The organism is Pseudomonas sp. BNK-15 (assembly GCF_047456105.1).
In the GTDB taxonomy this organism is placed as follows: Bacteria; Pseudomonadota; Gammaproteobacteria; order Pseudomonadales; family Pseudomonadaceae; genus Aquipseudomonas; species Aquipseudomonas putida_E.
On sequence record NZ_CP179898.1, the window covers coordinates 798,151 to 855,821 of the forward strand.

Below are 57,671 nucleotides of genomic sequence, written 5' to 3' on the forward strand. Positions count from 1 at the left end.
CGGCCATCGAGAGCAGAGGCTGGGGGCGTTCAAGGGTGGTCATGACAGTGGATCCTTTGCTCATGGGCACCAGTAGATGTCCAGGGGGTCGTGAAGAAAGGCGCGAATCGGCATTTCATTGAAGTCGTTGCCCGCCAGCGCGGCGCGCAGGGTAGCGAGTTTGCCCGTGCCCTGCACGGACAGCGCGATGAAAGCGGCGCTGGCCAGCAGCGAACGGGTCAGCGAGAGGCGCTGGTGCGGCACGCTCGGGGCCAGCAACGGCAGGCAACGGCGCTTGCTGTTCAGGTCCAGGCCCTCGGCGAGATTCGGGCTGTTGGGGAACAGCGAAGCCGTATGGCCATCGTCGCCCATGCCCAGTACCAGCACGTCGATAGCCGGCAGATCGGCCAGTGCCTGGTCGGCCTTGGCAGCCGCTGCGTCGAGGTTTTCGGCCTGCTGATACAGGCCGACGAAACGAGCCTTGGCAGCGCCCCCCTGGAACAGATGGCGAGCCAGCAAACCGGCGTTGCTGTCGGCGTGCTCCACCGGCACCCAACGCTCGTCGGCCAGGCTGACGGTGACCTTGGACCAGTCCAGGGCCTCGGTCGCCAGCTTCTCCAGGAACGGCACCGGGCTGCGGCCACCGGACAACACCAGGCAAGCCCGCCCTTTCGCGGCGATGGCTGCGCGCAAGCGCTCGGCCACATCAGCCGCCAATGTTGCCGAAAGTACGCGGGCATCATTCAGCTGATGCGCCTTGACCGATGTCGGCAAATTCAATTCAGATATCCCCATACCACGCCCTCCCATCCCGTGTAATCAGTGCGATCGAGCTCATCGGCCCCCAGGACCCAGCCGCATACGGCTTGGGCGCATCGCCGGCGCTTTGCCAGCCCGCGATCAACTGGTCGCACCACTTCCAGGCATATTCGATTTCATCCTTGCGCACGAACAGGTTCTGGTTGCCGCGCATCACCTCGAGCAGCAGGCGTTCGTAGGCATCCGGAATCCGCGCGGTGCGCCAGGTGTCGGAAAAATTCAATTGCAAGGGGCCGCTGCGCAGTTGCATGCCTTTGTCCAGGCCCTGCTCCTTGGTCATCACACGTAGAGAGATGCCTTCACTCGGCTGCAGGCGGATGATCAGTTTGTTGCCGACCTGCAAGCGCTGCTCCGGGGCGAAGATGTAGTGCGGCGTCTCCTTGAAGTGGATGACGATCTGCGACAGCTTCTGCGGCATGCGCTTACCGGTACGCAGGTAAAACGGTACGCCCGACCAACGCCAGTTACGAATATCGGCACGCAGGGCGACGAAGGTTTCCGTGTCGCTCTGGGCGTTGGCGTTGTCTTCCTCCAGGTAACCCGGCACCGGCTTGCCGTCGCTGTAGCCGGCGATGTACTGGCCGCGCACCACGCGGGTACTCAAGCCCTCGCCAGTGATCGGGGCAAGGGCCTTGAGCACCTTGACCTTCTCGTCGCGGATGCTGTCGGCTGAAAGCTCGCTGGGCGGGTCCATGGCGATCAGGCACAACAGCTGCAGCAGGTGGTTCTGAATCATGTCGCGCAGCTGGCCGGCCTTGTCGAAATAGCCCCAACGGCCTTCGATGCCGACCTTCTCGGCCACGGTGATTTCCACGTGGGAGATGGAGTTCTGGTTCCACTGGGTTTCGAACAGGCTGTTGGCGAAGCGCAGGGCGATCAGGTTCTGCACCGTCTCCTTGCCCAGGTAATGGTCGATGCGGTAAACACGGCTTTCCGGGAAGAACCGCGCCACGGCGTCGTTCACCCGGCGCGATGACTCAAGATCGTGCCCGATGGGCTTTTCCAGCACCACCCGGGTGCGCGCGGCAAGGCCCGCCTTGTCGAGGTTTTCGCAGATCGCGCCGTACACGGCCGCCGCAGTGGCGAAATAGGCAATCAACGGCAGCTCGGCAGGTGCCTGCTCAGCCAGGGCCTGGTAGCCCTCCGGCTGCAGGAAGTCCAGGTGCTGGTAACTCAGACGCCCCAGAAAACGCGCCAGCGCCGCAGGCTCCAGATCAGCCTCCGCCACGTGCTTGCGCAGATGGGCCTCGATGGTATTCAGGTGCTCCTGTACGCTGCCAGGCTCGCGTGCCAGCGCCAGCAGGCGAGTATCGGCGTGCAGCAAATTGGCGCGGTCGAGCTGGTAGAGCGCAGGAAACAGCTTGCGCAATGCCAGGTCGCCCAAGGCGCCAAACAGGGCAAAGGTGCAAGGTTCAACACTGATCGCAGCCATGATGTTGGTTCTTTCCTAAAGTTGGCCTAGGAATACCGCTTTCACATACGGTTTTCAAGAGAAAATGTAGTAAAAACCACAACATTACACACAAGTGTTACAGATAAGTGGTGCGCCACCCGCACCGACAGTACGATAGACGACTGTGCAAAAAGCCTGCTGCTCCGCCAGCCGGCTGTCTTCTCGACCCAAGGACACACCCATGGACCGCGTGCGAAACCTCCTGGAGCAGATCCAGGGACGCCTCGACGAGCTGAACAAGGCCGAACGCAAAGTCGCCGAAGTCATCCTGCTCAACCCGCAACAAGCCACCCGTTTCAGCATTGCCGCACTGGCCCAGGCGGCCAAGGTCAGCGAACCGACCGTCAACCGTTTCTGCCGTTCGTTCGGCGTCAGCGGTTACCCCGAGCTCAAGCTGCAGCTGGCGCAAAGCCTGGCCAGTGGCGCGGCCTATGTCAGCCGCGCCGTCGAGGCCGATGACGATCCTGCAGCCTACACCCAGAAGATCTTTGCCAGTGCCATCGCCTCGCTCGACAGTGCCTGCCAGCAGCTTGACCCGCAGCAGGTCAGCCGCGCCGTGGACATGATGATCCAGGCCCGGCAGATCCACTTCTTCGGCCTGGGCGCTTCTGCCCCGGTAGCCCTGGACGCCCAGCACAAGTTCTTCCGTTTCAACCTCGCCGTCTCGGCCCACGCCGACGTGCTGATGCAGCGCATGCTGGCTTCTGTGGCCCACACGGGCGACTTGTTCGTGATCATCTCCTACACCGGGCGCACCCGCGAATTGGTGGAGGTGGCGCGCCTGGCCCGGGAAAACGGCGCCTCGGTGCTCGGCCTGACCGCCGCTGGCTCACCCCTGGCCCAAGCGTGCAGCCTGAGCCTGCACATCCCGCTGCCGGAAGACACCGACATCTACATGCCGATGACGTCGCGGATCATCCAACTGACCGTGCTCGACGTACTCGCCACCGGGATGACCCTGCGCCGCGGCGTGGACTTCCAGCCGCACCTGCGCAAGATCAAGGAAAGCCTCAACGCCAGCCGCTACCCGATCGAGGACGACGAACTCAGCTGAGCCGGTGCGCCTGCAGCCGCAAATGAGCGCGCTGCCCCGGCGCCAGGCTCAAGCCTTCGCCACTGCCGCTGGCCGCCTCGACACAGACGAAACCCTGGCTCTCGCGCCCGCTCACACCCATCAACGGGCGGTTGCCTGGGTGCCACACCACAGTATCGTCGCTGTCACCCGTATCGATACACAGTTCACGCTGCCAGGCGGGGTCCTGCAACTGCACGCGTGGCGTGCCGGGGTAGACCTTCTGGCAGCCGCCCTTGAGCTTCAATGCGCCCTCCTCGCGGCAGGCTTGCCGGCTCAGACGGTCATAGCCTTCGATATCTTCAAGCCCGGACAGCGCTATCTCGGAAACGTCGCTGATACGCCAGTAGGCCAGCAGTGCATGGCTCAACTGGCAGGGTTCGCTGTCCTGATGCTCGGTACTCAAGCTCAGTTCCATGCGGCTGCCCAGGCGAGCATGCAGGTCGACCTGCCAGTCGCACAAGTCCAGCCGCCACTTCAGGCTCACGCCCTCCTCGTCCTCCCGGCTGTCCACCAGCTTCCAGTCCAGCAGGCGCGCCCAGCCATGGGCCGGCCACAGGTCCTCGCTGGGGTGGCGGCCATACCACGGCCAGCACACCGGCACGCCGCCACGGATTGCCCCCACCTGCGGCCACTGTTCGGCGCACCATAGCCATGGCCGCTCGCCGGCCGGCTGGAAGTGCAGCAACTGTGCGCCCTGGCGGCTGAAAACCGCCTGGCAGCAGGGGTGATCGATGATCAGCACATCGCGCTGCTGGTAACGCTCCCACTCGAATGTCGGCCTCGGCCTCTGTACGGAAAAGAAGCGATGTAGCGGATGTTCAGGCATGGTTCCAAGCTCTTGTTGTTTGAGATAGCGCTGTCTCGGCCTATCCCCGACAACCACTGCAAGCCAGTGGATGCCGGGAGCCGTTTTTGGATTGGCGTAAATTTACAACAAATGTGCTCAGAATGACGACTGAATCTTCAACCCTGCGACCAGCGCGTTGTCCACCTCATCCACGCCACCCGGGCTCTTGATGTACTGAAGGTTCGGGCGCACGGTCAGCCAGTTGGTCACATGGAAGCCGTAATAGAGCTCGGCGTTGTACTCGGTACGCTGCAGCGGCACGAAGCCCGGGTTGTCGTAGTCATTGATGCCGCTCTGGGCGTTAAGCTGTTCGGCGCGCTTCTTCACATCATCGTTGACGTGGATGCGGGCGACACCAAAGCCGATATCATCCTTGGGCCGGGCATCGAAGGCACCTTTGTACACCAACCCCACCTGCTGGTAGTTGTCGACCACGTTGGTGGCCTTGTCGTGCACGGTGAAGTTGGCGAACAGGCTGAGACCGCGGCTGACGTCGCCGCCGTGGGCGGTGACCTGCTGCTGCGCAACCACCCACCAGCCGTGCTTGCTGGAGTGTGATTTGAAGCCGGCGCCGCTGATCCCTTGCGGGTTGCCATTGACGTCTTCGTAGACGTCTTCGGCGTCAGCCGTGCTGTAGTAATAGCCCAGGCGGTACTCGCCCGGCAGGCCGTTGACCTTGGGCGACCAGACGGCCTCCACCGGCAGGATCGCACCCTTGGTGCCGCTGCCGCTGAGCTTGAAGCCGTTGCCGGTTTCCAGGTTGGAGGGGTTCTGCTCGAACGCGCCGACCTGCACGAAGAACTCCGGCGTGATGTTGTACTTGACCCGCAGCGCCCACTGGCTGACCGGCCAGTTGTACCAGATGCCGCCGACCCAGTTGCCCACCTGCGATCCACAGAAGGCCAGGTTCTGGAAGTCGCAGGGGAAGCTGTTGAAGTCCTCGCCCTCGCCGAAACGGCCGAATTTCACATCCAGGGCACCGTCGAAGTACTTCTGCTTGATCCACATCTGGGTCAGGCGCCAGGTCTGGCCGCGGCCCCACACCTCCTGCACCGAACTGAACTGGCCAGCACGCGGGTCGCTGATGCGATCATTGGAGAGGTTGCGGCCACTGCGCTCGGTGATCGCCAGCTTGAACTCGGCATCGTGCCAGCCAAGGATCTTCTGCAGGTCCAGGTGCGCGCCGAGGGCGAACTGGTCACTGTAGCGTGCGGTCTTGTCGTCGTTGTAGCCGCCATTGAGGTTGCCGGCGACCTCGCCCACATAGTCGAGGGTGAAGTCATAGCCTTTTTCCAGCAGTTCGGTGCGGGTACCGCCCCAGTCGCCGGTCATCCATTTCGATTCGCTGGAGAAGGCCTCGGCGGCCTGCACCCCGCTACTCCCAACCATGGCCAGAAGGGCCAGCGAGCCCAAGGTCCTTATGCGATTGCGCTGTTCCATCCCTTTGCGTCCTCTTTTTCTTATTGATGGTATCGACGATTCAACGGCTCTTGAGGTGAGTCACGTTGCCCTTCAGTGAAGCGTTGGCAGTATTCAAGTCCAGGCGTTCGCCGCTGGCGGCGTCGAACAGCAGCACCCGTGCCGGGTCGAACTGCAGGTTCAGGCTGTCACCGACCCGGCACGCCACATCCGGCGCCAGGCGGCAGCACACTTTGGTCTGGTTGAGGGTAACGAAGACCAACAGGTCAGGGCCGGTAGGTTCGGTTACCTGCACCTCGGCGCGAATGCCCGGCAGGCCGTTGCCCTCCCCCGTACCCAGGCTGATTTGCTCCGGGCGGATGCCGAGGATGATCTCGCGCCCGTCCAGCTCGTCGCCGGCCACGCCCAACGGCAGCTCACAACGTGCCTGGCCGCTGTCGAGCAGGGCCAGCAGGCGCCCGTCCTGCCTGGTCAGGCGTACCGGTATGAAGTTCATCGGCGGCGAGCCGATGAAGCTGGCAACGAACTGATTGGCCGGGTCGTTGTAGATCTGCTGCGGGGTACCGAACTGCTGGATGATACCGTCCTTCATCACCGCAACCTTGTCGCCCAGGGTCATGGCCTCGATCTGGTCGTGGGTGACATACACCGTGGTGGTCTTGAGCCGCTGGTGCATCAGTTTCATTTCCGTGCGCATCTCGACGCGCAGCTTGGCGTCGAGGTTGGACAACGGCTCGTCGAACAGGTAGATCTTCGGCCGCCGCGCCAAGGCGCGGCCCATCGCCACCCGCTGCTGCTGGCCACCGGACAACTGCGCCGGCTTGCGTGAAAGCAGGTGTTCGATCTGCAACAGCTTGGCCACACGCGCCACTTCCTCGTCGATGGCAGCCTGCGGCATCTTGCGGATCTTCAGGCCGAACTCGATGTTCTCGCGCACGCTCATGGTCGGGTACAGCGCGTAGGACTGGAACACCATGGCGATATCACGGTCCTTGGGGCTCATGCCGCTGACATCCTGGTCATCGATGAGAATCGCGCCACCGGTGATGTTCTCAAGGCCTGCGATGCAGTTCATCAAGGTCGACTTACCGCACCCCGAAGGGCCGACCAATATCAGGAACTCGCCGTCTTTGATCGACAGCTGGATGTCCTTGAGCGTATCCGGCAGGCCGCTGCCGTAGGTCTTGTTCACATTGCGAAGTTCAAGCGTTGCCATGACTTACCCCTTGACGGCGCCGGCTGTGAGCCCGCGAACGAAATACTTGCCTGCCACCACATAGACCAGCAGGGTTGGCAGGCCGGCGATCATCGCCGCCGCCATGTCGACGTTGTATTCCTTGGCCCCGGTACTGGTATTGACCAGGTTGTTCAGGGCTACGGTGATCGGTTGCGAGTCGCCGCTGGAGAACACCACGCCGAACAGGAAGTCGTTCCAGATCTGGGTGAACTGCCAGATCAGGCAGACCATGATGATCGGTGTCGACATCGGCAGGATGATGCGGCGAAAAATGGTGAAGAACCCGGCACCGTCCAGGCGTGCGGCCTTGACCAGCGCATCGGGAATGCTCACGTAGAAGTTGCGGAAGAACAGCGTGGTGAAGGCCAGGCCATAGACCACATGCACCAGCACCAGGCCACTGGTGGTGCTGGCCAGGCCCAACTTGCCGAGGGTGAACGAGGCTGGCAGCAGCACGGTCTGGAACGGCAGGAAGCAACCGAACAGCAGCAAGCCGAAAAACAGCTGCGACCCGCGGAAGCGCCACATCGACAGCACATAACCGTTGAGCGCACCGATGGTGGTCGAAATCAGCACCGCCGGTACGGTGATCATGATCGAGTTCCAGAAGTACCCGCTGACCGTGCTCCAGGCCTTGACCCAGCCGATGCCGCTGACCACGGTCGGCCAGCTCAGCAGGTTGCCGGTACTGATGTCCTCCGGGGTCTTGAAGCTGGTCAGCAGCATCACCACCAACGGCACCAGGTAAAGCAGCACGGCCATCAGCAATACAGTGTAAATCGCGATGCGGCTGATGCTCGGCACCGCTTTGTCGACAGGGCTATGCATGGCGTTTGCTCCGCAGCTCCGAGTACAGGTAAGGCACGAGGATCGCCAGGATCGCCCCGAGCATGAGGATGGCGCTGGCCGAGCCCATGCCCATCTGGCCGCGGCTGAAGGTGAACGAATACATGAACATCGCCGGCAGGTCGGATGAGTAGCCCGGGCCACCGGCGGTCATTGCGGCCACCAGGTCGAAGCTCTTGATCGCAATGTGCGAGAGGATCATCAGCGAACTGAAGAACACCGGGCGCAGGCTCGGCAGCACGACGGTCCAGTAGATGCGTGGCAGGCTTGCGCCATCCATCTGCGCAGCACGGATGATCGACTGGTCGACCCCGCGCAGGCCGGCCAGGAACATCGCCATGATGAAACCCGAGGCTTGCCACACGGCAGCGATCACCAGGCAGTACACCACCCGGTCGGGGTCGATCAGCCAGTCCAGGCGAAACCCTTCCCAGCCCCAGTCACGCAACAGCTTGTCCAGGCCCATGCCAGGGTTGAGCAGCCACTTCCAGGCGGTACCGGTGACGATCATCGACAAGGCCATTGGGTACAGGTAGACCGTGCGGATGAAACCTTCGCGGCGGATGCGCTGGTCGAGCAGCACCGCCAGCAGTACGCCGATGGCCAGGCTGATACCGATGAACAGCCCGCCGAACACCAGCAGGTTCTTGCTGGCCACCCACCAGCGATCGTTGTCGAACAGCCTGGCGTATTGCGCAAGGCCCGCCCACTTGTAAGTCGGCAGGAAGGTCGAGGTGGTGAAAGACAGGACGAACGTCCACAGGATGTAGCCGTAAAAGCCCACCAGGACGATGAACATGCTGGGTGCCAGCACCAGCTTGGGTAGCCAGCGCTGCAGAGCGTCCAGGGGAGAGGCCCGCAGTCGGGCGGTTGCTGTAGTCATGATTCACCTTGAAGGCACTGCCCATCTGCTGTAGGAGCGGCCTTGCGTCGCGAAAGGGCTGCGCAGCAGCCCCAGGGGCTCGAGAACAAAGACAGACCGTCGAACCTGGCTTGCAGGCCTGGGGACCGCTTCGCGGTCCTTTCGCGACACAAGGCCGCTCCTACAAGAGCGATCGTGCCTGCCTTGAGCTTGGTTACTTGGCCGATCTGATCGCCGCCGCCAGCTTTTTCGCTGCATCGGCAGGGTCGGCCTTGGGGTCGTTGATGTAGTTGGTCACCACATCGAAGAAGGCGCCCTGCACGGCCAACGTGGTGGCCATGTTGTGCGCCATGCTCGGCTGCAGGCCGCCGGTTTTGGCGTCGGCCATGAAGTCCTTGGCAGAAGTCTGGGCGCAAGCGTCGAAGCCGTAGGTGCCCATGTCGGCGAGCATGTCGTTACGCACGGGAATGGAGCCTTTGTTGATGCTGAAGACCTTCTGGAAGTCCTGGCCAAGCACCTTCTTGGCGATGTCCTGCTGGCCAGCGGCCGTGCCCTCGTCGTTCTGCTTGAACACCACCAGTGAGTCGATGTTGTACAGGAAAGCCTTGTCGGTACCAGGGAACGCGACGCACTGATAGTCCTTGCCGGCGGTCTTCTTGGCCAGGGTCCACTCGCTCTTGGCCCAGTCACCCATGATCTGCATGCCGGCCTTGCCATTGATGACTTTGGCTGCTTCCAGGTTCCAGTCCTGGCCTTTGCCGTCGGGGTCCATGTAGGTGGCGACCTTTTTCAGCTCGGTCAGCGACTTGACCATCTGCGGCCCGGTCAGCGTGGCTTCATCGAGGTCGACCAGCGCTTTCTTGTAACCGTCCGCCCCCATCACCGACAGCACCACACTCTCGAACACCGTGCTGTCCTGCCATGGCTGGCCGCCGTGGGCGAGCGGGATGAAGCCGGCGGCCTTGAGCTTGTCGGCGGCTGCGTAGAATTCGTCGAGGGTGGTCGGCGCCTTGTCGATGCCGGCCTTCTTGAACACTTCGGGGTTGATCCACAGCCAGTTGATGCGATGGATGTTCACCGGCACGGCCACGTAGTCACCTTCGTACTTGACGGTGTCGGCGACCTTCTTGTCGAGCAGCGAGTCCCACTTTTCTTGCTTGGCCACATCCTTGAGCACATCCGGGTCCAGCAGGCCGGTGGCAGCCCAGTCCTGGATGTCCGGCCCCTTGATCTGGGCAACGCCGGGCGGGTTACCGGCCACGGCGCGGCTCTTGAGCACGGTCATGGCCGTGGCGCCACCACCGCCGGCAACCGCACCATCCTTCCAGGTGAAGCCATCCTTCTCGACCTGGGCCTTGAGCACATCGACTGCCGCTTTTTCACCACCGGATGTCCACCAGTGAACCACTTCGACACTGCCTTTGGTGTCGGCGGCGAGAGCACTGAGCGGGAACAGGGAGGCGAAGGAAATCGCGGCAGCGAGGCGGAGAGTCGAATTCATCGGAGTACCTTTCTTGTTGTTATGCCGGGCAAGTCGAGCGCTTGCATTGCATGGAGTCTAATCAGAGTGCCCGCTGCGCCAGGTAACGAAGCGATGCGTGAATGTCATCGTTTGGTTACATTGCGCGCCAGTGCGCTCGCCAGGCTGGGTGCCAGGGGCAGCGTTGGCAGCAGTACAGCCTGGTAGGCGTGATAAAGGTCTGGCTTGCCTGCCCAGATCGTCGCCGCTGGCTGGTTGTCCGGGCCGAGTTCGTGGTGCCAGCTTCCGGCTGCGCGGTCGATGAAATGAGTGTCGATGAACGTCCAGAAGCGCCGGTACCATTGCTCGTACTGCTGCTCGCCGGTTCGCCGCAGCAGCGCTGCGGCACTGGCGCACGCTTCGGCATGCACCCAGTGCAGGCGCTCGCGCACCCTGGGCTGATTGTCCCAGCCCAAGGTGTAGACGATGCCCTCGGCACCATCGACGCTCCAGGCATGCTGGCAGGCATTGGCGAACAGGCCCCGCGCGCAGGCCAGCAGCCATGCCGGGGCAGGAAGCCCGGCCTGACGCCGCGCAGCCTCAAGGTGCAGGACCAGACGGGACCACTCGAACGCATGGCCAGGCGTTGTGCCGTATGGGCGAAAGTGATCTGCGGGATTGTCCCGGTTGTATTCGGGCAGCGGTTGCCAGTGCACATCGAAATGTTCGATCACTCGGTAGTCACTGGCGCCAGCATGGCCGTGAATGATGCGCTCGACGATACGCAGGGCGCGCTCCAGCCAAAGTACATCGCCCGTCACATCGGCCAGGGCGAGGAAGGCCTCAGTGGCGTGCATGTTGCTGTTGGCACCACGATAGGCTTCAGGCTGCTGCCAGTCGCTGGAGAAGGACTCGCGCATCGCACCCTCTTGCTCACTCCAGAAACGCTCCTCGATGACCCGTATCGCCTGCGCCAGCAACCCCTGTGCTCCCGCAGCGCCCGCCACGACGGCAGAGCTGGCGGCAAGCGCGACGAAGGCATGCAGGTAAGCCGCCTTGCCGTTGTCGCCCTGGCCGTACGGGCGGGCGAACCAACCGCCGTACCCGGCGTCGCGCAAAGGCCCGCACAAGGCCTGCACACCGTGCTGCACCAATGCCAGGCAGCCTGGCGCACCCTGAAGGTGGGCCAGGGCGAAGCTGTGGGTCATGCGTGCGGTGTTCATGGTTTCGGCGACAGCCGTAGGGGGCAATTTGCCGCGGGCGTCGAGATTGCCGAAACCTTCGGCGGCTTGCGAGGCCTTGGCGAAAGAGAGCAGCCGCTGGCCCTCGCTTGTGAGCCAGGCGGTATGTTCCGGGGAATCGATGTAGTCCATGCGCCCGTTTCTTCCCTGTATGAGGTTTGCAGATTCTAGCCAGCCGTCCTGGCTGGGATGTCACGAAGGCTTGCGGTTATGTCACCGGTCGGTGACATACCTTCACTCAACGCCACGCGGCAGATAAAGGGTCACGCGCAACCCACCCTCGCGCAAATTGAGCAAGCTCACCTCACCCCCATGGCTATGGGCAATGTTGCGGGCGATCCCCAGCCCCAAGCCATACCCTTGCTGCTGCCCGGCGAGCCTGAAGTGCGGCTCGAACACCTGCTCAAGCTGCTGCTGTGGCACACCCGGCCCGTGGTCATCCACCTGCAGGACAAAGCCCTGTGCGCTGTCGATGATGCGCAGGCGGGCCCGCTCGCCGTACTTGATGGCATTGTCTATCAGGTTGCCGATGCAGCGGCGCAAGGCCAGCGGCTTGCCGGGGTACGGCGCCAGGGCCTGGCCTTCGACGGTGATGCGGCCATCCCCCAGATACGGCTCGGCGAGAATCTCCAGGACCTGGTTGAGGTCGACCGGCTCGATGTTCTCGTGGATGTCAGTGTCTTTCACGCATTGCAAGGCGCCTTTGACCAACAGCTCCAGCTCATCCAGATCCTGGCTGAACTTGGCCTGCAGGCGCTCATCTTCCAGCAGTTCGACGCGCAGCCGCAGCCGGGTGATGGGCGTGCGCAGGTCGTGGGAAATGGCGCTGAACAACTGGCTGCGCTCGGTGAGGTAGCGGCTGATGCGTTCACGCATGCTATTGAACGCACGCCCCACCTCGACCACCTCGCTGCCACCGCCCTCGGGCACTGGCGCCACATCGGCGCCCAGCGACAGGTCCCGCGCGGCCCGCGCCAGGCGCTTGAGCGGCCAGCTCTGCCAGTGCACCAGCAGGCCGATGAACAGCAGCAGCAAGGCGGTGGTCAGGACGATGAAGCCGATCTGCTGGCGTGGCAGGCGCTCGGCTTCAAGGCTGGTGTAGGGCTCAGGCAGCAACGAGGCGATGTACAGCCACTCGTCTTGGCCCAGGCGAATCTGCGTGACCAGTACAGGCGGATTGAGTGGTTCCAGGGTCAGCGAGTAATGCGCCCAGGAACGCGGCAGCTCATCGAGCTTCAGGCCGCTGTTGAAGATGCGCAGGTCATCGGGGGCGACGAACTCGACGGAAACTTCCATCTGCGCGCCCAGCCGCTCATGCAGTACCTGCTGGAACACATCGATCACCGCCTGCTTGCGCGGTGTTATGGGCAATACCGGCATGTCCAGCGGCTTGTCGTTGAGCGACACGAAAAAACGCGTACCACCCATGCTGCGCAACTGGTCCAATACCATCGGCCGATAAGCCACCGGCAAGGAACGGAAATAACTGACGCTGGCACTCATCGAATGGGCCAGGCTGCCGGCACTGGCGCGCAAGCCCTGAAGCTGGCTGGCACGTAACTGCGCGACCCAGATGACGCTGGACAAACCTTGAGCCAACAACACCACCAGCAAGGTCAACAGCAGCATGCGCCCCAGCAGCGAGCGCGGCACCAGGCGCCAGCGCCGCTCAGGAAGCACAGCAGACATGCGCAGCCAGCAGGTAGCCACTGCCGCGCACAGTGCGGATCAGCCGTGGCGGTTTGTCGGTGTCGCGCAGACGCTGGCGCAGGCGGCTGACCGCCATGTCGACGATACGGTCCAGCGGCATCGGCTCGCGGCCACGGGTAGCATTGCCGATGGTATCGCGGTCGAGGATCTGCTGAGGGTGATCGAGAAACAGCTTGAGCAGGGCGAAATCGGCACCGGAAAGGATCACCTCTTCGCCATCGCGGTGGAACAGGCGGTGGCTGACCGTGTCCAGGCGCCAGTCGTCGAAGGCCAGTACCGCTGTGGCTGGCGCGGCCTGGCCGAATTCCGCGCGACGCAGCAGGGCCTTGATTCGCGCCTGCAGTTCCCGCGGGCTGAACGGTTTGCCCAGATAATCGTCCGCACCAAGCTCAAGGCCGATGACCCGGTCGGCCTCGTCGGAGCTGGCGGTCAGCATGATGATCGGCACCCGCGATTGACGCGGGTGCTGGCGCACCCAGCGACACAGGCTGAAGCCGTCCTCGTCGGGCAGCATCACATCGAGAATGACCAGATCGCAGTGAGTGTTTTCCAGCGCGTGGCGAAAACCCTGGCCATCGGCTTCGGCGTGCACCTGGAAACCGGCGCGACTCAGATAGGTTTGCAACAGCTCGCGGATTTCCTGATCGTCGTCGACCATCAGGATCGATTTTCCGGCAGTGCTCAAGGTATCCCGCCCTCTTGTTGTCACAGGTCTTTTGCCTGCTGTGAGGGCCGCAAAGCGGCCCCCTATCAATGATCCAGAGCCTGCTGTAATGCCACGCCGGCGCCCAGCAGTCCAGAAAACTCTGCTGTCACCAGCCACACCGGCACACCGGCGAAGTAACCGCTCATGCAGCCCTTGTCGGCAAAACTTGCAGCGAACCCGCTGCGCATGAACAGTTCGGCAAACCGCGGGATGACGCCGCCAACAATATAAACACCACCGCGCGCACCCAGGGTCAGAACATTGTTGCCTGCCACGCGCCCCAGGAAGCGGCAGAACTGTTCGACCACCGCCAATGCCCGTGGCTCGCCACTCAGGGCGGCATCGGTAATTTCTGCGGGTGTCTTGTGCCGTACCGTATCACCGTCCAGCGCACAGATGGCCTGGTACAAACGCACGAGGCCGCCACCGCTGAGCACGGTTTCAGCGCTGACATGGCCAATCTGCCCATGAATCTGCTGATGGATCGCCGCTTCGCGGGCATTGCCCACCGGCAGGTCGACATGCCCTCCCTCACCGGGCAGCGCCAGCCAATGCTGCTCACCGAGGCACAGCAGGCTAGCGACGCCAAGGCCGGTACCCGGGCCGATCACCAGTGCAGGTCGCGCCGGGTCGGCCTGGCCGGGGCAGACCTGGCGCACCTCGTCCTCTTGCAGGCGGGTCATGCCCAAGGCCATCGCCGTGAAGTCGTTGATCAGCAGTAGCTGTTCGACCTGCAACGTCTTGCAGAATGCGCTGCGGCTCAGCCGCCAATGATTGTTGGTGAAGCGAAATTCATCACCGTCGACCGGCCCGGCCACCGCCAGGCACACTGCCGACAGCCCGCCACGCTCGATACCCTGGCTCTGCAGGTAGGCCTCGATGGCCTGCTCCGGGCTGGTGTAGTCAGCGGTGGCGAAAACTTTCACCTGATGCAGCTGGTTGTCACGCCACAACGCAAACCGGGCATTGGTGCCACCGATGTCGCCAACCAGCAGGTCCTTCATTTGAGGTTCTCCAGGGCCGAGGTAAAGGCGCTGGCGCCCTGCTCGGCCGAGCTGAACGCCATGCGCATGAAGCCGAACAGCTCGCGCCCACAGCCCAGGTCGTTGCCCTGTGGCGCAGGTGGCAGGTCGCGGCGGGCCAGTTCCTCGGCCGACACCTTGAGCTGCAGCGTGCCTTCGACACCATCGACCCGCACGATATCACCATCGCGCACCCGCGCCAGCGGTCCGCCATCAAAGGCTTCAGGGCAGACATGGATTGCGGCCGGGATCTTGCCCGATGCACCTGACATGCGCCCATCGGTGACCAGTGCCACTTTATAGCCGCGGTCCTGCAGCACACCGAGGAACGGCGTCAGCTTGTGCAGCTCCGGCATGCCGTTGCAACGTGGCCCCTGGAAACGCACCACGGCCACGAAGTCGCGCTCCAGTTCGCCGGCCTTGAACGCATCGGCCAGCGACTGCTGGTCCTGGAAAACCCGTGCCGGGGCCTCGACGACCTGCTGTTCAGGGGCCACCGCGGACACTTTCATCACGCCACGCCCAAGGTTGCCTGCCATCACCCGCAAGCCGCCTTCGGCCGAGAACGGCCGCGCCACCGGGCGCAGGATGGTCTCGTCCAGGCTCTGCTGCGGGCCTTCGCGCCAGACCAGCTTGCCGTTGTCGAGGAACGGTTCCTGCGTGTAGCGGCGCAACCCGTGGCCGGCGACAGTGTTGACATCCTCGTGTAGCAAGCCGGCATCGAGCAGCTCACGGATCAGGAAGGACATGCCACCGGCGGCCTGGAAGTGATTGATGTCGGCCTTGCCATTGGGGTAAACGTGGGACAGGGTCGGCACCACCTCGGACAGGTCGGCCATGTCCTGCCAGGTGAGCTGGATGCCTGCCGCCTGGGCGATCGCCGGCATGTGCAGGGTGTGGTTGGTCGACCCCCCGGTGGCATGCAGGGCGACGATGGAGTTGACCAGCGATTTCTCGTCGACGATCTCGCCCAGCGGCATGAAGCTGCCACTGGCCTTGGTCATGCGTGTCACTTGCTGTGCGGCCTCGGCGGTCAGCGCGTCGCGAAGCGGGGTGTATGGGTTGACGAACGAGGCCCCCGGCAGGTGCAGGCCCATCACTTCCATCACCAGCTGGTTGGTGTTGGCAGTGCCGTAGAAGGTGCAGGTGCCCGGGCTGTGGTAGGACTTCATCTCCGACTCCAGCAGTTCCTCACGGCTGGCCTTGCCCTCGGCATAGCGCTGGCGCACATCGGCTTTCTGCTTGTTGGAGATGCCGGAAACCATTGGCCCGCCCGGTACGAAAATGGTGGGCAGGTGACCGAAGCGCAGCGCGCCCATCATCAAGCCGGGGACGATCTTGTCGCAGATACCCAGCATCAGCGCAGCGTCGAACATGTTGTGCGACAGCGCCACCGCAGTAGACATGGCGATCACTTCACGGCTGGCGATGGCCAGCTCCATGCCAGGCTCACCCTGGGTCACGCCATCGCACATGGCCGGCACACCGCCAGCGAACTGGCCGACGGAGCCAACTTCGCGCAGTGCCTTCTTGATCTGTTCGGGGAAATGCACATACGGCTGGTGCGCCGAGAGCATGTCGTTGTAGGCCGAGACGATGGCCACGTTGGCGGCATTCATCAGGCGCAGGCTCTGCTTGTCGTCAGCGCCACACCCGGCCACGCCATGGGCGAAGTTGGCGCACTGCAGGCTGGCCCGCATGGGTCCGTCGCTGGCCGCGCCGCGAATCAGCTGCAGGTAGCGTTCACGGGTGGCACGGCTGCGTTCGGTCAGCCGTTGGGTGACCTCAAGGATGCGCGGGTGCATGTACTGGACTCCAGGCTAGCGGTAAGGGCGGTTTACCGGGCATTTCCCCTCCAAACGATTGCGGCCTAGGCTCCTGTGTAAGAGACCCTGCGCATCGAGGCGGCGGCTTGCCCGACCACTCGTTGTATATTTAAACAAAATACTGCCAGTAAAAAGGCTTGTTTTCTATCGCTGAGTGAATAATCTTGTAATTCCAACAACAAAACCGTTTCAGTGAAGCTTCATTTGTGCCACAGGTTTCACTCGAACTGCCAGAGGTACTGCCATGACACTACGTATCGCCATCAACGGATTCGGCCGCATTGGTCGCAATGTCCTGCGCGCACTGTATACCCAAGGCTACCGCCACGACCTGCAGGTCGTCGCCATCAACGACCTGGGCGACAGTGCCATGAACGCCCACCTGCTCAAATACGACAGCGTACACGGTGCTTTCGATGCGTCGGTGGAAGCTGATCACGAGAGCCTGACGGTCAACGGTGACCGTATCGCGGTGAGCGCCATCCGCAATCCGGCCGAGCTGCCCTGGAAGGCTGAAGCGATCGACGTGGTGTTCGAGTGCACCGGGCTGTTCACCGACCGCGCCAAGGCCGCGGCGCACCTGGCGGCCGGGGCTGGCAAGGTGATCGTCTCGGCACCGGCCAAGGGCGCCGACGCCACCGTGGTATACGGCGTCAACCATGACATTCTGCGCGCGTCGCACCAGGTCATTTCCAACGCCTCCTGCACCACCAACTGCCTGGCGCCGATCGCCCAGATACTGCACCGCGAGTTCGGCATCGAGCAGGGGCTGATGACCACCATCCATGCCTACACCAACGACCAGGTGCTGACCGACGTCTACCACAGCGACCCGTACCGGGCGCGCTCGGCCACCCAGTCGATGATCCCGAGCAAGACCGGCGCCGCCGAAGCCGTGGGCCTGGTGTTGCCGGAACTGGCCGGCAAGCTGACCGGCATGGCGGTACGGGTACCGGTGATCAACGTGTCGCTGGTCGACCTCACCGTCAACCTCAAGCGCGAGGCCACGGCCGAGCAGGTGAACCAGTTGTTCCTCGAAGCCAGCCGGCATTCCAAGGTACTCGGCTACAACGCCCTGCCGCTGGTCTCGTGCGACTTCAACCACAACCCGTTGTCGTCGATATTCGATGCCAACCACACCCGCGCCAACGGCAGGATGCTCAAGGTGCTGGCCTGGTATGACAATGAGTGGGGGTTCTCCAACCGCATGCTGGATAACTGCCTGGCGTTGTGCAGCGCCCGCTGAGCGCAGGCACTTGCTGCGGTAGGAGCGGCCTTGCGTCGCGAAAGGGCCGCGCAGCGGCCCCAACTATATCTCTGGCGCTCAGAAAACCTTGGGGCTGCTCTGCAGCCCTTTCGCGACGCAAGGCCGCTCCTACCGACAATCTTTACCTTTTCCTAACACTTTCAGGCTTGACCTTCAGGCAAGATGATAAGCATTATCATTCACCTTTCGTCGGCCAGGTCCCCCTGTGAGTCAGTCCCGGTTCAACTCTGTCTTCCTCGTTCAGCGCCTCCCCCTATTGCGAACCTTGCAGCGCATGGTCGGCAACCCCAGCACCGCCGAGGACCTGCTTCAGGAAACCTACCTGCGGGTGTCCCGCGCTCTGGGGGAGCGGCCCATCGAACACCTCGAGCCCTTCGTCTTCCAGACCGCGCGAAACCTGGCCCTGGACCATCTGCGCACGCGCCGGGTGCAAGCGCGCATGCTGGTCGACGATGTGCCCGAAGAAATCCTGCACAACGTCGCCGCGCCGCTGAGCAGCAGCGAGGATGCCGCACACGCCGAGCAACTGCTCAAGCACCTGAGCGTCAGCCTCAACCAGTTGAGTGAGCGTCAGCAGCGCATTTTCATCCTCAGCCGCCTGCACGGTGCCAGCTACGTGGAAATTGCCGGGCAACTCAATGTCTCGGCCAGCACGGTCCAGAAGGAGCTGAAACTGATCATGGCAATCTGCATGGGTGTGGCCGAACGCCTGAAGTAAGACGACCGCTGGCCACCCGAGCGCGGCGAAGCGCTTGCCACGCCCCGCCTTAGCCTTGATCATTCGGGAAAATCATTTCAAGGATTCACCGTGACCGACAGCCCCGCCCCTCGCCCGCCGACCGCAGGGCCCGACGCCCGCGCCCGTGCGATGGACGAGGCGCTGGACTGGCTGGTCCGCCTGCAATGCGCCACCGAAGCGGACACGCTGGCCTTCGAGCAGTGGCTCAGCGCCGCGCCGGAAAACGCCGTGGCCTACGTCGAAGCCGAAGCCCTGTGGAACGGCACGCCGGTGCGCCAGGCCGCCACACAAATGCATCAGGTGCGGCGCCGCTCTGTACGCGGGCGTCTGCGGGCTCACTGGAAACCCCTGGCGACCGCCGCAGTACTGCTGGTCGGGCTGTTCACCGTGGGCAACTTGCCGATGCGCCTGCAGGCCGACCACCTGACCGTGGTGGGCGAACGCCAGCGCCTGCAGCTCGATGACGGGGCCAAGGTGCTGCTCAACACCAACTCGGCTTTCGCCAGCGACGTGCGCGAAGGCCGTCAGGTGGCGCGGTTGCTACAAGGCGAGGCGTATTTCCAGGTACCCGGTGGCACCCAACCACCACTGGAAGTTCAGGCCGGCCCGCTGCGGGCACAGGTGCGCGACACCGATTTTGCCGTGCGCTACCTCGATGGTGAGGCACAGGTCCGGGTGCAGCGCGGCGACGTCGACCTGCAGGCCGCCAGCGACCAGCGTATCCGCCTGAGCGCCGGCGACAGCATCAGCGTCGGCCCGCAAGGCTTCGGCCAGCGCCAGCGCCCGGACATGCACAAGGACCTGGCCTGGGTCGATGGGCGCCTGGTGTTCGAGAACTGCCCGCTTAGCCAGGTGCTGGCCGAAGTGCGGCGCTATTACCCAGGCTGGATCATCAACCGCAACGCCCACCTGGACGACATGGCGGTGACCGGCAACTACCGCCTCGACCAGCCGCTGGAGACCTTGCGCGCCCTGGCGCACATCACGTCAACGCGGCTGCACGAGTATCCCGCGCTGGTCATTCTCAACTGACCTGAAAATTATTTTTACGCGATCGCGCTGCCCCGCCCGTCTCGTTATAGCCAATGCAACTGATTCTTGTTTGAAAACAGGAACGGTAATCACCTATAACAGTTCGCGCGTCAGGGAGCGCTTTCGATGTCCACAGGTCCAACTCGCCCGTCCCCCCTTCCCCGCCGTACCGGCCAATTGTCCCTGCTGACCCTGGCCTTGCTCGCCAGTGGCGCCTGCGGCCTGCCAGCGCTGGCAGCAGAACCTGCGCACGCGACAAGCCCACGCATGGGCGACTACCGCTTCAGCATCGCCCAGCAGCCCTTGGTCGAGGCCATCAACGCCTTCAGCCAGGTGACCGGCTGGCAGGTGGGCTTCAGCGCCGAACTGGCCGACGGTGTGGCTTCGCCAGGTGTACGCGGCTCGCTGCCTCCGGAAGCGGCACTGAAACAACTGCTGCAAGGTACCGGCCTGGGCTATCGCAAGATCGGCAACGGCAATGTGGTGCTCGAACGCCAATCGGCGGGCAATGCCATCGCCCTGCAGCAGATGACCGTCAGCGCCACGCGCAGCGCCCAGGACGTCAGCCAGGTGCCGAGCACCGTGAGTGTGCAGACACGCGAGCAACTGGACCGGCAGAACGTCAATAACATCCAGGAACTGGTGCGCTATGAGCCAGGCGTGTCGGTCGGTGGCACCGGCCAGCGCAGCGGCCTGAACGGTTACAACATCCGTGGCATCGACGGTGAGCGCGTGCTGACCCAGATCGACGGTGTGTCGATCCCTGACAGCTTCTTCTACGGCCCCTACGCCCAGACCCAGCGCAACTACGTCGACCCCGAGATCGTCAAGCGCGTGGAAATCCTCCGCGGCCCGGCCTCGGTGCTGTACGGCAGCAATGCCATCGGCGGTGCGGTGAGCTACTTCACCCTGGACCCGGACGACATCATCAAGCCCGGCAAGGATGTCGGCGCGCGCCTGAAGACCGGCTACAGCTCGGCCGACGACAGCTGGCTGACCTCCGCCACCGTGGCCGGCCGCCAGGGCGACTTCGACGGCCTTTTGCACGTCAGCCAGCGCAACGGCCACGAAACCGAATCCTACGGCGAGCATGGCGGCAGCGGCCTGTCGCGCACCGAAGCCAACCCGGAAGACGTGCGCACCACCAACGTGCTGGCCAAGCTTGGCTGGAACTACGCCGACGACGCGCGCCTGGGCTTCACCTATGAACGCTACAAGGATGACCGTGACCAGAACATCCTCAGTGCCGTGGGCGGCCCGTTCATTCCAGGCTTAGGTGCCATGAACTCCTACCGCATGCGCCAGGGCAACGACACCGTCACCCGCGAGCGCTTCGGCATCAACCACGAGTTCGGCCTCGACAGCCTGGTCGCCGACCATGTGAAATGGAGCCTGAACTACCAGATCGCCAAGACCGACCAGCGCACCGATGAGCTGTATGTCGCGTCGGGGCGGCAGGTGCTGCGCGACCGCCAGACCACCTACAAGGACCGCCAATGGGTGTTCGATGCCCAGCTGGACAAAGCCTTCAGCATCGGCCAGACCGATCACCTGCTGACCTACGGCACCACCATAAAGCATGAAGAAGTGACCGGCTCACGCAGCGGCTCCGGCACCTGTGTGGCCATTGGCGGTAGCTGCACCGCCATCGGCCAGGACAGCTCGCGCGACGGCCAGGCCCTGGTCAGCGATTTCCCGGACCCGACCATCAACACCTACAGCCTGTTCGTGCAGGATGAGATCCGCTGGAACAACTGGACCTTCATGCCCGGTGCCCGCTACGACTACACGCGCATGGAGCCCAAGTTCACCGACGCGTTCCTGCGTGGCATTCAGGGCTCGGGCGCTGCGCCAGGCGCCCTCGACGACTCGGACAAGAAGTGGCACCGCGTGTCGCCCAAGTTCGGCCTGACCTACGCTTTCAACGACAACTACACCTGGTACGGCCAGTACGCCGAAGGCTTCCGCACGCCGACAGCCAAGTCGATGTACGGCCGCTTCGAGAACCCGACACTGGGCTACAGCGTGCAGGGCAACCCCGGGCTTGAGCCGGAGAAGAGCAAGAGCTACGAGACCGGCCTGCGCGGCAACTTCGATGCCGGTAACTTCAGCGCTGCGGTCTTCTACAACAAGTACCGCGACTTCATCGACGAAGACGCCGTGCAGTCGGCCAACCTGGAAACCACCTTCCAGGCCAACAACATCAAGCACGCCACCATCAAGGGTGCCGAGGTCAAGGGCCGCCTCAACCTCGACCACTTCGGTGCGCCAGAGGGCCTCTACACCCAAGGCTCGATCGCATACGCCAACGGCCGCAACGATGACAACGGCCAGCCGCTGAACAGCGTCAACCCACTGACCGGCGTGTTCGGCCTGGGTTACGAGCAACCGAACTACGGCGGCCTGCTGAGCTGGACCGTTGTCAAGCGCAAGACCCGCGTCGACGACACCACGTTCTTCGCCCCGGACGGCCAGAGCTCGCAGTTCCGTACCCCTGGCTACGGCGTGCTGGACCTGAGCGGTTTCTACAAGGTGACCGACGACGTAACGGTCAACGCTGGGCTGTACAACCTGACCGACAAGAAATACTGGCAGTGGGATTCGGTGCGCGGCTACGACGGCCAGGGTGAGGCGGGCGTGACCCAGCCGGCCAACCTTGACCGCCTGACCATGCCAGGGCGCAACTTCGCCATCAATGTGGTGTGGGATATCTGACTGAGCTGATCGGTACTGGCCCTATCGCCGGCAAGCCCCCACGGCTACGCCACTGAACCTGAGGGCAGTGGGTACCCTGTGGGGGCCACCTTGCTGGCGACAGGGCCGGAACCGACAACACAAAAAACTGGTTTTTTTACTCTCCCCACCCCTCTGTTTCGTCTTGTCACTAGACGCCCCAAATTCCCAAGGACACCCCATGACCGACCGCCCAGCCCTGCGCTCGCAACGCCTCAACCAGGTCACCCACGCCCCGCACACCGAGCTCGACGCCCTGGTCAAATCCCACGCACCGTTCGACAGCCGCGAGAGTTTCGCCCGTTTCGTCGTCGCCCAGTACCTGTTCCAGTCCGAACTGCAGGCCCTGTACAACGACCCGAAACTGATCGCCATCGTGCCTGACCTGGCCCAGCGCTGCCGCGCCGATCAAGCCCGCCTGGACCTCGCCGACCTCGATACCGAAGTACCGGCTGCAGTACCCGGCGCCTTGCACGACCCAAGCCTGGCAGAAGCGTTGGGCTGGATCTTCGTCTCCGAAGGCTCCAAACTGGGCGCCGCGTTTCTGATCAAGCGGGCAGTGGCCCTGGAGCTGTCCGACAGCTTTGGCGCCCGCCACCTGGGCGAACCGGCCGGTGGCCGCGCCGAGGGCTGGAAGCAGTTCACCCGAACCCTCGATGGCCTGGCGCTGTCTGCCGAAGAAGACGCTGCTGCCGAGCGCGGCGCAGTGGCCGCCTTCGAGCGCTTCACCGAACTGCTCAAGCATGCCTACGCCGCCGACAGCGCGCTGGCCTGATACGCTTAACCCGGCCACCCTTCCGGTGGCCGGACCGTTTTGTGCAGTGAGACCATGACCCGACCTGCCCGCTCGAAACTGTCGCGCCTGCTGTATGGCATCCTGGCTTACGTAAGCTTGGGTATCGGCCTGGTCGCCATCGTCATTCCTGGCCTGCCGACCACCGAGTTCATCCTCCTGGCTGCCTGGGCAGCGACACGCAGCTCGCCGCGCCTGTCGGCATGGCTGGAGAACCACCGGCTGTTCGGGCCTATCCTGTTCAACTGGCGCAATGGCAAGGTGATCCAGCGCCGGGCAAAGGTCAGCGCAACCCTCAGCATGCTGGTGTGCGCAGGCCTGATGCTGGCCTTCCTTGACCATCGCTGGCCGGTATTTCTGGCCATCACCGGCATGGCCCTGGGCAACCTGTGGATCTGGTCACGGCCAGAGCAGGCATGCCCGCCTGCGTCACAGGCTCAGTAGCCCTGAATACAGCGCATACGCTGCCAGGGCAGCGCCAATCAGCACCGCCGCGAAGATCAACTTCTCCCACGTGGTGAACAGCACCTGGCCTTGTTCACGCTTGGCCCGAGCGAACAGGATTACCCCAGGCGCATACAGCAATGCCGACAGCAGCAGGTACTTGAGCCCACCGGCATACAGCAGCCAAAGCGCATACACCAGCGCCACCAACGCCACCAACAGGTCCTTGCGGCGCAGCCCCTCTTGCCCGGCATAACTCTCCCCGCGCAGCGCCAAGAGCACCGCGTAGGCGGCCGACCACAGGTACGGCACCAGGATCATCGACGACGCCAGGTAGATCAGGCTGGTGTAGGTACCCGCCGAAACCAAGGTGATCAGCAAGAACCCCTGGATCATGCAGTTGGTCAGCCACAGGGCATTGGCCGGCACATGGTTGGCATTTTCCTTGGCCAAAAAGCGCGGCATGGTCTTGTCCCGTGCCGTGGCGAAGAGGATTTCGGCGCACAGCAGTGCCCACGAGAGCAAGGCGCCGAGCAGCGAAACTGCCAGGCCGATGCTGATCAGCAACGCGCCCCAGGGCCCGACGATGTGCTCAAGCACCGATGCCAGTGAGGGGTTCTGCAGCCCGGCCAGTTCCGGCTGGGTCATCACCCCCAGCGACAGCACGTTGACCAGCACCAGCAGCGCCAGTACGCCGAGAAAACCGATCACCGTGGCCTTGCCCACATCCGTGCGGCGCAGCGCCCGCCCCGAATAGACACTGGCGCCTTCGATGCCGATGAACACGAATACGGTGACCAGCATCATGTTGCGCACCTGGTCCAGCACATTACCGAACTGCGGGTTGCTAACGCCCCAGATATCCCGGGTAAAGATGTCGGCGCGGAAGGCGAAGGCGGCGATGACGATGAAGATCAGCAGCGGCACCACCTTGGCCACCGTGGTTACCTGGTTGATGAACGCCGCTTCCTTGATGCCACGCAGCACCAGAAAGTGCACCGACCACAACAGCAATGAGGCACAGCCGATGGCAATGGGCGTATTGCCCTCACCGAACACCGGGAAATAAAAGCCCAGTGTACTGAACAGCAGCACGAAGTAGCCGACGTTGCCCAGCCAGGCGCTGATCCAGTAGCCCCAGGCCGAGGAAAAGCCCATGTAATCGCCAAAACCTGCCTTGGCATAGGCATACACCCCTGAATCCAGCTCAGGCTTGCGGTTGGCCAAAGTCTGGAACACGAAGGCCAGCGCCAGCATGCCCACTGCGGTGATACCCCAGCCAATCAGCACAGCACCAACATCCGCGCGCGCCGCCATGTTCTGCGGCAACGAGAAGATGCCGCCACCAATCATCGAACCGACCACCAGTGCGATCAACGCGCCGAGGCGCAGTTTCTGTCCTGGTTCGCTCATGCGATTCCTCGTCTTTTGTGCGTGCTGTCACATCGCTGAAACAGCTTTATCTGCATATAGATACGGCTACTTATAATAGACAAAGCCATTAAAGCTATAGCACTAATAACTCTTTTGTCTATACCGGTCGCCCCAGATAAACGCTTGTCCGACGTGCAACTTTATCAACCTCGATTACCCATGGAATTTATTGAGAAAAGTTTGCGAAAACGGCAAAAGCGGCTAGCTTCAGAGTTCGCAGGCTGAACAGAGCGTTTGCTCTGGTTGTACATGGAGGTGCCAGCGCACGGGGCCTGCAACAGGGCTGTCGGCACTCTCCAGGAGTCAAGTGAAGGAAATTTCCTACTTCACAACGCCATGAACTGATCCAAGTCAGATCATGGCCCAGGCGACGGATTTATTCTGTGGTCAACTTTCTCCTGGTACGGAGTTGTTAAATGTCTGATTCTTCCGGAAAACTAAAACTCGGCGCACTCGTTGCACTCGTCGTCGGTTCGATGATTGGCGGCGGTATTTTCTCGCTGCCGCAAAACATGGCCGCCAGCGCAGGGGTTGGCGCCGTACTGATCGGCTGGGCGATCACCGCAGTCGGCATGCTGACCCTGGCTTTCGTGTTCCAGACCCTGGCCAACCGCAAACCTGATCTGGACGGCGGGGTATACGCCTACGCCAAGGCCGGCTTCGGCGACTACATGGGCTTCTCCTCGGCGTGGGGCTACTGGATCAGCGCCTGGCTGGGCAACGTCGGTTACTTCGTGCTGCTGTTCAGTACCCTGGGCTACTTCTTCCCCATCTTCGGTGAAGGCAACACCCCCGCTGCCGTCATCGGCGCCTCGGTGTTGCTGTGGGCGGTGCACTTCCTGGTACTGCGCGGCATCAAGGAAGCGGCGTTCATCAACCTGGTCACCACCGTTGCCAAGGTGGTACCGCTGGTGCTGTTCGCGCTGATCTGCGTGTTCGCCTTCCGCCTCGACATCTTCACCGCCGACATCTGGGCCACCGGCACGCCGGAGCTGGGCAGCGTGATGAACCAGGTGCGCAACATGATGCTGGTCACCGTCTGGGTGTTCATCGGCATCGAGGGTGCGAGCATCTTTTCTTCGCGGGCGGAAAAACGCGCCGATGTGGGCAAGGCCACGGTCATCGGCTTCATCACCGTGTTGCTGTTCCTGGTGCTGGTCAACGTGCTCTCGCTGGGCGTGATGACGCAACCGGAGCTGGCCAAACTGCAGAACCCGTCGATGGCTGCCGTGCTGGAACATGTGGTCGGCCACTGGGGCGCTGTACTGATCAGCGTCGGCCTGATCATCTCGCTGCTCGGCGCATTGCTGTCGTGGGTGCTGCTGTGCGCCGAGATCATGTTCGCCGCTGCGAAGGATCACACCATGCCGGAGTTCCTGCGCCGCGAGAATGCCAACCAGGTGCCGGCCAACGCCCTGTGGCTTACCAACGCCATGGTGCAGATCTTCCTGGTGATCACGCTGTTCTCCGCGAGCACCTACCTGTCACTGATCTACCTCGCCACCTCGATGATCCTGGTGCCCTACCTGTGGTCGGCAGCCTATGGCTTCCTGCTGGCCATGCGCGGTGAAACCTACGAGCAGGCTGCCAGCGAACGCAGCAAAGACCTGGTCATCGGCGCCATCGCACTGATCTACGCCATCTGGCTGCTGTATGCAGGCGGCATGAAGTACCTGCTGCTCTCCGCCCTGCTGTATGCCCCTGGCGTCATCCTGTTTGCCAAGGCCAAGCGTGAAATTGGCCAACCGATCTTCACCAACGTGGAAAAACTGATCTTCGCAGCTGTGGTCATCGGCGCCCTGGTGGCGGCCTATGGCCTGTATGACGGCTTCCTGACCCTGTGACCCACGTCTTCGCTCAATTGGAGGAAAGAACCATGTCCGCTGAAAAACAGAAGTACGGTGTGCACTCCGAAGCCGGCAAGCTGCGCAAGGTAATGGTTTGCGCCCCAGGGCTTGCGCACAAGCGCCTGACCCCGAGCAACTGCGACGAACTGCTGTTCGATGATGTGATCTGGGTCGACCAGGCCAAACGCGACCATTTCGACTTCGTCACCAAGATGCGCGAGCGCGGCGTGGATGTGCTTGAGATGCACAACCTGCTGACCGACATCGTGCAGAACAAAGACGCGCTGAAGTGGATCCTTGACCGCAAGATCACCCCTGACACCGTAGGTGTGGGCCTGACCAACGAAGTGCGCAGCTGGCTCGAAGGCCTCGAGCCGCGCCACCTGGCCGAGTTCCTGATCGGCGGTGTGGCCGGCCAGGACCTGCCGCAGAGCGAAGGCGCCGACGTGGTCAAGATGTACAACGATTACCTGGGCCACTCCAGTTTCATTCTGCCACCGCTGCCGAACACCCAGTTCACCCGCGACACCACCTGCTGGATCTATGGCGGCGTCACGCTGAACCCGATGTACTGGCCGGCGCGACGTCAGGAAACGCTGCTGACCACTGCCATCTACAAATTCCACCCGCAATTCACCGGTGCCGACTTCCAGGTCTGGTACGGCGACCCGGACAAAGACCACGGCAACGCCACCCTTGAAGGCGGTGACGTGATGCCGATCGGCAAAGGCATCGTGCTCATCGGCATGGGCGAGCGCACTTCACGCCAGGCCATCGGGCAGCTGGCGCAAAACCTGTTCGCCAAGGGCGCAGTGGAAAAGGTCATCGTCGCCGGCCTGCCGAAGTCCCGCGCTGCCATGCACCTGGATACCGTGTTCAGCTTCTGCGACCGCGACCTGGTCACGATCTTCCCCGAAGTGGTGAAAGAAATCGTGCCGTTCATCATCCGCCCGGACGAAAGCAAGCCCTACGGCATGGACGTGCGCCGCGAGAACAAGTCGTTCATCGAAGTGGTGGGCGAGCAACTGGGCGTCAAGCTGCGCGTGGTCGAGACCGGCGGCAACAGCTTCGCCGCCGAGCGCGAACAGTGGGATGACGGCAACAACGTGGTGGCGGTGGAGCCTGGCGTGGTCATCGGCTACGACCGCAACACCTACACCAACACCCTGCTGCGCAAGGCCGGCATCGAGGTCATCACCATCAGCGCCGGCGAGCTGGGCCGGGGCCGGGGCGGCGGCCACTGCATGACCTGCCCGATCGTGCGCGACCCCATCGATTACTAACGACCATTTCCCCGGCTACCCCCACAAGGCGGTGGCCGGGCCGATTACCGAACTCAAGGAGAATCACCATGGCGTTCAACATCCATAACCGCAACCTGCTCAGCCTCGAACACCACAGCACCCGCGAGCTGAAGTACCTGCTGGACCTGTCCCGCGACCTCAAGCGTGCCAAATACACCGGTACCGAACAGCAGCACCTGAAGGGCAACAATATCGCCCTGATCTTCGAGAAAACCTCGACCCGCACCCGCTGCGCCTTCGAAGTGGCCGCCTATGACCAAGGCGCCAATGTCACCTACATCGACCCCAACTCTTCGCAGATCGGCCACAAAGAAAGCATGAAAGACACCGCCCGCGTACTCGGGCGCATGTACGATGCCATCGAGTATCGCGGCTTCAAGCAGGAAATCGTCGAAGAGCTGGCCAAGTTCGCCGGGGTACCGGTGTTCAACGGCCTGACCGACGAGTACCACCCGACCCAGATGATCGCCGACGTGCTGACCATGCGTGAGCACAGCGACAAGCCGCTGCACGACATCAGCTATGCCTACCTGGGCGACGCCCGCAACAACATGGGCAACTCGCTGCTGCTGATTGGCGCCAAGCTCGGTATGGACGTGCGGATCGCTGCGCCCAAGGCGCTGTGGCCGCATGACGACCTGGTCGAGCGCTGCAAGCAGTACGCTGAGGAAAGCGGTGCACGCATCACCCTTACCGAGGACCCGAAAGCCGCAGTCAAAGGCGTGGACTTCGTGCACACCGACGTCTGGGTGTCGATGGGTGAGCCGATCGAAGCCTGGGGCGAGCGCATCAAGCAGCTCAAACCCTATCAGGTGAACACGGAACTGATGAAGTCCACCGGCAATCCGCGGACCAAATTCATGCACTGCCTGCCGGCGTTCCACAACTCCGAGACCAAGGTCGGCAAGCAGATCGCCGAACAGTATCCGGACCTGGCCAATGGCATCGAAGTGACCGACGACGTGTTCGAGTCGCCCGCCTGCATCGCCTTCGAACAGGCGGAAAACCGCATGCACACGATCAAGGCGATCCTGGTGTCGACCCTGGCTGATCTCTGATAAGCACCTCGGTAGTGTGGGAGCCGGCTTGCCGGCGATGCAGGCAACACGGTGCATGGCACCGGCTTCGCCGGTGATCGCCGGCAAGCCGGCTCCCACACAGAAACGAGGCGCTCCCCCCCATCTTCGCAAAGGACATTCCCATGCGTATCGTTGTTGCATTGGGCGGCAACGCCCTGCTGCGCCGCGGCGAGCCCATGACCGCTGACAACCAGCGTGCCAATATCCGCACCGCCACCGAGCAGATCGCCAAGATTCACCCCGGCAACGAGCTGGTCATCGCCCACGGTAACGGCCCCCAGGTTGGCTTGCTGTCATTGCAGGCGCTGTCGTACAAACCCGACGAAGCCTACCCGCTGGACGTGCTCGGTGCCGAAACCGAAGGCATGATCGGTTACATGATCGAACAGGAACTGGGTAACCTGCTGGCGTTCGAAGTGCCGTTCGCCACCCTGCTGACCCAGGTCGAAGTCGATGCAAACGATCCGGCCTTCAAGGACCCGACCAAGTTCATCGGCCCGGTCTACAGCAAGGAAGAAGCCGAACGCCTGGCCAAGGAGAAAGGCTGGGTGGTCAAAGCCGACGGCGACAAATACCGCCGCGTGGTGGCCAGCCCCAAACCCAAGCGCATCTTCGAGATCCGCCCGATCAAGTGGCTGCTGGAAAAAAACAGCATCGTGATCTGCGCAGGCGGTGGCGGCATCCCCACCATGTACGATGAAAACCGCAAGCTCAAAGGCATCGAAGCGGTCATCGACAAGGACCTGTGCTCGGCGCTTTTGGCCGAGCAACTGGAAGCCGACCTTCTGATAATCGCCACTGACGTCGATGCGGCTTACATTGACTGGGGCAAACCCACGCAAAAAGCCATTGCCCAGGCCCACCCCGACGAGCTCGAACGCCTGGGCTTCGCCGCCGGCTCCATGGGGCCGAAGGTGCAGGCCGCCAGCGATTTCGCCCGCGCCACCGGCAAGGTCGCAGTGATCAGCTCGCTGGAGAATATCGAGGACATCGTCAAAGGCACCGCCGGCACCCGTGTTTCAACGGCCACGCCAGGCATCAGCTACCGTTGAATGCAGTAGGCGGGCGCAGGCCGCCCGCCATTTTCGACCCTCCGGAGGATTCCGCCATGGCCCAGTACCAACCTGGTCACGTGCATATCGAGCGCAGTGCGCTGAACGCCAATGACCACAGCTACGACCTCAACATCGAGTACGAAGCGACTCAGGATCCCAGGGAAGGCCGAGGTATCCAGTTCCGCTTGCATGGCAGCATCGAAGGCAAACCGGTGGATGAAAAGTTTTACCTGCCCAAAGATCAGGTCTTGCCGAGCTTTTTGATGGTGCTAAGCCGCAAGGCCCAGTCACACCTGCCACCGCACAAGAAATTCGAAACGCTCGGTTCACCGCACAAGATCTACGACCAGATGTTCGAGGACATCCGCGCCAAGCTGGATGTGAAGTCCGGCGACTCGATCAAGCCTGAACATTTAGAGTGAACCCAATCGCCGGCAAGCCGGCTGCCACAGGTACCCCGCTGCCTCAGGTTCTGCGGAGTACCTGTGGCAGCCGGCTTGCCGGCGATTGGGTTTAACACTGCTCCCAAGGCATACTACTGCCCTCCCCGGCCATAACCCCCCGCCTCCCCATGCGCATCCACGTCAGCTTCATCGACCGCGTCGGCATCACCCAGGAAGTCCTCGCCCTGCTCGGTGCCCGCAACCTCAACCTGGACGCCGTAGAGATGGTCCCGCCGAACGTCTACATCGACGCTCCGACCCTCAGCCCCGCCGTTCTCGAAGAACTGCACGACGCGCTGTTCGAAGTACGTGGGGTACAGTCGGTGGACGTGGTCGATATCCTCCCTGGCCAGCGCCGCCACCTGCAGCTCGATGCCCTGCTGGCCGCCATGAGCGACCCGGTGCTGGCCGTCGACAGTGCAGGCCTGGTGCTGCTGGCCAACCCCGCGCTGATCGCCCTGTGCGGTCGTGAGTCAGCGGGGCGGTCTGTTGGCGAACTGTTCGGTGACCCCGCCCTGCTGCAGGCCCTGCTGGACAACAACTTCCACCTGCCGATGCGCGAGATGCAGCTCAACGGCCAGAGCCTGCTGCTCGATGCCACGCCCATCACCAACGCCGGCGGCCTGTTGACCCTGTACCCGCCCAACCGCATGGGCGAGCGTCTTTCGGCCCTGCACCACGACCATGCCGAAGGCTTCGATGGGCTGCTCGGCGAGTCCCCGGCCATCCGCACCCTCAAGGCCCGCGCCCTGCGCGTGGCGGCCCTGGATGCCCCACTGCTGGTACACGGCGAAACCGGCACCGGCAAGGAACTTGTGGCCCGCGCCTGCCATGCCATCAGCAGCCGCCAAGCGGCGCCTTTCCTGGCCCTCAACTGCGCCGCGCTGCCCGAGAGCCTGGCCGAGAGCGAGCTGTTCGGCTACGCCCCAGGCGCCTTCACCGGTGCCCAGCGCGGTGGCAAACCCGGGCTGATGGAGCTGGCCAACCAGGGCACGGTATTTCTCGACGAGATCGGCGAGATGTCGCCATACCTGCAGGCCAAACTGCTGCGTTTTCTCAGCGACGGAAGCTTTCGCCGTGTGGGCGGCGACCGTGAGGTGAAGGTTGATGTACGCATCATCAGCGCCACCCATCGCGACCTTGAACGCATGGTTGCCGAGGGAACGTTCCGAGAAGACCTGTTCTACCGCCTCAACGTACTCAACCTGCAAGTACCGCCCTTGCGCGACCGTGGCCAGGACATTCTGATGCTCGCGCACTACTTCATGCAGCAGGCCTGCACGCAGATCCAGCGCCCGGCCTGCCGACTGACCCCGGCCACGCACTCGGCACTATTGGCCAACCCATGGCCGGGCAACGTACGCCAGCTGCAAAACGTGATATTCCGCGCGGCGGCCATCTGTGAAAGCAACCTGGTGGATATCGGCGACCTGGACATCGCCGGCACCTCAGTGGCGCGTGGGCAGGATGGCGAGGTTGCGAGCCTGGAACAGGCGGTGGGGGATTTCGAGCGTGAACTGCTGCAACGGCTGTACGCCAGTTATCCCTCGACCCGGCAGCTGGCAGGCAGGCTACAAACATCGCATACCGCAATTGCACAGCGGTTGCGCAAGTACGGAATTGCAGGCAAGTCCTGAATTGCCTGGCATTGCCATTCCTCGCAAGGAACCGTAACGATTTAAATACAGTGTATCGAATAAGATACAGTGCCATTCCCGCCCCCGCTTGCAAGGGTTTGATCCTCCAAACCTTTTGCCAGCGCATACATCTGTAGCGTTTTCATTCCAAGAAAGAGAGTGCATTGTTACGCAAAAAACGTAACTTACTGATTTAAATGCATTTTTATCTTATGGCCGCATTTTTGCTTAGGGAAATCCAACCCAAGAGCGCGAACCCACCGCGCCCAACGCCCTGCTTCCCGAGGATTCCCCATGAGCGAGTTGCGTTTCACCGAAGATCACGAATGGCTGCGCGTCGAAGCTGACGGTAGCGTCACCGTAGGCATCACCGCCTACGCCCAGAACGCCCTTGGCGATGTGGTCTACGTGCAACTGCCGGAGTTGCAGCAATACGACAAAGGTGCCGAAGCCTCCACCGTTGAGTCGGTCAAAGCCGCCAGCGGCGTGTACATGCCTCTGAGCGGTGAAGTGGTCGCCGTCAATGACGGCCTGAACGACAGCCCTGAGCTGGTCAACGAAGACCCGCTGGGCGAAGGCTGGTTCTTCCGTTTCATTCCGGCCGACATGAATGAAGTGGCTGCCCTGCTCGACCAGGATGCCTACGACCGCCTGATCAAAGCCAACGACGACGCCTGAGGAACCCGAAGATGACCATCAACCTCGGCACCGCCAACGAATTCATCGCCCGCCACATCGGCCCACGCGCCGCAGACGAGCAGGCCATGCTGGCCACCTTGGGCTTCGACTCGCTGGAGGCCATGACCGCCGCAGTCATCCCCGACACCATCAAGGGCACCAGCGTACTGGGCGCCGAAGACGGCCAGAGCGAGGCCGATGCCCTCGCCGCGCTGAAAGCTATCGCCGGTAAAAACCAGCTGTTCAAGAACTATATCGGGCAGGGTTATTACAACACCCACACCCCGGCACCAATCCTGCGCAACCTGCTGGAAAACCCGGCCTGGTACACCGCCTACACCCCTTACCAGCCAGAAATCTCCCAAGGCCGCCTGGAAGCCTTGCTCAATTTCCAGACCTTGATCAGCGACCTGACCGGCCTGCCGATCGCCAACGCCTCCCTGCTCGACGAAGCCACCGCGGCAGCCGAGGCCATGACCTTCTGCAAGCGCCTGTCGAAGAACAAGGCCAGCCATGCCTTCTTCGCCTCGGTGCATTGCCACCCGCAGACCCTCGACGTCCTGCGTACCCGTGCCGAACCACTGGGTATCGAGATCGTGGTGGGCGACGAGCGTGAACTCGATGACGTCAGCGCCTTCTTCGGTGCACTGCTGCAATACCCGGCCAGCAATGGCGAGGTGTTCGACTACCGCGAGCTGGTGCAGCGCTTGCACGGCGCCAACGCCCTTGTCGCCGTGGCCGCCGACCTGCTGGCCCTGACGCTGCTGACCCCACCGGGCGAGTTCGAAGCAGACGTTGCCATCGGCAGCGCCCAGCGCTTTGGCGTGCCATTGGGCTTTGGCGGCCCGCACGCGGCCTACTTCGCCACCCGCGACGCATTCAAGCGTGACATGCCGGGCCGCCTGGTCGGTGTGTCGATCGACCGTTTCGGCAAGACTGCCCTGCGCCTGGCCATGCAAACCCGCGAGCAGCATATCCGCCGCGAGAAGGCCACCAGCAACATCTGCACCGCCCAGGTGCTGCTGGCCAACATTGCCAGCATGTTCGCCGTGTACCACGGCCCTGCGGGCCTCAAGCGCATCGCCGAACGCACCCACGCGCTGACCGCGATCCTCGCTGCCGGCCTGAAAACCCTCGGCGTGCAAGTGGTCGGAAAAACCGCGTTCGACACCCTGACCCTGGCCACCGGCAGCGCTACCGCAAGCCTGCACGACAAAGCACGCGCCCAGCGCATCAACCTGCGCCAGATCGACGCCGCCCACCTGGGCCTGTCGCTCGACGAAACCAGTACCCAGGCTGACGTCGAGGCGCTGTGGCAGCTGTTCGGTGGCCAACAGGCACAACCGGACTTCGCCGCCCTGGCCGCCAGCACCGGCTCGCGCCTGCCTGCCGCCCTGCTACGCCAGTCGGCCATCCTCGAACACCCGGTGTTCAACCGCTACCACAGCGAAACCGAGCTGATGCGCTATCTGCGCCGCCTGGCCGACAAGGACCTGGCGCTGGACCGCAGCATGATCCCGCTGGGCTCGTGCACCATGAAGCTCAACGCCGCCAGTGAAATGATCCCGGTGACCTGGGCCGAGTTCGGCAACCTGCACCCGTTCGCCCCGGCCGAGCAAAGCCAGGGTTACCTGCAGATGACCACCGAGCTGGAAGCCATGCTCTGCGCCGCCACCGGCTACGACGCCGTGTCGCTGCAACCCAACGCCGGCTCCCAGGGCGAATACGCGGGCCTCCTGGCCATCCGCGCCTACCACCGCAGCCGCGGCGAAAGCCATCGCGACATCTGCCTGATCCCCTCCTCGGCTCATGGCACCAACCCGGCAACCGCACACATGGCCGGTATGCGCGTCGTGGTCACCGCGTGTGACGCGCGTGGCAACGTCGATGTCGAGGACCTGCGCGCCAAGGCCATCGAGCACCGCGAGCGCCTGGCCGCGATCATGATCACCTACCCGTCGACCCACGGCGTGTTCGAAGAAGCGATCGGCGAGATCTGCGCGATCATTCACGACAACGGCGGCCAGGTGTACATCGACGGCGCCAACATGAATGCCATGGTCGGCCTGTGCGCACCGGGCAAGTTCGGCGGCGACGTCTCGCACCTGAACCTGCACAAGACCTTCTGCATTCCGCACGGCGGTGGCGGCCCAGGCGTCGGCCCGATCGGCGTCAAGTCGCACCTGGCGCCGTTCATGCCCGGCCACGCTCAGTTGCAGAACCGTGACGGGGCGGTATGCGCCGCACCGTTCGGCAGCGCCAGCATTCTGCCGATCACCTGGATGTACATCCGCATGATGGGTGGTGCCGGCCTCAAGCGTGCCTCGCAGATGGCGATCCTCAATGCCAACTACATCGCCCGCCGCCTGGAAGAGCACTATCCTGTTCTGTATACCGGCGGCAATGGCCTGGTCGCCCACGAGTGCATCCTCGACCTGCGCCCGCTCAAGGACACCAGCGGCATCAGCGTCGACGACGTGGCCAAGCGCCTGATCGACTTCGGCTTCCACGCCCCGACCATGTCCTTCCCGGTAGCCGGCACGCTGATGATCGAGCCGACCGAAAGCGAGGCCAAGGAAGAACTGGACCGCTTCTGCGATGCGATGATCCAGATCCGCGAAGAGATTCGCGCCGTGGAGAACGGTAGCCTGGACAAGGACGACAACCCGCTGAAGAACGCTCCACACACCGCTGCCGAGCTGGCTGGCGAGTGGGCCCACGGCTACAGCCGCGAACAGGCGGTGTACCCGCTGCCAAGCCTGGTGGAAGGCAAGTACTGGCCACCTGTGGGCCGGGTCGACAACGTGTTCGGCGACCGCAACCTGGTGTGCGCCTGCCCGTCGATCGAGAGCTATCAGGACGCCTGACCGCCTGGGGCCGCTTCGCGGCCCATCGCCGGCAAGCCGGCTCCAACCGGGACCGCACAGCTCTGGAGGCCTGCACTGTACCTGTAGGAGCCGGCTTGCCGGCGATGGGCTGCGCAGCAGCCCCAAAGGGTTAACCGGATATGTCAGGAGCAAGCACCATGTCACTGAGCGTCTTCGACCTGTTCAAGATCGGCATCGGCCCCTCCAGCTCCCACACGGTCGGCCCGATGCGCGCTGCCGCGCGTTTCGCCGAGGGCTTGCGCCGTGACGGCCTGCTGGCCAGCACCGCCAGCGTCAAGGCCGAGCTGTACGGCTCACTGGGTGCCACGGGCAAAGGCCATGGCAGCGACAAGGCGGTACTGCTTGGCCTGGAAGGCGAGCACCCCGATACCGTCGACACCGAAGCCATTCCCGCCCGCCTGCAGGCAATCCGTGAAAGCGGCCACCTGCACCTGCTCGGTGAACACACCATCGCCTTCGTCGAGAAGCAGCACCTGGCGATGATCCGCAAGCCTTTGGCATACCACCCCAACGGCATGATCTTCCGCGCCTTCGATGCCGCCGGCCTGCAAATCCGCAGCCGGGAGTACTACTCGGTGGGCGGCGGTTTCGTGGTCGACGAAGAGGCCGCCGGGCAAGACCGCATCGTCGAGGACAGCACCGTACTCGCCTACCCGTTCAAGACTGCCAAGCAACTACTCGGGCATTGCACCGCGCATCAGCTGTCGGTGAGCCAGGTGATGCTGGCCAACGAGGCGGCCTGGCGCCCCGAGGCCGAAACCCGTGCGGGTCTGCTGCGGATCTGGCAGGTGATGCAGGATTGCGTCGCAGCCGGCTACCGGCACGAGGGCATCCTGCCGGGCGGGCTCAAGGTCAAACGCCGGGCACCGGCACTGTACCGCCAACTCAGCCAGCACCCGGAGGCCAACCTGCGCGACGCGTTGTCGGTACTTGACTGGGTCAACCTGTATGCCTTGGCGGTCAACGAGGAAAATGCCTACGGCGGGCGCGTGGTCACTGCACCGACCAACGGTGCGGCAGGCATCGTGCCGGCAGTACTGCACTACTACATGCGCTTCGTCCCCGGCGCCAGTGAAGACGGCGTCGTGCGCTTTCTACTGACTGCCGCAGCCATTGGCATCCTGTACAAGGAAAACGCCTCGATCTCCGGGGCCGAGGTCGGCTGCCAGGGCGAAGTCGGGGTGGCCTGCTCGATGGCAGCCGGCGCCTTGTGCGAAGTGATGGGCGGCAGCGTGCAACAGGTGGAAAACGCCGCCGAAATCGGCATGGAGCACAACCTGGGGCTGACCTGCGACCCGATCGGTGGGCTGGTACAGGTGCCCTGCATCGAGCGCAACGCCATGGGCTCGGTCAAGGCCATCAATGCGGTGCGCATGGCCCTGCGTGGCGACGGGCAGCACTACGTGTCGCTCGACAAGGTCATCCGCACCATGCGCCAGACCGGCGCCGACATGAAAAGCAAATACAAGGAGACCGCCCGCGGCGGTCTGGCCGTCAACATCATTGAATGTTGACCCGACAACAAAACCAAGGAGTCATCGATGTCCGAAACACTGCACAAGACCCCGCTGCACGCCCTGCACCTAGAACTGGGCGCGCGCATGGTGCCATTCGCCGGCTTCGACATGCCGGTACAGTACCCGCTGGGCGTGCTCAAGGAGCACCTGCACACCCGTGAGCAGGCCGGCCTGTTCGATGTCTCGCACATGGGCCAGATCATCCTGCGCGGCAAGGATGCCGCACAAGCCCTGGAAAGCCTGGTGCCAGTGGATATCATCGACCTGCCGGTGGGCATGCAGCGCTATGCCATGTTCACCAACGAGCAAGGTGGCATCCTCGACGACCTGATGGTTGCCAACCTGGGCGACGACACGCTGTTCCTGGTGGTCAACGCCGCCTGCAAGGAGCAGGATCTGGCCCACCTGCAGCAGCATATCGGTGACCGTTGCCAGATTCAGCCACTGTTCGAGGAACGTGCCCTGCTCGCCCTGCAAGGCCCGGCCGCAGTCACCGTGCTCGCGCGCCTGGCCCCGGAAGTGGCCGGCATGACCTTCATGCAGTTGCGCCCAGTCACCCTGCTGGGCGAAGACTGCTTCGTCAGCCGTTCGGGGTACACCGGCGAAGACGGTTATGAGATCTCGGTACCGGCCAAGGCTGCCGAAGCCCTGGCCAGACGCCTGCTGGCCGAGCCTGAAGTGCAGCCGATCGGCCTGGGCGCACGCGACTCTCTGCGCCTGGAAGCTGGCCTGTGCCTGTATGGCCACGACATGGACACCGCCACCACGCCGGTCGAGGCCAGCCTGCTCTGGGCCGTGTCCAAGGTCCGCCGCGCCGACGGTGCGCGCGCTGGCGGCTTCCCCGGGGCCGAGGTGATCTTTGCCCAGCAGCAAGCCGGCGTGGCCCGCAAGCGTGTTGGCCTGCTGCCACAGGAACGTACGCCCGTGCGTGAAGGCGCAGAGATTGTCGATGCAGCTGACAAGCCCGTGGGTAAAGTCAGCAGTGGTGGCTTCGGCCCGACACTTGGCGCACCGGTTGCTATGGGTTATGTCGATATCGAACATGGCGCGCTGGACACTCCGCTGTTTGCCCTGGTGCGCGGCAAGAAGGTTGCCCTGAAAGTCAGCAAAACGCCTTTTGTGGCGCAACGTTACTATCGCGGTTGAACGCGGTACATGAGGTTTGCGAGCAGGTCGACTTATTCGTTTTCGAACCTGCCCCATAACTTATGAACATGGCGCCAGGCCAGGCGCCATGCCGTTTGCGATGAATTGTTCAGTTATCGAAAAAAGCCCGATTTTCCAGCTGACCAAGGGCTTGTTTTTTTCTCGGGAGTTGGCGTAGAGTCATTGCACTGTGTTTGCATGGGTCGCAACAGTTCGTGACCTGGGCCAGTAGCCGCAATCTGCTACAACCCGTTGGACGTGACTTACTTTCCTGCAACCCAGCCCAGTACTCTTTCACTCTTGATAACGTGAAAGTAACTGTCATTAAAATTTAAGCTTCATAGGAAATAAGACAATGGCTGAGCGTCAGAACGGTACCGTCAAGTGGTTCAATGACGAGAAAGGTTACGGCTTCATCACCCCAGAAAGCGGTGCTGATCTGTTCGTGCACTTCCGTGCCATCGAGGGCAACGGCTTCAAGAGCCTGAAAGAAGGCCAGAAGGTTACCTTCGAAGCAGTTCAGGGCCAAAAAGGCCTGCAAGCTGACAAGGTTCAAGTCCTCGGCTAAGCCGGTCGCGACTTCGAAGAAAGCCCCTGCCCAGTGCAGGGGTTTTTTTTTGCCCGTAGAATGGCGGCTTCGCCATTCGGAGCTGTCCTGCATGCCCAAGCCTCTGCTCTCACCCCAAGGTGACTTTCCGCCGGTCGGCCTGGGCCGGCGCCTGGCGGCGATGTTCTACGACTTCCTGTTGTGTACGGCCCTGCTGATCGTCACCGCAGGGGCCTACAAGATGATCCAGATGGCGATCATCGGCGAGGCACGCATGCGCGAGCTGACCGAGGCTGGTGCGCTGGACGGCGACCCGCTGCTATCGACGATCCTGCTGTTTGCGCTGTTCGGTTTCTTTGCCAAGTTCTGGACCCACGGCGGGCAGACCCTGGGCATGCAGGTATGGGGCGTGCGCGTGCAAAACCTTGATGGCAGCGCAATCAGCCTGTGGCAGGCGCTGCTGCGCTTTATCGTGTCGATCGCCTCATGGCTGTGCCTGGGGCTGGGGTTCTTCTGGTCGCTGATCGACAAGCGCAAGCGCGGCTGGCATGACATTTATTCGCAGACACAGCTGGTGCGGGTACCGAAACAGAAGAAATAAGCCAGTCAGTTGGCGTTGTCTGGGCTGCTTTGCAGCCCATCGCCGGCAGGCCAGCTCCCACTGGGACCGCGCAATTGCTGAGGTCTGCGCTGTACCTGTGGGAGCCTGTTTGCCGGCGATGGGCCGCAAAACGATTACCTGACTGGTATTAACCCTGAGGTCGGGTTTCTCGTGTCATCAGGCCATCATCCCGCCCGGCGCAGCAACCATAAGCCGGCCAGTGCACACACACCGGCCGGGATCACCACCGCCAACAGCGGCGGGAAGCCGAACACCTGGCTCGAAGGGCCAAGCAGGTCGCCGGCAATACGGAATACAAAGCCCACCAGCACGCCAGTGAACACGCGCTGGCCGAGGGTCACCGAACGCAGCGGCCCGAAGATGAACGAAATCGCCATCAGGACCAACGCCGCGGTCACCGCCGGCTGCAGCACCTTGGTCCAGAATGCCAGCCAGTAACGGGCATTGTTCAGGCCCTGGTCGGACAGGTAATGGATGTAGTCCCACAGCCCGGTGATCGACAGCGACTCCGGGGCCAGCACCACGGTATTGAGCAGTTGTGGGGTCACCGAGACATCCCAGCGTTCTTCCGAGCTCTTCACCACTTCGGTGTGATCGCCACGGAAGTAGGTGGTGCTGACATCGCTGAGTACCCAATGATCGCTCTCATAACGCGCCCGGCGCGCGAAACTCGACGTGACGATCTTGCGCTCGTCGTCGAAGCGGTAGCGGGTCACACCCAGCAACAGGCCATTGGGCTGTACCGAGTTGATATGCACGAACTCATCACCCTGGCGGTGCCACATGCCGCGCTTGGAGCTCTGCGCCTCACCGCCGCCCTGGGCCAGGGAACGGTCGGCCTGGGCCTTGTTCTCGCTGAGTGGCGCCACGTACTCGCCAATCAGCAGGCCGACCAGCATCAGCACCAGCATCGGCTTCATCACCGCCCAGACGATGCGCCCGATGGAAACCCCGGCGGCACGCATGATGGTCAGTTCGCTGCTGCTGGCCAGGCTGCCCAGGCCGATCAGGCAGCCGATCAGTGCCGCCATCGGCAACATGTCGTAGAGCCGGCGGGGCGCTGTAAGAAGCGTGAACCAGCCAGCATCCATGACGGTATAGGTATCGCTCAGGTCGCTCATTTCGTCGATGAAGGCGAACAACGAAGCCAGGCCCAGAATGATGCCCAGTACGGCCAGGATGGCCATCAGCACGCTCTGGCCGATGTAGCGGTCGAGTTTAACCATGGGCCACCTCCGCACGACGGGCGGCACGCTTGAGCCGTAGCGGCTCCCAGTACATCAGGCCCAGGCCGATGAGCAGGAACAGGCCATGCACCCACCACATGCCCAGGGCGATCGGCAGCTTGCCTTTCTCCAGAGCGCCACGTACGGAAATCAGCATCGTCAGGTAGGCCATGTACAGAAGAATCGCCGGCAGCAGCTTGAGGAAGCGGCCCTGGCGTGGATTGACCCGGGACAGCGGCACTGCCAGCAGGGTCACGATGAATACCAGGATCGGCAAGGAGATGCGCCATTGCAGCTCGGCACGTTCGCGTAGCCCGGCATTGCCGATCAGTTGGGAGGTAGGAATGGCTTCACGCTCGGTCACTTCCTCGCTGACTTCAGGCTTGGGCAACAGCACCCCGTAGGTGTCGTACTTGATGGCCCGGTAATCGGCCTGGCCAGGGTTGCCGTCATAGCGGTAGCCATTCTGCAACACCAGATAGCGATTGCCGTCGGCCTGCACTTCCTGATGGCCCTTTTCGGCTACCAGCACGGACGGTGCACGGTCCTTGGTCTTGTCCTGGTTGAAGCGCTTCTCGGAGATGAACACACCGGTGAGGTTGCTGCGATCATCGGTCAGCTCCTCGGTGTAGGTCACCCGCGAACCGTCGCGCAGGGTCTGGAAGCGGCCCGGCACCAAGGTATCGAACTCGGTCAGGGCATCCTGCTGGCCAATGATCTGCTGCACCTGGGCAACGCCCAGTGGCGCCAGGCTCAGGCTCAGCCAGGCCACCAGCAAGGCGACCAGCGCTGCAGGTGCCATGGTCAGGCCGAGCAGGCGTTGCTGGCTCATGCCGGTGGCCGACAGCACGGTCATCTCGCTTTCCAGATACAGCCGGCCATAGGCCAGAAGGATGCCGAGGAACAGCCCCAATGGCAGGATCAGTTGCAAGAAACCGGGCAGGCGGAAGCCCATGATCAGGAACAGCACGCTCGGGTCGAGCACGCCCTGGGCCGCCTGGGCCAGGTACTTGATGAAACGCCCGCTCATGATGATCACCAGCAGCACTGCGCTGACGGCGCTCAAGGTCACCAGGACCTCGCGGGAGAGATAACGAAAGACGATCAAACCAGACACTCCTGGGTTGTCAGGGGCGGACTGCCAAACAAAGGCTTACGACAGCCAAGACCAATGCCGGTTCGCCGGGGGCGAACCTCCTTGTAAAGTGCGCGCATTATCCTGTGATTGGCCGCGCCTGTCACTTGGCCGCGCATCAAGGCTGACAACGGGGTTGTCAGCACGCTTGCCGCAGGCTCAAACTGGCAGCTTTTCCACTGGCCCGCGACCACGCGGCCAGGCCCGCCCAGAGCGCAAGAACTCAAAGCGCCAACTGCACAGATCATTCGGGGACCCTGACATGGAACTGGTTGTAAAAAGCGTAGCTGCTGCATCCGTAAAAACCGCCACCCTGGTCGTACCGGTCGGCGAAGGGCGCAAGCTCGGCGCCGTTGCCAAAGCTGTCGACCTGGCCACCGACGGTGCCATCAGTGCCGTGCTCAAGCGTGGCGACCTGGCCGGCAAGCCAGGCCAGACGCTGCTGCTGCAAAACCTGCCTGGCCTCAAGGCCGAGCGCGTACTGCTGGTGGGCAGCGGCAAGGACGAAGCCCTTGGTGACCGCGCCTGGCGCAAACTGGTCACCAGCGTTGCCGGCGTGCTGAAAGGCCTCAACGGCAGCGACGCGGTACTGGCACTGGACGACATCGCCGTCAGCAACCGTGATGCCCACTACGGCAAATACCGCCTGCTGGCCGAAACCCTGCTCGATGGCGAATACGTGTTCGACCGTTTCAAGAGCCAGAAAGCCGAGCCACGCGCGCTGAAAAAGATCACCCTGCTGGCCGACAAGGCCGGCCTGGCCGAAGTGGAGCGCGCGGCACACCACGCCACCGCCATCGCCACCGGCATGGCCTTCACCCGCGACCTGGGCAACCTGCCGCCGAACCTCTGCCACCCGAGCTACCTGGCCGAGCAGGCCAAGGAGCTGGGCAAGGCTCACAAAGGCCTCAAGGTCGAAGTGTTCGACGAGAAGAAGATCAAGGACCTGGGCATGGGCGCGTTCTACGCGGTCGGCCAGGGCAGCGAACAGCCGCCACGCCTGATCGTCCTGCAATACCAGGGCGCCAAGAAGAGCGACAAACCGTTCGTGCTGGTCGGTAAAGGCATCACCTTCGACACCGGCGGCATCAGCCTCAAGCCAGGTGCCGGCATGGACGAAATGAAGTACGACATGTGCGGCGCCGCCAGCGTGTTCGGCACCCTGCGCGCCGTGCTCGAGCTGAAGCTGCCGATCAACCTGGTATGCATCCTGGCCTGCGCCGAGAACATGCCGAGCGGCAACGCCACCCGGCCGGGCGACATCGTCACCACCATGAGCGGGCAGACCGTTGAAATCCTCAATACCGACGCCGAAGGCCGCCTGGTGCTGTGCGATGCACTGACCTACGCCGAACGTTTCAAGCCACAAGCGGTGATCGACATCGCGACCCTGACCGGCGCTTGCATCGTTGCCCTGGGCAGCCACACCGCAGGCCTGCTGGGCAACAACGACGAGCTGATCGGCCAGTTGCTCGACGCCGGCAAGCGCGCCGACGACCGCGCCTGGCAGCTGCCGCTGTTCGATGAGTACCAGGAGCAGCTGGACAGCCCGTTCGCCGACATCGCCAACATCGGTGGGCCGAAGGCCGGCACCATCACCGCCGCCTGCTTCCTGTCGCGGTTCGCCAAAGCCTACAACTGGGCGCACCTGGACATCGCCGGCACCGCCTGGGTCAGCGGGGGCAAGGACAAGGGCGCCACCGGCCGCCCGGTTCCGCTGCTGACCCAGTACCTGCTCGACCGCGCCAGCGCCTGATGCCGTGAGGCCGGTGATGCCCCAAGGCGTCACCGGCCGGCAGAGCGAACCATGAGTAAAGTCGATTTCTACATCCTGCCCACCGACTCGCTGTCGGCACGGCTGGATTTCGCCTGCAAGCTGTGCGAAAAGGCCTGGCGCCTCGGCCACCGGGTCTACCTGCATTGCCAGGACGCCGAACAGCGCAGCGAGCTGGACCAACGCCTGTGGCGCTTCAAGGGCGAAGCGTTCGTACCCCACGACCTGGCGGAGGCACATGCCGACGCCACAGTGGCCTTGGGTGTGTCCGACAACGCCGGCGAGCATCGGGACCTTCTGATAAACCTGGGCGCTGATGTGCCCGGCTTTGTCGGGCAATTCGAGCGGGTTGCCGAAATCGTTGTCGAGCAAGCGGATATCCGCCAATCGGCCCGCGAACGATTCCGTTTCTACCGCGAACAGGGCTATGCTCTGCAAGACCACCGCTTACAGCGACTTTGACGACGATGGACAAGCCTTCCGCCCTACCCGATTCCGCCCATCTGCTCGACGACCTCGAGTCGATTCGCCAGTTGCTGGGCGACGCCGACCTGCAACCACCGCTGCTCACCGAGACGGTGGAACAGATTCCGCTGCTACTCGACACCCCGGCCGGCAACACCCTGCCAGCACCTGAACCGGCTGCCGCACCCGCCGAAGCAGAACCCGAAGAAGACCCGCAGACCCGCCGCCAGGACACACTGCTGCACCTGGAGGCCGAGCTACGCGCCGCAGCGCAATTGATCATGCAGGACGTGATCAACGACTTCACCCCGCATATCGAAACCGAGATCAAGCGCCGGCTCGATGCGCGTATCGAGCGGCTGATCAAGCGTTCTGAATAAGCCTGACAAACGCGGCGCACTCTTCGCGGATTTACCCCGCGAAGAGTGCCCATAGGTCTTGCAGCTTGTCGCTTGAAGCTCGCAGCTCCGTTATACTTCCCGGCTTTCCCGAATAAATGCACAGGGTCCCGCCGCGCATGGATAAGACCTACCAGCCGCACGCCATCGAAACTTCCTGGTACAACACCTGGGAGTCCGAAAACTATTTCGCTCCACAAGGTGCAGGTGAGTCCTACACCATCATGATCCCGCCACCGAACGTGACGGGCAGCCTGCACATGGGCCACGGTTTCAACAACGCGATCATGGACGCCCTGATCCGTTTCCGTCGCATGCAGGGCCGCGACACCTTGTGGCAGCCGGGTACCGACCACGCCGGTATCGCCACCCAGATGCTGGTCGAGCGCCAGCTCGAAGCCAAGGGCCAGAACCGTCACGACCTTGGCCGTGACGCCTTCCTGGACAAGGTCTGGGAATGGAAAGAGCAGTCTGGCGGCAACATCAGCCGGCAGATCCGTCGCCTGGGCTCGTCGGTAGACTGGAGCCGCGAACGCTTCACCATGGATGACGGCCTGTCCGAAGCGGTCAAGGAAGCCTTCGTGCGCCTGCACGAAGACGGCCTGATCTACCGTGGCAAGCGCCTGGTCAACTGGGACACCAAGCTGCACACGGCCATCTCCGACCTCGAAGTGGAAAACCATGACGAGAAAGGCCACCTGTGGAACCTGCGTTACCCGCTGGCCGACGGTGCCAGAACTGCCGACGGCCAGGATTACCTGGTGGTTGCCACCACCCGCCCGGAAACCCTGCTGGGTGACGCTGCGGTAGCGGTCAACCCGAACGATGAGCGCTACCAGGCACTGATCGGCAAGTTCGTCGAGCTGCCGCTGGTCGGCCGTCGCATCCCGATCATCGCCGATGACTACTGCGACCCCGAGTTCGGCACCGGCTGCGTGAAGATCACCCCGGCCCACGACTTCAATGACTATGAAGTCGGCAAGCGCCACAACCTGCCGCTGCTCAACATCTTCGACAAGAACGCCCTGGTGCTGCCCGCCGCCCAGGCATTCAACCTCGATGGCAGCGTCAATGAGCAAGCGGATACCCGCCTGCCCGCCGAGTACGCCGGCCTAGACCGCTTCGTCGCGCGCAAGCAGATCGTCGCCGACCTGGACGCTCAGGGGCTGCTGGTCAGCATCGACGACCACGCTTTGAAAGTACCAAAGGGCGACCGCTCCGGCACCATCATCGAGCCATGGCTGACCGACCAGTGGTACGTTTCCACCAAGCCGCTGGCCGAACCTGCGATTGCCGCCGTTGAAGATGGCCGCATCCAGTTCGTGCCCAAGCAGTACGAAAACATGTACTTCTCCTGGATGCGCGACATCCAGGATTGGTGCATCAGCCGTCAGCTGTGGTGGGGCCACCGGATCCCGGCGTGGTACGACGAGGCCGGCCAGGTCTATGTCGGCCGCAACGAAGCCGAAGTGCGCGCCAAGCACAACCTGGGCGCCGACGTGGTACTGCGCCAGGACGACGACGTGCTCGACACCTGGTTCAGCTCGGGGCTGTGGACCTTCTCCACCCTCGGCTGGCCGGAGCAGACCGAATTCCTCAAGAAATTCCACTCCACCGACGTGCTGGTCACAGGCTTTGACATCATCTTCTTCTGGGTTGCCCGGATGATCATGCTGACCATGCACCTGATCAAGAACGAGGATGGCACGCCGCAGGTCCCGTTCAAGACCGTGTACGTGCACGGCCTGGTACGTGACGGCCAGGGCCAGAAGATGTCCAAGTCCAAGGGCAACGTGCTCGACCCGCTGGACATCGTTGACGGCATCACCCTGGACGCCCTGCTGGAAAAACGCACCAGCGGCATGATGCAGCCCAAGCTGGCCGAGAAAATCGCCAAGCAGACCAAGGCCGAGTTCCCGGAAGGCATTGCCAGCTACGGCACCGACGCCCTGCGCTTCACCTTCTGCTCGCTGGCCTCCACGGGCCGCGACATCAAGTTCGACATGGGCCGCGTCGAAGGCTATCGCAACTTCTGCAACAAGATCTGGAACGCCGCCCGCTATGTGCTGGACAAAGGCGAGGACTGCGGCCAGAACGGCGAAGCCTATGAACTGTCGCTGGCCGACCGCTGGATCATCTCGCAGCTGCAGCGCACCGAAGCCGAAGTGACCCGCCAGCTCGAGCAGTTCCGTTTCGACCTGGCCAGCCAGGCCCTGTACGAGTTCATCTGGAACCAGTACTGCGACTGGTATCTGGAACTGTCCAAGCCGGTACTGTGGGACGAAAACGCTCCGGTAGAGCGCGCCCGCGGCACCCGTCGCACCCTGGTGCGCGTGCTGGAAGTGGCGCTGCGCCTGGCTCATCCGTTCATGCCGTTCATCACCGAAGAAATCTGGCAGCGCATCGCGCCGCTGGCAGGCATCGACGGCAAGACCATCATGCTGCAGCCGTGGCCAGTGGCCAACGAAAGCCGCATCGATACCGCCGCCGAAGGCGATATCGAATGGCTCAAGGAGCTGATGGTCGGCCTGCGTAACATCCGCGCCGAAATGAACATCGGCCCGGGCAAGCCCCTGCCACTGTTCCTGAAGAACGCCAACGCCGACGACCAGCGCCGCCTGCAGGAAAACGAAGCCCTGCTCAAGAAGCTGGCCAAGGTCGAGTCGTTCACCGTGCTCGGCGAGGCCGACGAAGCGCCGCTGTCGGCCACCGCACTGGTGGGCGATCTGCAGGTGCTGGTGCCGATGGCCGGCCTGATCGACAAGGACGCCGAGCTGGCTCGCCTGAACAAGGAAATCCAGCGCCTGCAAGGTGAAGTGCAACGCGTCGGCGGCAAGCTGTCGAACGCCGCCTTCGTCGACAAGGCACCGCCTGCGGTGATCGAGAAGGAGCGCGCCAAGCTGGCCGAGTCCGAGCAGGCCCTGGCCAACTTCACCGAGCAGCATGCGCGGATCGCTGCGCTGTAACAGTTACATCGCTGACTGACCGGCGGGGGCTTCGCCCCCGATCGCGACACAGGGCCGCCCCTACAGATTCGATGCCGGATTCAACGGCACCGCTTCCTGTAGGAGCGGCCTTGTGTCGCGAAAGGGCCGCACAGCGGCCCCAGGCCAGCGATGCCCATTTGGATTCAAGCATGACCCAGAAACCCACCCTGCACCCGCGCAACCGCCATCAGGGGCGCTACGACTTCCCCAGCCTGATCAAGGCCCACCCGGACCTGGCCCGTTTCACCATCACCAACCCCCACGGCAAACCCAGCATCGACTTCGCCAACCCCGAAGCCGTGCGGGTGTTCAACCGCGCCTTGCTCAAGGCCCAGTACGGCATCCAGCACTGGGACATTCCCGCCGATTACCTGTGCCCGCCGATACCCGGCCGCGCCGACTATATCCACGTCGCCGCCGACCTGTTGGCCGAGGACAACGCTGGCGAAGTGCCCAAAGGCGCTCAGGTGCGCGCCCTGGACATTGGCGTGGGTGCCAACTGCATCTACCCGCTGCTCGGCCACAGCGATTACCGCTGGCGCTTCCTCGGCTCGGACATCGACCCGGTGGCACTGGCCTCGGCCAAGGCGATCGTCCAGGCCAACAACCTGAGCAAAGCCATCGCACTACGTCAGCAGAACAACGCCAAGCTCATTCTCGGCAGCCTGCTCGAGGAAGACGAACGCTTCGACCTGACCTTGTGCAACCCGCCCTTCCACGCCTCACGCGAGGAAGCCACCCGTGGCAGCCAGCGCAAGTGGAAGAACCTCGGCAAACAGGACCCCAAGCGCAAGCTGCCCGTGCTCAACTTCGGCGGGCAGAACAACGAGCTGTGGTGTGAAGGTGGCGAGATCCGCTTCGTCAGCCAGCTGGTTGGCGAAAGCGTGCAGTACGCTTTGCAAGTGCTGTGGTTCACCAGCCTGGTGTCCAAGGCCGGCAACCTGCCCGGCATCGAAGCGGCGCTGAAAAAGGCCGGCGCCAAGGCCGTACGGATCGTTGAGATGGGCCAGGGGCAGAAACAGAGCCGTATGGTCGCATGGAGCTTCCACGACCATGGCCAACGCCAGGCCTGGAACGAGCGACGCAAATCACAGGCATGAAAAAACCGCGCCCGGGCAAGCCGGGCGCGGTTTGGTCAATGCATCAACGAATTACTTGTTGATAGCGTCGGTCAGCGACTTGGCCGGCACGAACTTGACGACTTTCTTGGCAGCGATTTCGATGGCGGCGCCAGTCGAAGGGTTGCGGCCGGTACGGGCAGGACGCTCGGAGACTTTCAGCTTGCCGATGCCTGGCAGGGTGATTTCAGCGCCGTTTTCCAGCTGGTCGGCAACGATCTGGCCCAGTTGCTCCAGAGCGTTTTTGGCGGTGGCTTTCGGCTGAGCGATCGACTCGGCGATATCGGCAATCAGTTGGTCTTTGGTCAATGCCATGGTGGTGTTCCTTCCCTATCAAATTCAGTGGTTATGCAGCGCTCTACGACGTTATCGGGCCAGCCCCTGAAGTTTGGAGGGCCGCGCCAATCGGGCATGTAGATGCGTAAATCGGCGTTTGGTTCGACACGGAACGAGCGCGCTGCCAGCAATGCGCCACCCGAGGTGCGCAAGACCGCGCAAAGCTACCACAGGAATGGATAAATATCCGCTGCCCGCTTCAATTTAGTGCAGGTTTTTCGGGGGTTTTAGGCAAATTCGCAAAAAATTGAACAAAAAAACAACAACCGGCATTTCTGCCAACATCCGGCCACTGCATCACCTGTCGTCTGGGGTAAACTTGACGACTTTTGCAGCGCGGCGCCTGGCCGCCCACGACTGACCGAGAATTCCATGCCAATCCGTCATTGCATCGTTCACCTGATCGACAAGAAGCCCGATGGCAGCCCCGCCGTGCTGCATGCACGGGATACCGAGCTGGGCGCATCGGACGCTATCGAAAACCTGCTGGCCGACCTTAACGACAGCTACAACGCCAAGCAGGGCAAAGCCTGGGGCTTCTTCCACGGCGAATCCGGCGCCTACCCGCTGAGCGGCTGGCTAAAGCAGTACCTGGAACAGGAAAAGGACTTTGCCGCCTTCAGCCGCGTTGCCGTCGAGCATCTGCAAAAGCTGATGGAAGAATCCAACCTTTCCACCGGCGGCCACATCCTTTTCGCCCACTACCAGCAAGGCATGACCGACTACCTGGCCATCGCCCTGCTGCACCACAGCGAAGGCGTGGCGGTGAACGCCGAGCTGGATGTGACACCCTCGCGTCACCTGGACCTCGGCCAGCTGCACCTGGCGGCACGCATCAATCTGTCGGAGTGGAAGAACAACCAGAACTCCAAACAGTACATCTCGTTCATCAAGGGCAAGAATGGCAAGAAGGTTTCGGATTACTTCCGCGACTTCATCGGCTGCCAGGAAGGCGTCGACGGCCCAGGCGAAACCCGCACCCTGCTCAAAGCCTTCAGCGACTTCGTCGAAAGCGAGGACCTGCCAGAAGAAGCCGCACGCGAAAAGACCCAAACCCTGGTCGACTACGCCACCACCCAGACCAAACTGGGCGAGCCGGTAACCTTGGAAGAGCTGTCCAGCCTGATCGACGAAGACCGCCCCAAGGCCTTCTACGACCACATCCGCAACAAGGACTACGGCCTGTCGCCAGAGATCCCGGCGGACAAACGCACCCTCAACCAGTTCCGCCGCTTCACCGGGCGCGCCGAAGGCCTGTCGATCAGCTTCGAAGCGCACCTGCTGGGGGACAAGGTGGAATATGACGAGGTGGCGGGCACACTGATCATCAAAGGCCTGCCGACGCAGCTGGTAGACCAGCTCAAGCGCCGCAAGGACTGATCAACCGCTGGCATAGGAGGCGACCAAAGCCTCCTTCGCGGCCTTGCGCAACTTCTTCACCAGGCGCTCCTGGCGCAATGCCTCGCCCTTGTCCGGCCATTGCTCGACGTAGACCAGCGCCTGCGCCGGGCTGGTCTTGAAATAACGCGCCCCCTGCCCTTTCTGATGCGCCATGAAACGCCGCTGCGGATCATCACTGATGCCGCAGTACAGCGAACCATTGGCAGCCCTCACCAGGTAGACATACCAAGGTTTGCAGATGGGGTTCTCGGATACGTCGCTCACGATGCTTGTGCCTGGCTGCAAAGCCGACAGCTTAACCGCTCAGTTCGCCTGCTGGAACGCACGCAGCCCTTTGAACGCCTGCTGGCGCACCTTGTTCTGCAGCATGGGCGACCACCCCAGCAACACACCGGGTGCACCCAGCGCCTGACGCGACCAGCGCCACAGGTCGAAGCTGTCGTCATGCTGGCAGATCAACCCGTCGCGGATGACGAAGCGCGCCTGGATATCGTTGACCACGGTACGGCCGGTCTGGCTGAACAAGTAGGTCGCCACCCAATGTGCACAGGCGCTGCGCTCGTCTGCGCGGACCTGGTCGAACGTCAGCGAGAAGTCCTTGGCGCGGGTGGTGAGCATACGCCACATGTCACCGGCATCACGGCCGCGCAGGGTACCGAAAACCGGGTCACTGAAGACGATGTCATCGCTGTAGCAAGCCACCATCGCTTCGGCGTCCAGCCGCTGGAAAGCTTGATAGAAGCGGGTGATCAGGTCACGGTTGGCGTCGCTCATGGGCAGGCCCGTCCTGGGAATGGAAAGCTGCACGATAATCCGTGGGCACAGGCAATGCCATGCCCATTTACAACATGAATGCCAGGTGGCTCCATGCAGGCTTCAGAGCCTTTCGCTACTGACTTTGACATGCAGCGCCCGCCCTGCCCCGAGGCCGAACACGATGGCCCCCACACCCAATACGGCAAAGATCCAGCCCACTGCGGCCCAGCCGCCCGTCATGTCATGTACCAAGCCCACCGCAAAGGGGCCCATGGAGGCAAGGGTGTAACCCACGCCCTGGGCCATGCTCGACAGGTTGGCCGCCACGTGGGCGTCTTTCGAACGCAGCACGATCAACGTCAGCGCCAAGGCAAAAGTACCGCCCTGCCCCAGGCCCAGCAGCACCGCCCAGCCCCACAGGCCAGAAAGCGGCGCATACAGGCAGCCGAACAGGCCGGCCAGGGTAATGAGCATGACTAGCACGATTGCCAGCCGCTGGTCTTTGCCCCGCGTGGCCAGCCAGGGTGCACTCAGCGAGCTGACCAGTTGCACGATCACCGAGCCGGAGAGCACCAGGCCCGCCTCGGTCGGGCTCAGACCACGGCCAATGAGGATAGACGGCAACCAGCCGAAAACGATATACGCCAGCGACGACTGCAACCCCATGTACAAAGTCACTTGCCAGGCCAGTGGATCGCGCCACAGCCCTCTCACTCGGTAAGCCACCTTGTGCAGGCCATGCCCCTGGCGCGCCTGGGGCAACCAGACCAGCATGGCCAGTAATGCAGGGATCATCCAGAAACCCAGGCCCAAAGCCCAACTGCCGTGCAAATGCTCGGTCAGCGGTACGGTGGCGCCTGCCGCCATGGCTGCGCCCAGGCAAAGGGCCATGGTGTAGACCCCCGTCAAGGTGCCGGCATGCTTGGGAAAATCACGTTTGACGATGCCAGGCAACAGCACACCGATGATGCCAATGCTGGCACCGGCCATGATGCTGCCAAGAAATACCCCGGTCGCCCCCCAAGCACTGCGCAGAACGATGCCCAGCGCCAGCGTCAGCAAGATGCCGACGATCACCCGCTCGCTGCCCCAGCGCCGCGCAAGCAGCGGTGCAAGCGGCGCGAACAGCCCAAGGCAGAGCACTGGCAAGGTCGTCAGCAGCCCCGCCTGAGAGGCACTAAGGCCAAGGCTTTCACTGACCAGGCCAAGTACCGGGGCCATGCTCGACAGCGCGGGGCGCAGGTTCAGGGCGACCAGTACCAGGCCCAACAGCAGCAACCAGGGCCGCTGCAGCACCACAGGCTGGGCCTGCACTTGCGCATCATCGGCTTCGGCATCGATCAGCAGTTCATCCAGCTCGCGCTCGCGGGCAGGTGTGTCACGGGTCATTGGTTCAGCCATGGCCTTCTCGTGGTCAGGATTCGATGAGGGTCCGGCTCAGGCCCTTGGCCCGCTCCGGATCGCGTTGTTCGATGGCGTCGAGGATCTGGCCATGCAGATCGAAAGTGGCCTGACAGCGCGGGACAGTGGCCATGTTGTGCTGCAACGCGGCAGCCACGACACCCGAGAAATAGCGGTACAACTCGCTCAGCGCCGGGTTGTGTGCAGCGTCGATCAGGCGTTGGTGGAACGCCAGGTCGCAACTGATATAAGCATCCACATCACCATGAAAATGTTCGGCGCTGCCTTTTAGCGCGATGCGCAGGGCATGCAAGTCGTCATCGGTACGCCGCAGTGCTGCCAGGCCTATCGCCTCGGTTTCGAGGATGTGCCGCGTTTCCCTCGCCTGCTCCAGCGTGCAGCGGGACATTGCCTGCACCGCCTGCAGTGGGTCCTGGCAAGTACGCAGGTAACTGCCGTCTCCCTGGCGGATTTCCACCAGGCCGCTGAAGGCCAGCACGCGCATGGCCTCACGCACGGTATTGCGGCTGATGCCCAACTCCAAAGCCAGCTCCGGCTCGGTGGGCAGGCGCTGCCCTACCCGCCAGTCACCTTGGAGGATGCGCTCACGCATGCGCTCCACCGCGAGCTCTACCAAGGATCGCTTGGTCAATTCACTGCCCATGCCTAATCAACCAATCATCCGACGAATTTGCGTATGTTAAGCCAGCGTGGGGGGCAGATCAAATCACCGCGCCGGCCAAACCAGTGGGGCCGCTATGCGGCCCCACTGGATATCAGCTCAGCGCATCAATCAGCGCCTGGTTCATTTCTGGCGTACCGATGGTGATACGCAGGAACTGGGCAATCCGCTGTTGCTTGAAGTGGCGCACAATCACACCTTGCTCACGCAGACGTGCCGCCAGCTGCGCCGCATCCTCCTGCGGGTGGCGGGCGAAGATGAAGTTGGCCGCCGATGGCAGCACCTCGAAACCCTTGGCAGTCAACTGCTCCACCAGTGCCTCACGGCTGTCGATCACCTTGCGGCAGGTGTCTTCGAAGTACGCCTGGTCTTCGAATGCCGCAGCGGCACCGACGATCGCCATGCGGTCCAGTGGATACGAGTTGAAGCTGTTCTTGATCCGCTCCAGCGCCTCGATGAGGTCCGGGTGCCCTACCGCCAGGCCAACCCGCAGGCCCGCCAGCGAGCGCGACTTCGACAGGGTCTGGGTCACCAGCAGGTTGTCGTAGCGGTTCACCAGGCTGATAGCCGTCTGGCCACCAAAGTCGATATAGGCTTCATCGACCACCACCACCGAGTCGCGGTTGGCCTGCAACAACTGCTCGATTGCCTGCAGCGGCAACAGGCAACCGGTCGGCGCATTCGGGTTGGGGAAGATGATCCCGGCGTTAGGCTTCTGGTAGTCCTCGACACGGATCTGGAACTGTTCATCCAGCGCCACAGGCTCGAACGGGATGCCATACAGGCCGCAGTAGACCGGGTAGAAGCTGTAGCTGATGTCCGGGAACAACAGCGGGCCGCCGTGCTGGAACAGGCCGTGGAAAATGTGCGCCAGCACCTCGTCCGAGCCGTTGCCTACGAACACCTGCCCAGTGGTTACACCGTAATACTCGGCTACCGCCTGCTTGAGCCCGTCACCATTGGGGTCCGGGTACAGCCGCAGGTTGTCGTTCAGCTCGCCGCGCATGGCCTCCAGCGCCTTGGGCGACGGGCCATAGGGGTTTTCGTTGGTATTGAGCTTGACCAACCGGGCCAGCTTGGGCTGCTCCCCGGGGACGTAAGGCACCAGGTCCTTGACGAAGGGGCTCCAGAATCGACTCATGCTCAGTTCCCCTTGTCTTGGGTCAGGATACGGTATTCGGCGCTGCGGGCGTGGGCGGTCAGCGACTCGCCACGGGCCAGGACCGAGGCAGTGTGGCCCAGCTCGGATGCACCCTGCTCGGAGCAGAAGATGATCGACGAACGCTTCTGGAAGTCATAAACACCCAGTGGCGACGAGAAACGCGCGGTACCGGAAGTCGGCAGCACATGGTTGGGGCCGGCGCAGTAGTCGCCGAGCGCTTCGCTGGTGTGACGGCCCATGAAGATCGCGCCCGCGTGACGGATCTGCCCCAGCCAGGCCTGCGGATCGGCGACCGACAGCTCCAGGTGTTCGGGGGCAATGCGATTGGCCACCTCGATGGCTTGCTGCATGTCGCGCACCTGGATCAACGCGCCCCGGCCATTGATCGATTTCTCGATGATCTCGGCGCGTTCCATGGTTGGCATCAGCTTGTCGATGCTGGCAGCCACGCGATCGAGGAATTCGGCATCCGGGCTGACCAGAATGGCCTGGGCATCTTCGTCGTGCTCGGCCTGCGAGAACAGGTCCATGGCGATCCAGTCGGGGTCCGTCTGGCCGTCGCACACCACGAGGATTTCCGAAGGGCCGGCAATCATGTCGATACCCACCTGGCCAAACACGTGACGCTTGGCGGTGGCCACGTAAATGTTGCCTGGGCCGACGATCTTGTCTACCTGTGGCACGCTCTCGGTGCCATATGCCAGGGCCGCGACCGCTTGGGCACCACCGACGGTGAACACGCGGTCGACACCTGCAATGCAGGCTGCAGCCAGGACCAGCTCGTTGACTTCACCGCGCGGCGTAGGCACCACCATGACCACTTCAGCCACGCCCGCGACCTTGGCCGGGATGGCGTTCATCAGTACCGACGACGGATAGGACGCTTTACCGCCAGGTACATACAAGCCGGCGCGATCGAGCGGGGTAACCTTCTGCCCCAATACGGTACCGTCGGCCTCGGTGTACTGCCAGGAGTCCTGCTTTTGCCGCTCGTGGTAGATACGCACGCGCTCGGCGGCCTTCTCCAGGGCGGTACGCTGGGCGTCGGTGATGCGGGTCAGGGCCAGTTCCAGACGTTCACGCCCAAGGATCAGGTCGTTGATGGACGTAGCGCTTACACCATCGAAACGCTGGGTGAATTCCACCAGCGCCGCATCGCCGCGCTCGCGCACGGCCTTGATGATGTCGAGCACGCGCTGGTTGACCGCGTCATCGGACACACTTTCCCAGCTCAGCAGATGATCCAGATGTCGGGCGAAATCCGGATCAGCGGCGTTGAGACGGGCAATTGCAGTGGACACGGTCATGGCGAGGGCCTCGATTATTAGCGAATGCTCAGGCGCCCTAGGCTACCAGTCCATCCGCGCGGGCACCCGAGAAAAGTGGCTATGACGCGGATAGACGGGCGCGACAGCAGAGGTCGCGCGTTCGAGTCAGCCGCGGTGTCGCGTTTCGACAGCGTGACGCAGGGTGTCGATCAGGCTCTGGATGCGGGCATGCTGCATCTTCATGGATGCTTTGTTGACCACCAGGCGCGAGCTGATCGTGGCGATCAGGTCCTGAGGCTCCAGGCCATTGGCGCGCAGGGTATTGCCGGTGTCGACCACGTCGATGATCTTGTCGGCGAGGTTGATCAGCGGCGCCAGCTCCATCGAACCGTACAGTTTGATGATGTCGACCTGGCGGCCTTGCTCGGCATAGTAGCGCTTGGCTACGTTGACGAACTTGGTGGCAACCCGCAAGCGGCCCTTGGGCTCGGGAGCACCGACCACGCCTGCGGTCATCAGCTTGCAGCGGGCGATCTGCAGGTCCAGCGGCTCATACAAGCCCTGGCCGCCGTACTCCATCAGCACGTCCTTGCCCGCCACACCGAGGTCGGCGGCACCATGCTCGACATAGGTCGGCACGTCGGTGGCGCGCACGATCAGCAGACGCACGTCTTCCTGGGTGGTTGGAATGATCAGCTTGCGGCTCTTGTCCGGATTCTCGGTCGGCACGATACCGGCCTCGGCCAGCAATGGCAGGGTATCGTCGAGGATGCGGCCTTTGGAAAGCGCGATGGTCAACATTGGAACGTCGGTCCTTAAGCGGCTACAACCGACCCGGTCATCGACCCGGCCGTGTTCAATTCAATGGGCGCATCCTTGCGCCGACGAGGCACTAGCCCGGTACGCGACGGATCTTCGCACCCAGCATCTGCAGTTTCTCTTCGATGCATTCGTAACCACGGTCGATGTGGTAGATGCGATCGATCAAGGTATCGCCTTCGGCGACCAGCGCCGACAGCACCAGGCTGGCGGAAGCACGCAGGTCAGTGGCCATGACCGGTGCACCTTTGAGTGCCGGCACGCCCGTGACGATGGCGGTGTTGCCCTCGACCTGGATATGCGCGCCCATGCGGTGCATTTCGTACACGTGCATGAAGCGGTTCTCGAAGATCGTCTCGATGACCGCGCCGGTGCCTTCGGCAATGGCGTTGAGCGAGATGAACTGTGCCTGCATGTCGGTCGGGAACGCCGGGTACGGGGCGGTACGCAGGTTGACGGCTTTTGGCCGCTTGCCATGCATGTTCAGCTCGATCCAGTCCTCGCCGGTGGTCAGGTCGGCACCCGCTTCCTTGAGCTTTTCCAGCACGGCTTCAAGGATGGTCGGGTCGGTGTCCTTGACCTTGACGCGGCCACCGGTCACGGCAGCTGCAACCAGGTAAGTACCGGTCTCGATACGGTCGGGCATGACGCGGTAGCTGGCCGAGTGCAAACGCTCGACGCCATCGATGGTGATGGTGTCGGTACCCGCGCCTTGCACGTTGCCGCCCATGGCATTGATGAAGTTGGCCAGGTCGACCACTTCCGGCTCGCGTGCGGCGTTTTGCAGCACGCTGCGGCCCTTGGCCAGGGCAGCAGCCATCATGATGTTTTCGGTACCGGTCACGCTGACGGTATCGAAGAAGAAGTGCGCACCGCGCAGGCCGCCTTCAGGTGCCTTGGCCTTGATATAGCCGCCTTCGACTTCGATCTTTGCACCCATGGCTTCCAGGCCGCGGATGTGCAGGTCGACCGGGCGCGAACCAATGGCGCAGCCGCCTGGCAGGGCCACTTCGGCCTCGCCGAAACGGGCAACCATC

The 57,671-nt window shown here is 62.9% G+C and carries 51 protein-coding genes (2 of these 51 only partly in view); 25 read left to right on the forward strand and 26 right to left on the reverse strand.

Annotated elements, in window-relative coordinates:
• The 3 genes in view from ACMGF5_RS03605 to zwf are tightly spaced (at most 17 nt apart) and all read right to left on the reverse strand, a layout consistent with a single transcriptional unit that may run on beyond the window.
• On the reverse strand, positions 1-43 hold the 5' portion of the coding sequence (locus ACMGF5_RS03605) for a bifunctional 4-hydroxy-2-oxoglutarate aldolase/2-dehydro-3-deoxy-phosphogluconate aldolase (RefSeq protein WP_251962502.1). Its footprint begins 632 nt before the window's first position; 43 of the gene's 675 nt are visible here — the first part of the coding sequence; its start codon is at positions 41-43; the stop codon falls past the left edge of the window.
• 17 nt (positions 44-60) lie between these two features.
• Positions 61-774, reverse strand: a complete 714-nt coding sequence (gene pgl / locus ACMGF5_RS03610) for a 6-phosphogluconolactonase (RefSeq protein WP_251962501.1) — start codon at positions 772-774, stop codon at positions 61-63.
• A complete protein-coding gene (zwf, locus tag ACMGF5_RS03615; RefSeq protein WP_204918797.1) occupies positions 761-2,230 on the reverse strand; it encodes a glucose-6-phosphate dehydrogenase in 1,470 nt (489 codons plus the stop codon). The genes pgl and zwf overlap by 14 nt, the downstream gene beginning before the upstream one ends.
• A gap of 211 nt (positions 2,231-2,441) precedes the next feature.
• On the opposite strand from zwf, the gene hexR reads away from it, so the two are divergent.
• A complete protein-coding gene (hexR, locus tag ACMGF5_RS03620; protein WP_174141604.1) occupies positions 2,442-3,305 on the forward strand; it encodes a DNA-binding transcriptional regulator HexR in 864 nt (287 codons plus the stop codon).
• Here hexR and ACMGF5_RS03625 read toward each other — a convergent pair.
• The 11 genes from ACMGF5_RS03625 to edd all read right to left on the reverse strand — a co-directional run bounded on the left by ACMGF5_RS03625 (position 3,298) and on the right by edd (position 16,480).
• On the reverse strand, positions 3,298-4,152 hold the full coding sequence (locus tag ACMGF5_RS03625; RefSeq protein WP_115273973.1) for a D-hexose-6-phosphate mutarotase: 855 nt from the start codon (positions 4,150-4,152) through the stop codon (positions 3,298-3,300). The two genes, hexR and ACMGF5_RS03625, sit on opposite strands and share 8 nt — an antisense overlap.
• A 117-nt stretch (positions 4,153-4,269) precedes the next feature.
• Positions 4,270-5,562: a carbohydrate porin gene (locus ACMGF5_RS03630; RefSeq protein ID WP_223255080.1), complete on the reverse strand. Its 1,293-nt coding sequence runs from the start codon at positions 5,560-5,562 to the stop codon at positions 4,270-4,272.
• Between the two features lie 91 nt (positions 5,563-5,653).
• Entirely contained in the window at positions 5,654-6,808 is a 1,155-nt protein-coding gene (locus ACMGF5_RS03635; RefSeq protein ID WP_251962499.1) for an ABC transporter ATP-binding protein, read from the reverse strand.
• A 3-nt stretch (positions 6,809-6,811) separates the two neighbouring features.
• On the reverse strand, positions 6,812-7,591 hold the full coding sequence (locus ACMGF5_RS03640; RefSeq protein WP_371316861.1) for a carbohydrate ABC transporter permease: 780 nt from the start codon (positions 7,589-7,591) through the stop codon (positions 6,812-6,814).
• 58 nt (positions 7,592-7,649) lie between these two features.
• Positions 7,650-8,558, reverse strand: a complete 909-nt coding sequence (locus ACMGF5_RS03645; protein WP_012316021.1) for a carbohydrate ABC transporter permease — start codon at positions 8,556-8,558, stop codon at positions 7,650-7,652.
• Between the two features lie 193 nt (positions 8,559-8,751).
• The gene (locus tag ACMGF5_RS03650; RefSeq protein ID WP_046784411.1) at positions 8,752-10,038 is read right to left on the reverse strand and encodes an ABC transporter substrate-binding protein; all 1,287 of its coding nucleotides are present in this window, start codon (positions 10,036-10,038) and stop codon (positions 8,752-8,754) included.
• Positions 10,039-10,142: 104 nt separating this feature from the next.
• Complete coding sequence (locus tag ACMGF5_RS03655) at positions 10,143-11,369, reverse strand: AGE family epimerase/isomerase (RefSeq protein ID WP_115273969.1); 1,227 nt, start codon at positions 11,367-11,369, stop codon at positions 10,143-10,145.
• A 102-nt stretch (positions 11,370-11,471) separates the two neighbouring features.
• Positions 11,472-12,926 carry an ATP-binding protein gene (locus tag ACMGF5_RS03660; RefSeq protein WP_046784413.1) on the reverse strand — a complete coding sequence of 485 codons (1,455 nt, stop codon included), beginning with the start codon at positions 12,924-12,926 and terminating at the stop codon, positions 11,472-11,474.
• Positions 12,907-13,632, reverse strand: coding sequence for a two-component system response regulator GltR (gene gltR / locus ACMGF5_RS03665; protein WP_046784414.1), 726 nt, complete (start codon positions 13,630-13,632; stop codon positions 12,907-12,909). The genes ACMGF5_RS03660 and gltR overlap by 20 nt, the downstream gene beginning before the upstream one ends.
• 65 nt (positions 13,633-13,697) lie before the next feature.
• Complete coding sequence (locus tag ACMGF5_RS03670) at positions 13,698-14,657, reverse strand: glucokinase (protein ID WP_346640726.1); 960 nt, start codon at positions 14,655-14,657, stop codon at positions 13,698-13,700.
• Positions 14,654-16,480, reverse strand: a complete 1,827-nt coding sequence (gene edd, locus ACMGF5_RS03675) for a phosphogluconate dehydratase (protein ID WP_414157573.1) — start codon at positions 16,478-16,480, stop codon at positions 14,654-14,656. Before edd ends, ACMGF5_RS03670 begins: the two co-directional genes overlap by 4 nt.
• A 265-nt stretch (positions 16,481-16,745) precedes the next feature.
• Here edd and gap point away from each other — a divergent pair, with 265 nt between their 5' ends.
• The 6 genes from gap to ACMGF5_RS03705 all read left to right on the forward strand — a co-directional run bounded on the left by gap (position 16,746) and on the right by ACMGF5_RS03705 (position 23,509).
• Positions 16,746-17,747 carry a type I glyceraldehyde-3-phosphate dehydrogenase gene (gap, locus tag ACMGF5_RS03680; RefSeq protein WP_414157574.1) on the forward strand — a complete coding sequence of 334 codons (1,002 nt, stop codon included), beginning with the start codon at positions 16,746-16,748 and terminating at the stop codon, positions 17,745-17,747.
• A gap of 226 nt (positions 17,748-17,973) precedes the next feature.
• The gene (locus tag ACMGF5_RS03685) at positions 17,974-18,486 is read left to right on the forward strand and encodes an RNA polymerase sigma factor (RefSeq protein WP_046784418.1); all 513 of its coding nucleotides are present in this window, start codon (positions 17,974-17,976) and stop codon (positions 18,484-18,486) included.
• A 90-nt stretch (positions 18,487-18,576) separates the two neighbouring features.
• Positions 18,577-19,539 carry a FecR domain-containing protein gene (locus tag ACMGF5_RS03690; protein WP_174141546.1) on the forward strand — a complete coding sequence of 321 codons (963 nt, stop codon included), beginning with the start codon at positions 18,577-18,579 and terminating at the stop codon, positions 19,537-19,539.
• 126 nt (positions 19,540-19,665) lie between these two features.
• Positions 19,666-22,254, forward strand: coding sequence for a TonB-dependent receptor (locus ACMGF5_RS03695; protein WP_174141547.1), 2,589 nt, complete (start codon positions 19,666-19,668; stop codon positions 22,252-22,254).
• A gap of 199 nt (positions 22,255-22,453) precedes the next feature.
• Positions 22,454-23,047 carry a biliverdin-producing heme oxygenase gene (locus tag ACMGF5_RS03700; RefSeq protein ID WP_046784421.1) on the forward strand — a complete coding sequence of 198 codons (594 nt, stop codon included), beginning with the start codon at positions 22,454-22,456 and terminating at the stop codon, positions 23,045-23,047.
• A 54-nt stretch (positions 23,048-23,101) separates the two neighbouring features.
• Positions 23,102-23,509, forward strand: a complete 408-nt coding sequence (locus ACMGF5_RS03705) for a YbaN family protein (protein WP_115273963.1) — start codon at positions 23,102-23,104, stop codon at positions 23,507-23,509.
• On the opposite strand, the gene arcD (ACMGF5_RS03710) is transcribed toward ACMGF5_RS03705, so the two are convergent.
• The gene (gene arcD / locus ACMGF5_RS03710; RefSeq protein ID WP_046784423.1) at positions 23,495-24,922 is read right to left on the reverse strand and encodes an arginine-ornithine antiporter; all 1,428 of its coding nucleotides are present in this window, start codon (positions 24,920-24,922) and stop codon (positions 23,495-23,497) included. The two genes, ACMGF5_RS03705 and arcD (ACMGF5_RS03710), sit on opposite strands and share 15 nt — an antisense overlap.
• A gap of 437 nt (positions 24,923-25,359) precedes the next feature.
• On the opposite strand from arcD (ACMGF5_RS03710), the gene arcD (ACMGF5_RS03715) reads away from it, so the two are divergent.
• The 12 genes from arcD (ACMGF5_RS03715) to ACMGF5_RS03770 all read left to right on the forward strand — a co-directional run bounded on the left by arcD (ACMGF5_RS03715) (position 25,360) and on the right by ACMGF5_RS03770 (position 39,685).
• Positions 25,360-26,787: an arginine-ornithine antiporter gene (arcD, locus tag ACMGF5_RS03715; protein WP_115273962.1), complete on the forward strand. Its 1,428-nt coding sequence runs from the start codon at positions 25,360-25,362 to the stop codon at positions 26,785-26,787.
• 32 nt (positions 26,788-26,819) lie between these two features.
• Positions 26,820-28,073, forward strand: coding sequence for an arginine deiminase (arcA, locus tag ACMGF5_RS03720; RefSeq protein ID WP_039604147.1), 1,254 nt, complete (start codon positions 26,820-26,822; stop codon positions 28,071-28,073).
• Positions 28,074-28,141: 68 nt separating this feature from the next.
• Positions 28,142-29,152, forward strand: a complete 1,011-nt coding sequence (locus ACMGF5_RS03725) for an ornithine carbamoyltransferase (RefSeq protein WP_012316037.1) — start codon at positions 28,142-28,144, stop codon at positions 29,150-29,152.
• 143 nt (positions 29,153-29,295) lie between these two features.
• Positions 29,296-30,225 (forward strand): carbamate kinase, encoded by a 930-nt coding sequence (arcC, locus tag ACMGF5_RS03730; protein ID WP_046784426.1) that lies wholly within the window; start codon positions 29,296-29,298, stop codon positions 30,223-30,225.
• Between the two features lie 56 nt (positions 30,226-30,281).
• On the forward strand, positions 30,282-30,650 hold the full coding sequence (locus ACMGF5_RS03735) for a DUF5064 family protein (RefSeq protein WP_281870086.1): 369 nt from the start codon (positions 30,282-30,284) through the stop codon (positions 30,648-30,650).
• A gap of 149 nt (positions 30,651-30,799) precedes the next feature.
• Complete coding sequence (locus tag ACMGF5_RS03740; RefSeq protein ID WP_119687723.1) at positions 30,800-32,308, forward strand: sigma-54-dependent transcriptional regulator; 1,509 nt, start codon at positions 30,800-30,802, stop codon at positions 32,306-32,308.
• A 294-nt stretch (positions 32,309-32,602) separates the two neighbouring features.
• Positions 32,603-32,986 (forward strand): glycine cleavage system protein GcvH, encoded by a 384-nt coding sequence (gcvH, locus tag ACMGF5_RS03745; protein ID WP_039603903.1) that lies wholly within the window; start codon positions 32,603-32,605, stop codon positions 32,984-32,986.
• Between the two features lie 11 nt (positions 32,987-32,997).
• The gene (gene gcvP / locus ACMGF5_RS03750; protein ID WP_119687725.1) at positions 32,998-35,853 is read left to right on the forward strand and encodes an aminomethyl-transferring glycine dehydrogenase; all 2,856 of its coding nucleotides are present in this window, start codon (positions 32,998-33,000) and stop codon (positions 35,851-35,853) included.
• Positions 35,854-36,011: 158 nt separating this feature from the next.
• Positions 36,012-37,388, forward strand: a complete 1,377-nt coding sequence (locus tag ACMGF5_RS03755; RefSeq protein WP_204918812.1) for an L-serine ammonia-lyase — start codon at positions 36,012-36,014, stop codon at positions 37,386-37,388.
• A 27-nt stretch (positions 37,389-37,415) separates the two neighbouring features.
• The gene (gene gcvT, locus ACMGF5_RS03760) at positions 37,416-38,537 is read left to right on the forward strand and encodes a glycine cleavage system aminomethyltransferase GcvT (protein ID WP_046784431.1); all 1,122 of its coding nucleotides are present in this window, start codon (positions 37,416-37,418) and stop codon (positions 38,535-38,537) included.
• Positions 38,538-38,892: 355 nt separating this feature from the next.
• Positions 38,893-39,105, forward strand: a complete 213-nt coding sequence (locus ACMGF5_RS03765; protein WP_012316046.1) for a cold-shock protein — start codon at positions 38,893-38,895, stop codon at positions 39,103-39,105.
• A gap of 91 nt (positions 39,106-39,196) precedes the next feature.
• A complete protein-coding gene (locus ACMGF5_RS03770) occupies positions 39,197-39,685 on the forward strand; it encodes an RDD family protein (RefSeq protein WP_012316047.1) in 489 nt (162 codons plus the stop codon).
• A 185-nt stretch (positions 39,686-39,870) separates the two neighbouring features.
• On the opposite strand, the gene lptG is transcribed toward ACMGF5_RS03770, so the two are convergent.
• The gene (lptG, locus tag ACMGF5_RS03775; protein ID WP_414157575.1) at positions 39,871-40,932 is read right to left on the reverse strand and encodes an LPS export ABC transporter permease LptG; all 1,062 of its coding nucleotides are present in this window, start codon (positions 40,930-40,932) and stop codon (positions 39,871-39,873) included.
• Positions 40,925-42,040, reverse strand: a complete 1,116-nt coding sequence (lptF, locus tag ACMGF5_RS03780) for an LPS export ABC transporter permease LptF (protein WP_012316049.1) — start codon at positions 42,038-42,040, stop codon at positions 40,925-40,927. Before lptF ends, lptG begins: the two co-directional genes overlap by 8 nt.
• Before the next feature lie 289 nt (positions 42,041-42,329).
• Here lptF and ACMGF5_RS03785 point away from each other — a divergent pair, with 289 nt between their 5' ends.
• From ACMGF5_RS03785 to rlmF, 5 genes are all read left to right on the forward strand, one after another.
• Complete coding sequence (locus ACMGF5_RS03785; protein ID WP_046784433.1) at positions 42,330-43,823, forward strand: leucyl aminopeptidase; 1,494 nt, start codon at positions 42,330-42,332, stop codon at positions 43,821-43,823.
• Between the two features lie 51 nt (positions 43,824-43,874).
• The gene (locus tag ACMGF5_RS03790; RefSeq protein WP_115273953.1) at positions 43,875-44,303 is read left to right on the forward strand and encodes a DNA polymerase III subunit chi; all 429 of its coding nucleotides are present in this window, start codon (positions 43,875-43,877) and stop codon (positions 44,301-44,303) included.
• Positions 44,304-44,308: 5 nt separating this feature from the next.
• Positions 44,309-44,686 (forward strand): hypothetical protein, encoded by a 378-nt coding sequence (locus tag ACMGF5_RS03795; protein WP_012316052.1) that lies wholly within the window; start codon positions 44,309-44,311, stop codon positions 44,684-44,686.
• A gap of 137 nt (positions 44,687-44,823) precedes the next feature.
• A complete protein-coding gene (locus ACMGF5_RS03800) occupies positions 44,824-47,670 on the forward strand; it encodes a valine--tRNA ligase (protein ID WP_414157576.1) in 2,847 nt (948 codons plus the stop codon).
• Positions 47,671-47,840: 170 nt separating this feature from the next.
• Complete coding sequence (gene rlmF, locus ACMGF5_RS03805; RefSeq protein WP_119687726.1) at positions 47,841-48,791, forward strand: 23S rRNA (adenine(1618)-N(6))-methyltransferase RlmF; 951 nt, start codon at positions 47,841-47,843, stop codon at positions 48,789-48,791.
• A 51-nt stretch (positions 48,792-48,842) separates the two neighbouring features.
• On the opposite strand, the gene ACMGF5_RS03810 is transcribed toward rlmF, so the two are convergent.
• Positions 48,843-49,124: an HU family DNA-binding protein gene (locus ACMGF5_RS03810; RefSeq protein WP_012316055.1), complete on the reverse strand. Its 282-nt coding sequence runs from the start codon at positions 49,122-49,124 to the stop codon at positions 48,843-48,845.
• 393 nt (positions 49,125-49,517) lie between these two features.
• Here ACMGF5_RS03810 and yejK point away from each other — a divergent pair, with 393 nt between their 5' ends.
• A complete protein-coding gene (yejK, locus tag ACMGF5_RS03815) occupies positions 49,518-50,525 on the forward strand; it encodes a nucleoid-associated protein YejK (RefSeq protein WP_012316056.1) in 1,008 nt (335 codons plus the stop codon).
• On the opposite strand, the gene ACMGF5_RS03820 is transcribed toward yejK, so the two are convergent.
• The 8 genes from ACMGF5_RS03820 to murA form a co-directional block, all read right to left on the reverse strand.
• A complete protein-coding gene (locus tag ACMGF5_RS03820) occupies positions 50,526-50,813 on the reverse strand; it encodes a GIY-YIG nuclease family protein (protein ID WP_237859922.1) in 288 nt (95 codons plus the stop codon). It lies immediately after the preceding gene.
• 36 nt (positions 50,814-50,849) lie between these two features.
• Positions 50,850-51,320, reverse strand: a complete 471-nt coding sequence (locus ACMGF5_RS03825; RefSeq protein ID WP_046784437.1) for a nuclear transport factor 2 family protein — start codon at positions 51,318-51,320, stop codon at positions 50,850-50,852.
• Between the two features lie 102 nt (positions 51,321-51,422).
• Positions 51,423-52,703: a CynX/NimT family MFS transporter gene (locus tag ACMGF5_RS03830; RefSeq protein ID WP_115273949.1), complete on the reverse strand. Its 1,281-nt coding sequence runs from the start codon at positions 52,701-52,703 to the stop codon at positions 51,423-51,425.
• Positions 52,704-52,716: 13 nt separating this feature from the next.
• Positions 52,717-53,367 (reverse strand): FadR/GntR family transcriptional regulator, encoded by a 651-nt coding sequence (locus ACMGF5_RS03835; RefSeq protein WP_115273948.1) that lies wholly within the window; start codon positions 53,365-53,367, stop codon positions 52,717-52,719.
• 112 nt (positions 53,368-53,479) lie between these two features.
• Positions 53,480-54,526, reverse strand: coding sequence for a histidinol-phosphate transaminase (gene hisC / locus ACMGF5_RS03840; RefSeq protein ID WP_414157577.1), 1,047 nt, complete (start codon positions 54,524-54,526; stop codon positions 53,480-53,482).
• Positions 54,527-54,528: 2 nt separating this feature from the next.
• On the reverse strand, positions 54,529-55,854 hold the full coding sequence (hisD, locus tag ACMGF5_RS03845; RefSeq protein WP_046784441.1) for a histidinol dehydrogenase: 1,326 nt from the start codon (positions 55,852-55,854) through the stop codon (positions 54,529-54,531).
• Positions 55,855-55,980: 126 nt separating this feature from the next.
• Positions 55,981-56,616 (reverse strand): ATP phosphoribosyltransferase, encoded by a 636-nt coding sequence (hisG, locus tag ACMGF5_RS03850; RefSeq protein ID WP_115273946.1) that lies wholly within the window; start codon positions 56,614-56,616, stop codon positions 55,981-55,983.
• Between the two features lie 91 nt (positions 56,617-56,707).
• Positions 56,708-57,671, reverse strand: partial view of a UDP-N-acetylglucosamine 1-carboxyvinyltransferase gene (gene murA, locus ACMGF5_RS03855; RefSeq protein WP_012316064.1) — the 3' portion only. The gene runs 302 nt beyond the window's last position; the window shows 964 of its 1,266 coding nt (coding positions 303-1,266); the start codon falls outside the window, past its right edge — the gene reads right to left on this strand; it ends in the stop codon at positions 56,708-56,710.

Excerpts from the sequence above, each read along its gene's own strand:
- pgl (WP_251962501.1), bottom strand. The coding sequence starts at position 774 with ATGGGGATATCTGAATTGAATTTGCCGACATCGGTCAAGGCGCATCAG.
- zwf (WP_204918797.1), bottom strand. The coding sequence starts at position 2,230 with ATGGCTGCGATCAGTGTTGAACCTTGCACCTTTGCCCTGTTTGGCGCC.
- ACMGF5_RS03625 (WP_115273973.1), bottom strand. The coding sequence starts at position 4,152 with ATGCCTGAACATCCGCTACATCGCTTCTTTTCCGTACAGAGGCCGAGG.
- ACMGF5_RS03630 (WP_223255080.1), bottom strand. The coding sequence starts at position 5,562 with ATGGTTGGGAGTAGCGGGGTGCAGGCCGCCGAGGCCTTCTCCAGCGAA.
- ACMGF5_RS03635 (WP_251962499.1), bottom strand. The coding sequence starts at position 6,808 with ATGGCAACGCTTGAACTTCGCAATGTGAACAAGACCTACGGCAGCGGC.
- ACMGF5_RS03640 (WP_371316861.1), bottom strand. The coding sequence starts at position 7,591 with ATGGCCGTGCTGCTTTACCTGGTGCCGTTGGTGGTGATGCTGCTGACC.
- ACMGF5_RS03645 (WP_012316021.1), bottom strand. The coding sequence starts at position 8,558 with ATGACTACAGCAACCGCCCGACTGCGGGCCTCTCCCCTGGACGCTCTG.
- ACMGF5_RS03650 (WP_046784411.1), bottom strand. The coding sequence starts at position 10,038 with ATGAATTCGACTCTCCGCCTCGCTGCCGCGATTTCCTTCGCCTCCCTG.
- ACMGF5_RS03655 (WP_115273969.1), bottom strand. The coding sequence starts at position 11,369 with ATGGACTACATCGATTCCCCGGAACATACCGCCTGGCTCACAAGCGAG.
- ACMGF5_RS03660 (WP_046784413.1), bottom strand. The coding sequence starts at position 12,926 with ATGTCTGCTGTGCTTCCTGAGCGGCGCTGGCGCCTGGTGCCGCGCTCG.
- ACMGF5_RS03670 (WP_346640726.1), bottom strand. The coding sequence starts at position 14,657 with ATGAAGGACCTGCTGGTTGGCGACATCGGTGGCACCAATGCCCGGTTT.
- edd (WP_414157573.1), bottom strand. The coding sequence starts at position 16,480 with ATGCACCCGCGCATCCTTGAGGTCACCCAACGGCTGACCGAACGCAGC.
- gap (WP_414157574.1), top strand. The coding sequence starts at position 16,746 with ATGACACTACGTATCGCCATCAACGGATTCGGCCGCATTGGTCGCAAT.
- ACMGF5_RS03695 (WP_174141547.1), top strand. The coding sequence starts at position 19,666 with ATGTCCACAGGTCCAACTCGCCCGTCCCCCCTTCCCCGCCGTACCGGC.
- ACMGF5_RS03700 (WP_046784421.1), top strand. The coding sequence starts at position 22,454 with ATGACCGACCGCCCAGCCCTGCGCTCGCAACGCCTCAACCAGGTCACC.
- ACMGF5_RS03705 (WP_115273963.1), top strand. The coding sequence starts at position 23,102 with ATGACCCGACCTGCCCGCTCGAAACTGTCGCGCCTGCTGTATGGCATC.
- arcD (WP_046784423.1), bottom strand. The coding sequence starts at position 24,922 with ATGAGCGAACCAGGACAGAAACTGCGCCTCGGCGCGTTGATCGCACTG.
- arcD (WP_115273962.1), top strand. The coding sequence starts at position 25,360 with ATGTCTGATTCTTCCGGAAAACTAAAACTCGGCGCACTCGTTGCACTC.
- arcA (WP_039604147.1), top strand. The coding sequence starts at position 26,820 with ATGTCCGCTGAAAAACAGAAGTACGGTGTGCACTCCGAAGCCGGCAAG.
- ACMGF5_RS03725 (WP_012316037.1), top strand. The coding sequence starts at position 28,142 with ATGGCGTTCAACATCCATAACCGCAACCTGCTCAGCCTCGAACACCAC.
- arcC (WP_046784426.1), top strand. The coding sequence starts at position 29,296 with ATGCGTATCGTTGTTGCATTGGGCGGCAACGCCCTGCTGCGCCGCGGC.
- ACMGF5_RS03735 (WP_281870086.1), top strand. The coding sequence starts at position 30,282 with ATGGCCCAGTACCAACCTGGTCACGTGCATATCGAGCGCAGTGCGCTG.
- ACMGF5_RS03740 (WP_119687723.1), top strand. The coding sequence starts at position 30,800 with ATGCGCATCCACGTCAGCTTCATCGACCGCGTCGGCATCACCCAGGAA.
- gcvH (WP_039603903.1), top strand. The coding sequence starts at position 32,603 with ATGAGCGAGTTGCGTTTCACCGAAGATCACGAATGGCTGCGCGTCGAA.
- gcvP (WP_119687725.1), top strand. The coding sequence starts at position 32,998 with ATGACCATCAACCTCGGCACCGCCAACGAATTCATCGCCCGCCACATC.
- ACMGF5_RS03755 (WP_204918812.1), top strand. The coding sequence starts at position 36,012 with ATGTCACTGAGCGTCTTCGACCTGTTCAAGATCGGCATCGGCCCCTCC.
- gcvT (WP_046784431.1), top strand. The coding sequence starts at position 37,416 with ATGTCCGAAACACTGCACAAGACCCCGCTGCACGCCCTGCACCTAGAA.
- ACMGF5_RS03765 (WP_012316046.1), top strand. The coding sequence starts at position 38,893 with ATGGCTGAGCGTCAGAACGGTACCGTCAAGTGGTTCAATGACGAGAAA.
- ACMGF5_RS03770 (WP_012316047.1), top strand. The coding sequence starts at position 39,197 with ATGCCCAAGCCTCTGCTCTCACCCCAAGGTGACTTTCCGCCGGTCGGC.
- lptG (WP_414157575.1), bottom strand. The coding sequence starts at position 40,932 with ATGGTTAAACTCGACCGCTACATCGGCCAGAGCGTGCTGATGGCCATC.
- ACMGF5_RS03785 (WP_046784433.1), top strand. The coding sequence starts at position 42,330 with ATGGAACTGGTTGTAAAAAGCGTAGCTGCTGCATCCGTAAAAACCGCC.
- ACMGF5_RS03790 (WP_115273953.1), top strand. The coding sequence starts at position 43,875 with ATGAGTAAAGTCGATTTCTACATCCTGCCCACCGACTCGCTGTCGGCA.
- ACMGF5_RS03795 (WP_012316052.1), top strand. The coding sequence starts at position 44,309 with ATGGACAAGCCTTCCGCCCTACCCGATTCCGCCCATCTGCTCGACGAC.
- ACMGF5_RS03800 (WP_414157576.1), top strand. The coding sequence starts at position 44,824 with ATGGATAAGACCTACCAGCCGCACGCCATCGAAACTTCCTGGTACAAC.
- rlmF (WP_119687726.1), top strand. The coding sequence starts at position 47,841 with ATGACCCAGAAACCCACCCTGCACCCGCGCAACCGCCATCAGGGGCGC.
- ACMGF5_RS03810 (WP_012316055.1), bottom strand. The coding sequence starts at position 49,124 with ATGGCATTGACCAAAGACCAACTGATTGCCGATATCGCCGAGTCGATC.
- yejK (WP_012316056.1), top strand. The coding sequence starts at position 49,518 with ATGCCAATCCGTCATTGCATCGTTCACCTGATCGACAAGAAGCCCGAT.
- ACMGF5_RS03825 (WP_046784437.1), bottom strand. The coding sequence starts at position 51,320 with ATGAGCGACGCCAACCGTGACCTGATCACCCGCTTCTATCAAGCTTTC.
- ACMGF5_RS03830 (WP_115273949.1), bottom strand. The coding sequence starts at position 52,703 with ATGGCTGAACCAATGACCCGTGACACACCTGCCCGCGAGCGCGAGCTG.
- ACMGF5_RS03835 (WP_115273948.1), bottom strand. The coding sequence starts at position 53,367 with ATGGGCAGTGAATTGACCAAGCGATCCTTGGTAGAGCTCGCGGTGGAG.
- hisC (WP_414157577.1), bottom strand. The coding sequence starts at position 54,526 with ATGAGTCGATTCTGGAGCCCCTTCGTCAAGGACCTGGTGCCTTACGTC.
- hisD (WP_046784441.1), bottom strand. The coding sequence starts at position 55,854 with ATGACCGTGTCCACTGCAATTGCCCGTCTCAACGCCGCTGATCCGGAT.
- hisG (WP_115273946.1), bottom strand. The coding sequence starts at position 56,616 with ATGTTGACCATCGCGCTTTCCAAAGGCCGCATCCTCGACGATACCCTG.